This window comes from Rhizobium sp. YTUHZ045, from assembly GCF_051124255.1.
In the GTDB taxonomy this organism is placed as follows: Bacteria; Pseudomonadota; Alphaproteobacteria; order Rhizobiales; family Rhizobiaceae; genus Rhizobium.
This window is the reverse complement of sequence record NZ_CP101432.1, coordinates 1,689,016-1,745,610: the sequence shown is the minus strand read 5'-3', so window position 1 is coordinate 1,745,610 and position 56,595 is coordinate 1,689,016. Positions and strand designations below refer to the sequence as shown.

Genomic DNA, 56,595 nt, shown 5'->3' with positions numbered 1-56,595 from the left:
GGCGTGTTCATTCCGCATGATCAGAAGCTCAAGGGCCATTCCGATGCCGACGTCGCACTGCATGCGCTGACAGACGCGCTGCTTGCCACCTGCGGCGCCGGCGATATCGGCGATCATTTCCCGCCCTCCGATCCGCAATGGAAAGGAGCGGCTTCGAAGATCTTCATCGAGCATGCCGCCCGGATCGTACGCGAACGCGGCGGCACGATCATGAATGCCGACGTCTCGCTGATCGCCGAGGCGCCGAAGGTGGGGCCGCATCGCGAAGCCATGCGGGCAAGACTGTCCGAATATCTCGGCATCGATCTCGAACGATGCTCGGTCAAGGCGACGACCAATGAGAAGATCGGCTTCGTCGGCCGGCGCGAAGGTATTGCGGCGATCGCCACGGCGACCGTCGTCTATCGGGGAATGAAGCGATGAGCCTTTTTCCCGAGGATATCCAGTCGGCGGCAGAGGCGATCATCCGCGACTTCACGGCTGCCGGGCTGATGATCTCGACGGCCGAATCCTGCACCGGCGGGCTGATCGCCGGGGCGCTGACTGAAATATCGGGCTCGTCTGCGGTCGTCGACCGCGGCTTCGTCACCTATACGAACACGGCGAAGATGGAACTGCTTGGGGTGCAGGAGCAAACGCTGCTCGGCTTCGGGGCGGTTTCCGAAGAGACAGCACGGCAGATGGCGCAGGGCGCCCTCTTCCGCTCGCGCGCCGCGATCGCCGTCGCCGTCACCGGCATTGCGGGCCCCGGTGGCGGGTCGGCGGAAAAACCGGTTGGGCTCGTGCATCTTGCCGCCAGGTCGCGCACCGGCGCATCCGTCCACCGAAAGATGCTGTACGGCGATATCGGCCGCAGCGCTGTGCGGCTGGCAACAGTACGGACGGCGCTGGAGATGGTGCATTCGCTGCTGCCCGACTGACGCCGGCTGCGATCGCCGTCACACTTTGATGTAGATTCTGTTCGCCCTTGTTTCGAAGGCTTCGGTGAACATGCGGAAGGCGCGATCGAACATCGAACCCATCAGCGCGCCCAGAATGCGGCTCTTGAACTCGTAGTCGATGAAAAAATTGATCGTGCAGCCACCGGCGGGAGTTTCGGCGAAATGCCACCGGTTTTCCAGATATTTGAATGGGCCGTCGATATATTTGACCTCGATGACGCGCTCGGCCCGGTTCAACAGTACCTGGGTCGTGAAGGTCTCGCGGATTGCCTTATAACCGACGGTCATGTCGGCCACGAGCAGGATCTTGCCGTCGCGCTCCTTGCGGCTCCTGACGGAAAGCGCTTCGCAGAGCGGCAGGAATTCGGGATAACGCTCGACATCGGCAACGAGATCGAACATCTGGTCGGGCGTGTGCGGGACGGAACGGTGCGTTTCGAATTGCGGCATAGGCGGCACTTAAGCGGGCGCGTCCAGAAGATCAAGGAGTTCGCCCATCCGGCTGCGGGATTTTAGCTGAAGAACCGGCACATCGGGGCCATATTCGGCGAGGCCGGCGGCAATGCGCGGCGCAAATTTCTCCTCGAAGGTCCAGATGAACCGCAGGAATTCTAAATCGACCTTTTCGATGCAACCCGGTGCCATTTCCGGGCGTGTGCGGCCAATCCATTTCGCCCATCGGCTGACCGCACCCCAGATACAGAGAAGTCGCGGCATGCGGACCCAGATAACGAAATCGGTCCGCGGCAGCCTGATGTCCAGTGAGGACGGGTTGGTGCCGTCCATGATCCAGCGTTCTTCGAGGATCCGGCTGGCGATGATTCTTCGCTGCTCCGCCCTGTCGCGCGCCACCCAGCCGGGAAGCCAGAAAACGTCCCGGTCGAGCGAAATATACGGAAGTCCGAAGCGCTTGGCGATCTTCAGCGAAAGAGTTGATTTCCCGCCGCCCGAGCAGCCCACCACGAGAATGCGCCGGGCTGTGCGAATGCCCTTGGCCGCCCGTTCAAGGTCGGTGATGTCGGTGATCTGCTGACGCAGTGGCAGCTCCGCTCTCTGGGGCATCGTGTTATCCTCGGTCCATCTGCGCCAAAGGCTGCCCCTCACCCTAACCCTCTCCCCGTAAACGGGTAGAGGGGACATGCCAAACGCAGCGTTGAGATTGAGGAAGCGGGTGCGGCATGTTCCCTTCTCCCCGCAAGCGGGGAGAAGGTGCCGGAAGGCGGATGAGGGGCAGGCGGCGATCTAGAGGCCGGAGATATTCTCCTGTCGCAGCACACATCCCTATTCGGCCGCGATCAGCAGCTTCTTCTCACGCGCCGCTCTCAGCCTTGCGAAATCATCGCCGGCATGGTGTGACGAGCGGGTCAGCGGGCTGGAGGCCACCATCAGGAAGCCCTTGCTGTAGGCGACCGTCTCGTAAGACTTGAACTCGTCGGGCGTGACGAAGCTTTCGACCTTGTGGTGCTTGCGGGTCGGCTGCAGGTATTGGCCGATCGTCAGGAAGTCGACATCGGCTGTGCGCAGGTCGTCCATCAGCTGCAGCACTTCATTGCGCTCCTCGCCAAGGCCGACCATGATGCCTGACTTGGTGAACATGGTGGGATCGAGTTCCTTCACCCGCTGCAGCAGGCGGATGGAATGGAAATAGCGGGCGCCGGGGCGAACCGTCAGATAGTTGCCGGCCACCGTTTCCATATTGTGGTTGAAGACGTCGGGCTTGGCGGCGACGACGCGCTCCAGGGCGCCCGCTTTCTTCAGGAAGTCGGGCGTCAGGATTTCGATCGTCGTTGCCGGCGAAGCGGCACGGATCGCCCAGATCACTTTTTCGAAGTGCTCGGCACCGCCGTCCTCGAGATCGTCGCGGTCGACCGAGGTGATGACGACGTGGCTGAGGCCCATCTCCCTGACGGCCTTGGCGACGTTTTCGGGCTCGGCCATGTCGAGCGCATTCGGCTTGCCGGTCGCTACGTTGCAAAAGGCGCAGGCGCGGGTACAGATCTCGCCCATGATCATGAAGGTCGCGTGCTTCTTGTCCCAGCACTCGCCGATATTCGGGCAGCCGGCCTCCTCGCAGACGGTGACGAGCTTGTGCTCCTTCACGATGGCGCGTGTCTCGGCATAGCCCTTGGAAGTCGGCGCCTTGACGCGGATCCAATCCGGCTTGCGCATGACATCCGTATCCGGCCGATGCGCCTTCTCAGGATGGCGCACGCGCTTGGCGTCGGGATTGATCGTGTCGAGAATGGTCACCATTGCAGTCTCAGCTTTCCGCCGCCCTAAGCGGCACAGTCCCTACGACGCGTCGCAATTTAGCGCCGCACCAGTCGCGCAACGAATATCAGCAGGCAGGCGCCGAGGAAACCCGTCACGAAATAGCCGAGCCGTCCACCGGCCAGTTGAACGTGAAACTGGGCGAGGATGGCGGTGGCGACAACCGAGCCGACAATGCCGAGCACGATGTTCAGGAAAATTCCATATCGTGCATCCATCAGCTTGCCGGCCAACCAGCCCGCAAGTCCGCCGATGATGATTGCCGAAATCCAGCCCACGCTTTCCATGCCTGTCCTGCCCTCAATCTGCGCTAAGCGACCGCTCTGGCGACCAGCACCACGATGATGGCGCCGACGGTGGCGTGGATGATCTGCACGACCAGCGCATTTTCAATGCCTAGCGAAATGCCGAGCGCGCTGAACAGATAGCCGCCGACGAAGGCGCCGATGATGCCGCTCAGCAGGCATCTGATCAAACCGCCGCCACCGACGACGAGACTTGCCAGGAAGCCCGCAACCAGGCCGATCAGCAAAAACACCAGCAACGCCTGCGTCTCCATAGACATGATGATTTCCTTTCGCCTTTTCCACCCGACCGGAGTGGCTTTCCACTCCGGAAAAGGGCAGCGCCCCGAAAATTCTCAAGCGTTCAGTACACGACCGTAAGCATCGAGCACCGCTTCCTTCATCGTCTCGGATACGGTCGGATGAGGGAAGATGGTATGCATCAGTTCTTCCTCGGTCGTTTCGAGGTTCATCGCGACGACGAAGCCCTGGATGAGCTCGGTGACTTCGGCGCCAACCATGTGGGCGCCGAGCAGTTCGCCGGTCTTCTTGTCGAAGATCACCTTGACCATGCCCTGGTCTTCGCCGAGAGCGATCGCCTTGCCGTTCGCCGCGAAGGAGAAGCGACCGACCCGGATATCGCGGCCCAGCTCCTTGGCCTTGGCTTCCGTAAGGCCGACGGAGGCGACCTGCGGATTGCAATAGGTGCAGCCCGGCACCTTCCCCTTGTCGGTGGGATGAACATTCGGCAGGCCGGCGATTTTTTCGACGCAGACGACGCCCTCATGCTCGGCCTTGTGGGCCAGCATCGGCGGGCCGGCGACATCACCGATCGCATAGATACCCGCCACATTGGTCTTGCCGTAACCGTCGGCGACGACGCAGCCGCGGTCGGTCTTGATGCCGAGCGCCTCCAGGCCGAGGTTTTCGATATTGCCCTGAACGCCGACAGCCGAAATCATCCGGTCGGCGGTGATCTGCTGGACCTTGCCGTCTGCAGTCTCGACATGGGCGGTGATGCTGTTTGCCGCCTTCTCGACCTTGGTCACCTTGGCGCTGGTGAAGATCTTGAGACCGCGCTTTTCCAGCTGCTTGCGGGCGATGGCGGTGATTTCGGCATCCTCGACCGGCATGATGGTCGGCATGACCTCCACCACCGTGACGTCGACGCCCATCGAGCGATAGAAGCTTGCGAATTCGATGCCGATCGCGCCCGAGCCCATGACGATCAACGACTTCGGCAGCGCATCCGGCTTCAGCGCCTCGAAATAGGTCCAGATCAGCTTGCCGTCGGGCTCGATGCCGGGCAGCGCGCGCGGACGGGCGCCGGTCGCGATGATGATGTGCTTGGCGGTATAGGTGCCTTCGCCCTTGACATTCTTTGGCAGCGGGTGCTGCGGCTCGACTACCGGCTTCGACGACTTGCCGACGACGATTTCACCAGGCTTCAAAAGCTTCGCCTCCCCCCAGATGATGTCGATCTTGTTCTTCTTCATCAGGAAACCGACGCCGGCGTTGAGACGGGCGGAGACAGCGCGCGAGCGGCCGACGACGGCCTTGGCATCCGGCTTGACCGTGCCTTCAAGAACGAGGCCGAAATCCTTGAAGTGATTGGCATGATCGAGCACCTCGGCCGAACGCAACAGCGCCTTCGTCGGTATGCAGCCCCAGTTCAGGCAGATGCCGCCCATATGTTCGCGCTCGACGATCGCCGTCTTAAGCCCGAGCTGGGACGCGCGAATGGCGGCGACATAGCCGCCGGGACCGGAGCCGATGATGATGACGTCGTAGGATTCAGCCATGTGTTTCCTGCCTTTGCTATGCTGCGCTGCGGGTCATGAGCACCCACGCGTGCCTATTGCTGTTTTCGAAGAGCGGCACGGCATCAGCGCGGGCAGCCCTCCGAGAATCCGTTTCTTACATAAGCGACAAAGCCGCCTCATTATCGCTTGCTGCGACCAGCCTGACTGGCGGCGACCAGCCCTTTCGGATGTCCGGCAGCCTGCGTCCGAGGCCGAGGCCGCGCATATGGCGATAAACGCGCCGAGACTGCCGGTGAACCAGTTTTTCAGATCCCCAGCATCATCCGCACGATCGATTCCAGCCCGCGCCCGAGCGCCCGCGTATTTTCCGCATCGAGGTGAATGCCGTCGATCGGCGTGGTCTTGGCGACGGAATTGCCATCGAAAAAGCCACAACCAAGCTCATCGGCAAGGTCGCGATAGAGCGTTGCGAGCTTTGCCGATTCCTCGATGCCGCCGGGAAAGGATGCGGCGAAGGGCACATTGCCGGTCGCGCAGATCGCCGGCGGCGCCACGATCAGGATCTCCGGCCCATCGAACTCGAACGGCCAGGCATGATTGCGGATCAGCCGCACCAGCCGGCTGATGCCTTGGCAGGCGGCGAAAGCGGAGCCAGCCACAACCGGCTTCATGTCATTGGTGCCGAGCAGCAGGATGACGAGGTCGAGCGGCGCATGCGTCTGCAGGATCGTCGGCAGGACGCGCGCACCGTTGCGGTCGCAATCGGCGAGGTGGTCGTCGAAAGCGGTGGTGCGACCGTTCAGCCCTTCGGCGATAACACGCGCATCGCTGCCGAGCGCTGCCTGAAGCACGCTCGGCCAACGGTTCTTGTACTCATGACGGCCTATTGCCTCAGGGTCATGACCCCAGGTCAGCGAGTCACCATAGCAAAGAACGGTCTTGGTCATTTCCGCCTCCGCTTCGCTATCAGACAAGCAAGCCCATCGGGTTTTCGATATAGCCCTTGAAGGCCTGGAGCAACTCGGCGCCGAGGGCGCCGTCGACGCAGCGATGGTCGGTCGACAGCGTCACTGACATCACCGTGGCGATCGCCATTTCGCCGTTCTTGACGACCACCCGCTGCTCGCCGGCGCCGACCGCGAGGATCGTCGCATGCGGCGGGTTGACGACGGCGGCGAAGTTCTTCACGCCCATCATGCCCATGTTCGACACAGAACTCGTGCCGCCCTGATATTCCTCGGGCTTCAGCTTGCGGTCCTTGGCCCGCTTGCCGAGATCGCGCATCTCGTTGGAGATGACAGACAGCGTCTTCTGCTCGGCCTTGCGAATGATCGGCGTGATCAGGCCGCCCGGGATCGACACGGCGACGCCGACGTCGGCGTGCTTGTGCTTGACCATGTTGTTGTCGGTCCACGACACATTGGCGTCCGGAACGTCGCGCAGCGCCAGCGCCATGGCCTTGATGACCATGTCGTTGACCGAGAGCTTGTAGGCCGGAGCGTTGTCCTTGCGCGGCGCCGCATCGTTCAGCTGGGCGCGCAGCGCCATCAGCACGTCGAGCTCGCAATCGACGCTGACGTAGAAATGCGGGATCGTCTGCTTGGATTCGACCAGCCGCCGGGCGATCGTCTTGCGCATGCCGTCATGCGGCACGAGTTCGTAGGAGCCCGGCTCGAAGAGCTTGAGCACGGCTTCCTCGGAGGCACCCTTCGGCGCGGCGGCCGGAGCCGGCGCGGCTGCAGCCTGAGGAGCAGCAGCGGCGGGAGCGGCAGCAGCCTTGGCGCCACCACCGGCAACGGCAGCTTCGATATCGCTCTTGATCACGCGGCCATGCGGACCGGAACCGGCGACGGCCGACAAGTCGATACCAGCTTCCTTGGCCAGCCGGCGGGCGAGCGGCGAAGAGAAGGTGCGGTTGCCACCTGATGAAGCGGCCGCGGGTGCTGCGGCAGGCGCCGGTGCCGTGCCTGGAGCTGCTTCAGCCTTCGCCGGCCCAGCGTCGGCCTTCGGCGCAGGTGCGGCCTCAGCCTTGGCCGGAGCTGCGGAACCTGCACCACTTGCGGCAGCGGCGACATCTTCGCCATCGGCGGCGAGAACGGCGATCAGCGCATTGACCTTAACGCCCTCGGTGCCGGCCGGGACGACCAGCTTGGCGACCGTGCCTTCATCGACGGCTTCGACTTCCATCGTCGCCTTGTCGGTCTCGATCTCGGCGATCACATCGCCAGATTTGACCGTGTCGCCTTCCTTGACCAGCCACTTGGAAAGATTGCCTTCTTCCATGGTCGGAGAGAGGGCGGGCATCGTGATATTGATCGGCATCGAAATACCCTCCCCTTATTTGTAGCAAACAGCCTTCACCGCATCGACGACTTCGCCGACGTTCGGAAGCGCCAGCTTTTCGAGATTGGCGGCGTAAGGCATCGGAACGTCCTTGCCCGCAATCGTCAGGATCGGCGCATCGAGATAGTCGAAGGCCTGCTGCATGACGCGGGTGGCGATTTCGGTGCCGACGGAGGATTGCGGATAACCTTCCTCGACGGTGACGAGGCGGCCGGTTTTCTTCACAGATTCGATAACCGTCGGCAGATCCATCGGGCGGATGGTGCGAAGGTCGATCAGTTCAACGTCAATGCCGAGCTGTTCGAGTTCGGCGGCCGCCTTCGTCGCATAGGTCATGCCGATGCCGAAGGAGACGACGGTGACGTCCTTGCCCTGGCGATGGATCCGCGCCTTGCCGATCGGCAGGACGAAATTATCGAGCTTCGGCACGTCGAAGTGCTGGCCGTAGAGAATTTCGTTTTCGAGGAAGATGATCGGGTTCGGATCGCGAATCGCTGCCTTCAGCAGACCCTTGGCGTCGGATGCCGTGTACGGCATGACGACCTTCAGGCCGGGGATGGCGCTATACCAGGCGGCATAGTCCTGGCTGTGCTGGGCGCCGACGCGGGCGGCGGCACCGTTCGGGCCGCGGAAGACGATCGGAGCGCCCATCTGGCCGCCGGACATATACAGCGTCTTGGCGGCCGAGTTGATGATGTGGTCGATCGCCTGCATGGCGAAATTGAAGGTCATGAATTCGACGATCGGGCGAAGGCCGGCCATGGCGGCACCGACGCCGACGCCGGCAAAGCCGTGCTCGGTGATCGGCGTATCGATGACGCGGCGGGGGCCGAATTCCTGCAGCAGGCCCTGCGTGACCTTGTAGGCGCCCTGATATTCGGCGACTTCCTCACCCATGACGAAGACGTCGTCGTTGGCGCGCATTTCTTCGGCCATGGCGTCGCGCAGCGCTTCGCGCACGGTCATCGACACCATTTCGGTGCCGGCCGGGATTTCCGGATCGTTCGGAACGACGGCTTTCGGCTCGGCCGGAAGCGGCGCGGAAGCAGAACCGGTGTTGGTCGGCTTCTCTTCCTGAGCCACCTGCGGAGCGGCTGCGGCCGGCTTGGCAGCTGATATATCCGAAGCGGATTCGCCATCTTGCAGCAGCACGGCGATCTTGGTGTTGACCTTGACGCCTTCGGTGCCGGCGTCGACCAGCAGCTTGCCGATCACGCCTTCGTCGACCGCTTCGACTTCCATCGTCGCCTTGTCGGTTTCGATTTCGGCGATGACGTCGCCAGAAGTGACCTTGTCACCTTCCTGCTTCAGCCATTTGGACAGCGTGCCTTCTTCCATCGTCGGAGAGAGGGCGGGCATGAGGATATCGATAGGCATGGGTTCCCTCCCCGATTAGAGCAGAATGTCGGTGTAGAGCTCGGACGCATCCGGCTCCGGATCGGCCTGTGCGAAGTCGGCGCTGTCGGCGACGATGTCGCGAACATCCTTGTCGATCGCCTTCAGATCGTCTTCGGAAGCCCAGCCCTTTTCGATGAGGCGTGCCTTTACCTGCTCGATCGGATCCTGTTCGGAGCGCATCTTCTGCACTTCTTCCTTTGTGCGATATTTCGCCGGATCGGACATGGAGTGGCCGCGATAACGATAGGTCAGCATTTCGAGAATGATCGGGCCCTTGCCGGAGCGGCAATGTTCGAGCGCCTCGTCGGCGGCCGCCTTGACGGCGCGAACGTCCATGCCGTCGACCTGAATGCCGGGAATGCCGAAGCCGGAGCCGCGTAGCGAGTAATTCGACTGAGCGGTGGCACGGGCGGTCGAGGTGCCCATGGCGTAACGGTTGTTTTCGACGATATAGACGATCGGCAGCTTCCAGAGAGCCGCCATGTTGAAGCTCTCGTAGACCTGGCCCTGGTTGGCAGCGCCGTCGCCGAAATAGGCGATGGCGACATTGCCGTTGCCGCGGTAGTGGTTTGCAAAGGCAAGGCCGGTTCCGAGCGAAACCTGGGCGCCGACGATGCCGTGACCGCCGTAGAAATGCTTCTCTTTCGAGAACATGTGCATCGAGCCGCCCTTCCCGTGGGAATAGCCGCTGCGGCGCCCGGTCAGTTCCGCCATGACCCCGCGCGCCTCCATGCCGGTTGCCAGCATGTGGCCGTGGTCGCGATAGGCGGTGATGACCTGATCGCCTTCCTTCTGCGCCATCTGCATGCCGACGACGACAGCTTCCTGACCGATATAGAGATGACAAAAGCCGCCGATGAAGCCCATGCCGTAAAGCTGACCGGCCTTCTCCTCGAAGCGGCGGATCAGTAGCATCTCGCGATAGGCCTTGAGTTCCTCATCCCGGTCGAAGTCGGCTACCGGGCCTCCATTCGATGCTTTGGCTGCTGGTTTTGCTGCAGTTTTGCGGCTGGAAACGGTCGCGGTCTTTCGCGGCGCCATTCAACCCTCCCTATGGGTTTGTCGTTTCTCGGTGGCGCGTACCATAGGGAAGAAATATGACCACAGCAATGCCATAATTGCATGGCTCGTATTCGACGCTAAATTATTGGAAATAAATCAGAAATTCCAATTAACCGAATTCCGGTTAATTGGAATAATGATTGAATATGACGATCTCGTCCGCACGCGACATATTCAGCTGATATCGCGCCTTTTCGTCCAGCATGTCCTTGTCGAGCGAGCCGTCACTCAGTAGCGCCACCTGGCTTTCCAGATGTTCGCGCTTCGCCTTCAGGACGGCAAGCTCCCTTTCGCGCGCAACGCGCTGACGCTCGAACGTCTCCGTCGCCCGCAGGCCATAATCGCCATGGATGCAATGATAACCGAAATAGGAAAGGAACGCGACCGTCATAGCCGGGATGACGAAGCGGCCGAGCTTTCTCTTCTTATGATGCTTTGTCCACATACATGCATGCTCTTGAACGCATTACCAATTCGTTCAGCATAACGCGCAGAGATTAACCGTTCATTGACCGTAACCGCCGGCAAGAAAAAACCCGCGCCGGTGAGGCGCGGGTCGAGCATTGCAAATCAGATCGGATCAGCCTTTGATGATCGAGCGGCCGGCATATTGGGCCTGGGGGCCTAGGCCCTCCTCGATGCGGATCAGCTGATTGTACTTGGCGAGACGGTCAGAACGCGACAGTGAGCCGGTCTTGATCTGGCCGCAGTTGGTGGCGACGGCGAGATCGGCAATGGTCGAATCTTCCGTTTCTCCGGAGCGGTGCGACATGACGGCGGTATAGGCTGCCTTATGCGCCGTGTTAACGGCATCAAGCGTTTCCGTCAGAGAGCCGATCTGGTTGACCTTGACGAGGATCGAGTTGGCGACGCCCATGCGGATGCCGTCGCGAAGGCGGGCCGAGTTGGTGACGAAGAGATCGTCGCCGACGAGCTGAGTCTTCTTGCCGATCAGATCGGTCAGCGCCTTCCAGCCCTCCCAGTCGTCTTCGGCCATGCCGTCTTCGATCGAGATGATCGGGTATTTGCCGGCGAGCTCGGCCAGATATTCGGCCATGGCGCCCGACTCGAGCGTGCGGCCTTCGCCCTCCAGAACATACTTGCCGTCCTTGAAGAATTCCGTCGAGGCGCAGTCGAGGCCGAGGCACATGTCGTCGCCCGGCTTGTAGCCGGCTTTCTCGATCGACTTCATGATGAAGTCCAGGGCTTCGGGCGCACTCTTCAGGCCGGGAGCGAAGCCGCCTTCGTCGCCGACATTGGTGTTGTGGCCCTGCGCGGCAAGCTCCTTGCGGAGCGTATGGAAGACTTCCGAACCCATGCGCACGGCGTCGGCGATCGAATCGGCGCCGACCGGCAGGATCATGAATTCCTGGAAGTCGATCGGGTTGTCGGCATGAGCGCCGCCGTTGATGATGTTCATCATCGGCACCGGCAGGAGGCTGGCGGAAGCGCCGCCGACGTAACGGTAAAGCGGCAGGCCGGATGCCTGGGCCGCAGCCTTGGCGACGGCGAGCGAGACGCCGAGGATGGCGTTGGCGCCGAGGCGCGACTTGTTCGGCGTGCCATCGAGCTCGATCATGATGTTGTCGATCTGGATCTGATTTTCGGCATCGATGCCGCCGATCGCGTCGAAGATCTCGGTGTTGGCGGCCTCGACCGCCTTTTCGACGCCCTTGCCGAGGTAGCGCTTGCCGCCGTCGCGCAGCTCGACCGCCTCATGTGCGCCCGTCGAGGCGCCCGAGGGAACGGCCGCGCGGCCCATGCTGCCGTCTTCGAGATAGACGTCGACTTCGACGGTGGGGTTGCCACGGCTATCGAGGATCTCGCGGGCGATGATATCGGTGATTGCAGTCATGGGTTCTTCCTGCTCGGTGGGTGATAAGTCGTTCGAAGCCTGTCATAATCGAAGGCGTGCAAATTACAATGGCGCAATTTCCAGCCTTCGAGCGGGTATCGCATCGTGGCCTAAACCACGATCATGGCAGCCTGTTGAACGTTAGGCCTTGGCGATCGCATCGAAGGCAAGCAGCTTCTCAAGCAGTCGCGGCATGTCCTTGAGATAGACCATGTTCGGCCCGTCGGACGGTGCGTTGTCGGGATCCTGATGGGTTTCGACGAAGACGCCGGCAATTCCCGTCGCCACTGCCGCGCGCGCCAGCGTTTCCACGAACTCGCGCTGGCCGCCGGAGGAATCGCCCTGCCCGCCCGGCTGCGCCACGGAATGGGTGGCGTCAAAAATGACGGGAGCTCCCATCGCCGCCATGATCGGCAGCGAACGCATGTCGGAAACCAGCGTATTGTAGCCGAAGGAGGCACCGCGCTCGCACAAGAGCACATTCGGATTGCCGCTGGCGTTGAGCTTCTTCAGAACGTTCTTCATATCCCAAGGGGCGAGGAACTGGCCCTTCTTGACATTGACGGCGCGGCCGGTTCTGGCGGCGGCGATCAGAAGGTCGGTCTGACGGCAGAGGAAGGCCGGGATCTGCAGAACATCGACCACCTTGGCCACCTCGGCGCATTGCTCGGCCGTATGGACGTCGGTTATGACGGGAAAGCCGAATTCCTTCTTGAGGTCGGCAAAGACCTCCATGCCCTTTTCCAGGCCGATGCCGCGTTCAGCCGAGAGCGAGGTACGGTTCGCCTTGTCGAAGGAGCTCTTGTAGACGAGGCCAATGCCGAGCTTGCCGCAGAGCTCCTTCAGCGTGCCGGCGACCATGAAGGCGTGATCCCGGCTCTCCATCTGGCATGGACCGGCGATCAGCGACAAGCGGCCAGTATTGGAAAAAGTGACCTGGCCTTCGCCTTCGCCGATCCTGACTTCGGAATTCGTGTCGGTGCTCATCGTGTTTCCTCGAAGGCGAAGAGCGCACCCTGCCCGGGCGTGGGCTTCACCAGAATGCGATTGTTCTTGCGTGTGAATGTGATCCCGTTAGCACCCAAATGCGCTTCTGTCACGGCAAGATCGATGACGGTGAAGAGGATTGCCCGCCCCCGCAGGCCGCGATCGGCTGATGAGACAGCGGTTTCGAAATAGGCCTCCAGCCCTTCCGGCGTCATCAAGCTGATCTTTGCATTCGATGCCGCGATATTCATGCCGAAACCGGTTTTCTCCACCGCCGCCTGCCCAATCGCAAGCCCGACGAAGGCGGCGAATGCCGCCGGGTCCGGTGCACAAAGTGCGATCTCGGCAATGCCGATCACGCCATTGGCGTGCGTCTCCAGCGCGGCGCGATCTGTAGGGAACGAATTGATGCGCTGGCAAGTAAAGAGAAAGAAATCGGGGGCGCGCAAATCAGCTGCAAAGGCCAGCTTAAAGCTGCCGACGCTCTCCGAACCGTCCGGCATCCGCATCGGCCGGCTGAACTGCAACATCTCACCGGCGCTCGCGCCGTTGCTGACGAAGCGCTTATGATCGAGGTCGGCATCCTCGCTGAGGAAGGCCAGCGCAGAAAGTCCCTCCTCGCCGCAGCGGAAACGGAAGGCGCGATTGCGGGCGATGAAGACGTTGCCCTGGCGGGCCGCTGCCTCGCTCTCGTCGACACTCGCCACGCCAAGCGGCTCCAGATAGGTCTTGTCGGCGAAAAAGATGCAGGCATTCTCCGTTCCGAAGGGATGGCGCGCATCGGCGGCGACGGTGAAACCGAGCTTGCCGAGCCTTTCACGCGCCAGATCGATATTGACCACGGGCAGCACGACATGATCGAGCGGGTGCGACTTGGCGGAATGCGCGTTCATGAATATCCTCCTGAAACCGGCAAGAGATGTGCGACAGCACCACCCCTCAATGCAAGACATGTGCGCCAATCCGGCAAATGAAAATAAAAATCTCCACGAGTTGGCGCGAGGGTTTACGGAAATTTAGCTACTTGCGGAACACATATGGAACATATAGTGTCCGTTCTGGATTTGTTTCAATCACGGGGTCTGACGTCGATGCTCACGCGCAAACAACAGGAGCTTCTCCTTTTCATCCATGAGCGCATGAAGGAATCCGGCGTTCCTCCCTCTTTCGACGAAATGAAGGATGCCCTGGATCTCGCCTCGAAATCCGGCATTCACCGCCTGATCACGGCGCTTGAGGAACGCGGCTTCATTCGCCGCCTACCGAACCGCGCCCGGGCGCTCGAGGTGATCAAGCTTCCGGAGGCCTATAACCCCAGTCTTCAGCGTCGCGGTTTTTCGCCGAGCGTCATCGAGGGCAGCCTCGGCAAGCCCCAGCCGGTCGCCGCCCCCGCTGCGCCAAAGCCGGTCGCCGACAATGGCAACTCCGTCTCCGTGCCGGTCATGGGACGTATCGCCGCCGGCGTTCCGATCTCGGCGATCCAGAACAACACCCACGATATCGTCGTTCCTTCCGATATGCTCGGCTCCGGTGAGCACTATGCGCTGGAGGTCAAAGGTGATTCGATGATCGACGCCGGCATCTTCGACGGCGACACCGTGATCATTCGCAACGGCAGTACCGCCAGTCCCGGCGATATCGTCGTTGCCCTCGTCGATGACGAGGAAGCAACGCTGAAGCGTTTTCGCCGCAAGGGTGCCTCGATCGCGCTCGAGGCCGCCAACCCGGCTTATGAGACCCGCATCTTCGGGCCCGACCGCGTCAAGGTGCAGGGCAAGCTCGTCGGCCTCATCCGTCGCTATCACTGACGCCGGATGGGCTGGAATCGGTAAAACGATCATTGCGCCAATCATAGGCGCGATGGCGCATCCATGGTCGCGACAAGGCATCGAAGGCGGTGGTGACCTCTAGGCCGGCATCGGCGAAACGCAATTCGAGCGAGCCGGTCCTGCGCAGCGTCTCGCCGGTGAAAAGCGTGCCACCTGAACGGCAGCTGTTGAAACGCAGACGGACCGAGGTCACGACGATATCGGCCGTATCGCAGGCCGGGCCGAGATAGGCGGCATTGTCGATGACGGTGACGATATGGCCATTGCCAAGTCTTGATGTGCACCAAGCCTTCTTGACGCAGGAAAAACGGTTTGCTTCACCGCCTGCGGCGGCTGCCCGCATCGCCGCACTCGCTTCGTTCTGCTGATCGCGGGAAAGCCTGACACGGCGGTCTTCTCCTTCCGGAATGGCCGGACCATCCAGCATCTTCGGCGGATCATGTGTCGGCAGCACCAGCGCTCTCTGCCACTGGTCGAATATGAAATCCGGCGGGTTTTCACGGTTGGAAGCTATTGCCTCAGCCGCGACGACCGCAACCAGACTGCCATCCTCCGAAATCACCAGATCCGGCGGCCGGGGAACCGGCAGAAGCAGCACGATGAGCGTCGAGATGGCGATGATCGATGTGCCGACATGGCGCAGCCGAGTGCGCAGCAGCGTCAGCAGCAGAAAGCCTGCCACCGCCGCTGCGAAATACCAGCCGGGCAAGCGGCCGATGCCGATATCACCGCCCCAGCCGGACACCGTCTTGGCAACCGCAATCACCAGATCGAGGCCGAATCCGACGACCTTCCAGAGCGGAGCGTCCAGACCGAAAGGCATGAGCAACATCGCCAACAATCCGGCCGGCATGACGATGAAGGAGATAATCGGCATCGTCGCAAGGTTTGCCGGCAGGCCGTAAGCCGTCAGGCGATGAAAATGCTCGATCGAAAACAATGCGGTGGAAAAGCCGCCGATCAGCGAGGTCAGGAAGACGCCGCCGAAGAAACCGGCGACGGCAACCACCGGCCTGATGATCGGCAGTTTCAGAAAAGCGTTTTCGCGGACACGCCTGTCCTTCCATAACTGATAGCCCGATACCAAGGCCAATGTTGCGGCAAATGACATCTGAAAGCTCGGTCCCAATACTTCCGAAGGTGAAATGGCGATGATGATGAGCGCGGAGAGAACGACATTGCGCAGGCTGATCGACGGCCGGTCGAAGAAGACGGCAATCAGCATGATGGCCATCATGATAAAGGCGCGCTCGGCCGAAACCCCGAAACCGGAGATCAGGTAATAGGCGGTGACGGCGATGAGCGCGCCGGCAGCGGCGATCTTCTTTGTAGGATAGGCTTGGGCGACGCCGGGAAAGAGGCTGAGCAGCATCCGAAAGCCGACGAAGAAGATGCCGGCCGACAGCGCCATGTTGAGACCCGAGATCGCGACGATATGGGCAAGGCCGGACTGGCGCAGCGCCTCCGTCGTCGCGTGCGATATGGCGCGCCGTTCATCCGTCACCAGGGCAGCGGCAAAGGCGCCGGTATCACCGGGCAGGATCGATCTTATGCGGTCGCCGATGCTGCTGCGCAGCTGGTGGAGCCATTCGAGCAGGGCGTCCGCCGTCGACCTGGCCGCCTGCGGGCCTGCCTCCAAGTCGAGTTTCTCCGGCGCACTATAGAAGAAACCATTGGCGCCGATGCCGTCGAAATAGGCACCGAAGGAGAAGTCGTTGAGCGCGGGAAGTGCGGGGCCCGCCGGCGGCGTCAGACGTGCCTTGCCGGTGATGATGTCGCCGATCTCGAAAGGCGCATCGGTGCCCCGGACGATCGCGGTGATGCGTCTCGGCGGCCGTTTCAGCTCCGGCGCCTCGGTGCCGGCGACGGCAAGAATGTAGCGCCAGCGCCCGCGCCCGTCGCCTTCCCGCCGTTCGACGCGGCCAGTCACCGTCGTCGTCACGGATGAATCGAGGATCACCGTCGAAGCCCGCCAGCTCTCGAACTGAGCTGAGAGCATGCCGCCGGCGAAAAGTGCCAGCGCCATGAAACTTGCGCGCAAGGCCGGTCGGCTGGGACCGGTGAGGAAAACCGCGGCCGCCGACACCAGCAGGCAGAACAGCGATGCAACGAGGGGAAAATCCGATGCAGCAAGAAACCAAAAGGCCGAGCCGGCTCCGAGGAAGACCGGCGAGAACAGCAGCAGGCGGCCATGATCGGCCTCTTCGCCCAGCATGCAGGCCCCGGCACGCAGCGATTGCCCGGCGGTGGCCAGCAGCCGACGATGCAATGGGGTCTGCGACTGCGTCCTTACCGATTGAGTCACCACCGCAGGCGCAGGAAAATCTGGCGGATCGGCAAGGCCGACGCCCGCTTGCGGCCGCAATTCGGCTGTCGTCGTTTCCTGCATGCCCCGCCCAAGATCACCCCGCCAAGCCCTAAGAATGCAACCTTCAAGCAAATCCGGCAAGGATAATCGATTGAAATACGAGGGAAAATCGTAAGCGGCAAAAGGCCAGTCGAATCATCGGCTTCCGCTATGCGTGCGGCTCATCGCTGCGGTGCCTAAAAGGTGATGCCGCAATGCACAAAATGCCGTCACGGTAACTTGGCATTAGCGTCACGATCATATAGCTATCGGAAAGGACGCTTAACCCCTATGGCGCTTTTGTGGCGCCACCGACATTTCGGAGGACAGCATGACGGATCAAAGCGCTACAATAAAAATCGGTGACAAATCGGTCGACCTCGCCGTTAAAAGCGGCACGATCGGCCCGAGCGTCATCGACATCGGTGCCCTCTACAAGAACACAGCTTCCTTCACTTACGATCCGGGCTTCACCTCGACCGCATCCTGTGAATCGAAAATCACCTATATCGACGGTGACGAAGGTGTGCTGCTGCACCGCGGCTATCCGATCGAGCAGCTGGCCGAGCACGGCGATTTCCTCGAGGTCTGCTACCTCCTGCTCTACGGCGAGCTGCCGACGGCCGCGCAAAAGAAGGACTTCGACTATCGTGTCACGCACCACACGATGGTGCATGAGCAGATGAGCCGCTTCTTCACCGGCTTCCGCCGCGATGCACATCCGATGGCCGTCATGTGCGGCTGCGTCGGCGCACTGTCGGCCTTCTATCATGACTCCACAGACATCACCGATCCGCACCAGCGCATGGTCGCCAGCCTGCGCATGATCGCCAAGATGCCGACGCTTGCCGCCATGGCATATAAATACCATATCGGTCAGCCCTTCGTTTACCCGAAGAACGACCTCGACTATGCGTCGAACTTCCTGCGCATGTGCTTTGCCGTCCCCTGCGAGGAATATGTGGTCAATCCGGTGCTTGCCCGCGCGATGGACCGCATCTTCATCCTGCATGCCGATCACGAACAGAACGCCTCGACCTCGACCGTCCGTCTCGCCGGTTCATCGGGCGCCAACCCGTTCGCCTGCATCGCCGCCGGCATCGCCTGCCTATGGGGCCCCGCGCACGGCGGCGCCAACGAAGCAGCGCTCAACATGCTGACGGAAATCGGCACGGTCGACCACATTCCGGAATATATCGCCCGCGCCAAGGACAAAAACGATCCGTTCCGCCTGATGGGCTTCGGTCACCGCGTCTACAAGAACTACGATCCGCGTGCCAAGATCATGCAGAAGACGACGCATGAAGTGCTCGGCGAACTCGGTATCAAGGACGATCCGTTGCTGGAAGTGGCGATGGAACTGGAGCGCATCGCGCTCACCGACGAATATTTCATCGAGAAGAAGCTCTATCCAAACATCGACTTCTACTCCGGCATCACGCTGAAGGCGCTGGGCTTCCCCACCACCATGTTCACAGTGCTCTTCGCCCTTGCCCGCACCGTCGGCTGGATCGCGCAATGGAACGAGATGATCGAGGATCCAGAACAGCGCATCGGCCGTCCGCGCCAGCTCTATGTCGGCGAACCCAAGCGCGACTACATCCCGGTTTCGAAGCGCTGATCGCTTCAGAGCTCAAAAAGAAACCCGGTCAGGAATGGCCAACCCGGTCAGGAATGGCCGGGTTTTTTCTTTTCCAAAACGTCGAGAAGGATTTCGGCGGCCTGTTCGCCGGGCGGCTTTTCCGTCTGCATGCGCTGCCAGATGAGCTCGTAGCCTTCCTTCATGGCCTTCAGCTGATAGGTATCGGCCGACAGCCTTTCCATCCAGCGTGCAAGGCTTGCGCCGCGGACGACATCGTTCAGATATTCCGGCACGACCGGGTAATCGGCGATCAGATTCGGCAGCGCGCCGGTCCAGGTCTTGATGCCCGATGTCAGCATGCGCATGATCCAGTCGACCTTATAGGCGGAGACGACGGGAACGTCGGCAAGTGCGAGTTCGAGAATAACGGTTCCAGACGCCGCCATGGCTGCATCGGCCTCGGCAAAGGCTTTCCATTTTGCTTGCGCGCCGACGACGATCTCCGGCTTTACCGCCCAGCCCGCCGTCATTTCGCGGACGAGCGCTTGCCTGTGCATTATGGTCGGCAGAATGAAGCGTGTCGGCCCATTACGGGCGACGATTTCATTCGTGGCGACCTCGAAATAAGGCAGAAGCTTCTGGATCTCGGAGGAGCGCGAGCCGGGAAGGAGCAGGATCGGGCCGTTGCCTGGCTGCCTTCCCACGCGCAGGCGACGTGTCTCCAGCAGCGCTGGGTCGGCGACCAGACGATGCCCGACATATGTCGTCGCCGGCCCATTGAGGCGCTGCATGGCTGCCGGTTCGAAGGGCAGGACGGCAAGCACGTGATCGACATAGCCGAGCATGCGCGTGGCGCGATATTCCTTCCAGGCCCAGACGCTCGGACAGACATAATTGACAACAGGCAGATCGGGCAACGCGGTGCGCACGCGCTTGGCGACGCGATGGGTGAAATCGGGACTGTCGATAATGACAAGGATATCCGGCTTTGCAGCGACGATCTCAGCCGTGGTGCGACGGATCAGGGCAAACAGCCTTGGCAGCCGGCTCAGCACCTGGGTGATGCCCATGATCGACAGCTCGGAAAAATCGAACAGGGATTTCAAACCTTCCGCCTGCAGCCCCTCGCCGCCAACGCCGACAAGCTCCACCGGTCCGCTGTAAATCCGCTTGAGCGCCGCGATGAGATCGGCCCCGAGCAGATCGCCCGACACTTCTCCGGCAATGACGGCGATCTTCAGCGGCGTCCCGTTCATTCGACCCCCCATGCCGGCAGACCGCGATCGATGCCGCAGACGAACAATCCAGCCTCGTCGGCGGCGCTGATGACCGCGGCCCGATCAAGCACCAGTGAGCGACCGGCTTCGATTGCGATGCCGGCAAGGCCGGCTTTCGCAGCGTTCAGGATTGTCGCAACGCCGATCGCCGGCAGGTCGGCGCGAATATCCTGTTGCGGCTTGCAGAGCTTGACGAGCACGCCGCGGCGGCGCGGCGAGATCCGTCCGGCGGCCCTGAGGCCGGCGACACGGTCCAGCATCTCATCTGTGCCCTCAAGTCCTTCCAGCGCGACGACGCGCCCGCCGATGCTGACTGCACCCTGCCCGACATCCAGCCGGCCAAGCGTCTCGGCGGCATCAGCGGCTTGGCTGATATCGTGCCGGTCTTCCTTGCCGGGCGCGGCGGCGCCAAGCGGGCCAACGGAAACGAGCAGGTCGGGGGCGATCTCGTGGGCGCCGACGACGCGCCGGCCGTTCCCCTCAATCAACCGGATCACCATCTGCAGAACCGTGTCGTCGCCGCCGGAGAGCAGTGTGCGAATGGCGGCCGGGACCTTCATCAGAATGCGCAATGTCGGGCGCACCTCGCGCCATTCCGGCCGGCGGCGCACGCTCCCCGACATCACAACACGTCCGATGCCATATCGGGTGAAGAGACCCTCAAGGGCGGCGAAATCGCCGATGCCGACAACGGCGTGATCATAGCCTTCCCAGCGTGGATCACTCTCGTCCTTCAGCGCGATGATTACGGGATCTTCGCCTGCCGCGCGCGCGGCTTCGGCGACATAGGAAGGCAGAAGGCCACCGCCGGCAATGATCGCCAGCCGGCCCGCAGCGGTGTCGCCTGTTAAAGCCACGGACTAGCCCTTCTGCCCCCGCGTCGGGGAGGACAGGGCACGGTCGCTCTCGGCTGCAATGAAGTCGAGGATCTGCACCACCTGCTCGCAATCGGCATATTCCTCGCGGATCGCGGCGGCGTTTTCGCGCACGGAGCCCGTTCCTTCGAAAATCGCCTTGTAGGCCCGGCGCACCCGGTGGATGACGGCGCGGTCGATGCCGGCCCGTGTCATGCCGACGACGTTCAGGCCGCCCAGCAGACCGGGATTACCGTTCAGCATGCCATAGGGAATGACATCGTAACTCACCGCCGACAGGCCGCCGACGAAGGCGTGGCGGCCCACGCGGGTGAACTGGTGAACCGCCGAGCCGCCGCCCAGGATAACGCGATCCTCGATAACGACATGGCCGGCCAGCATGACGTTGTTCGACATGATCACATGGTTGCCGACCCGGCAGTCATGCGCGACGTGGGAATTGGCAAGGAAAAGGTTGTTGTCACCAACGATCGTCTCACCGCCGAAATCGGCCGTGCCGGTGTTCATCGTGACACCTTCGCGGATTGTGCAATTTGCACCGACCGTCAGCGTCGTTTCCTCGCCGCCGTGGTGCACGCTCTGCGGATCACCGCCGACGACGGCCATTGGGAAGATGCGTGTGCCCTTGCCGATAACGGTGCGGCCGGTGACGATCGCATGCGCCAAGAGCTCGACATTCGCATGCAGGACGACATGCGGCCCGACATGGCAGAAAGGACCGATTTTGACGCCCTCACCGATCGTAGCCCCGTCTTCGACGACAGCCATCGGATGAATACGGGCGCTTTCGGCGATATTGCTCATGCCTGATCCTTACGAACGATCATCGCGCCGATGTCAGCTTCGGCGACAAGTGCGCCGTCAACCTTGGCGTCGCAATGGAATTTCCAGATATTGCCGCGTTGCTTGTTCTTCTTGACATGGAATTCGACGCGGTCGCCGGGCACGACCGGCTTGCGGAAGCGCGCATTCTCGATGGTCATGAAGTAGACGAGGTTGCCGGTCTGACCTTCTTTCTTGGCGCAGATGGCACCCGCCGTCTGCGCCATGCCCTCGATCAGCAAAACCCCGGGCATAATCGGCGCTTCCGGAAAATGGCCGGTGAAATGTGGTTCGTTCACCGTGACGTTCTTAATGCCGATCGCCGTGTTGTCGCCGTCGATCTCGATGATCTTGTCGACCATGAGAAAGGGATAGCGATGCGGCAGCAGCTTCATGATCTCGGTAATATCAGCCGAAGAAAGCGTCGTCGTGGCTTCCTCAGTCATTTTGCTTGCCTCCAGGGTTCCTCCCGCGCAACTTGGATTTCGATACCTGTTGCGCTGCCTCTCTCAGATAGTCTTTTAGCGGACGTGCAGGTACACCGCCATATTGTCCGCCCGCGGCAAGGTCGGTCATGATACCGCTTTTGGCAGCGATCTGCACGCCATCGCCGATCGTCACATGTCCTTTGATTCCCGCTTGGCCGCCGATCTGCACGCCATTGCCGATTTTCGTGCTGCCGGCGATGCCGACCTGCGAAACAATGGCGCAATGGCGGCCGATCTGGACGTTGTGGCCGATCTGGACCTGATTGTCGATCTTGGTTCCCTCGCCGATCACCGTGTCGTCCATGGCGCCGCGGTCGATGGTGGTGTTGGCGCCAATCTCGACATTGTCCTGGATGATCACCCGGCCGATCTGAACGATCTTGATCATGCCGCGCGGACCCGGTGCATAACCAAAACCGTCCTGGCCGATTCGAACACCGTTGTGGATGATGACGCCATTGCCGATCAGCGTACAGAGAATGCTCGCTCCAGCCGCAATCGAACAATCCCGCCCGATCTTGACATTCGGACCGATGACGCTGTTCGCGCCGATGCGCGTTCCCGCCCCGATCTCGGCATGCGCACCGATAACGGCCAGCGGTTCGACGATCACGCCCTTTTCAAGTTTGGCGCTCGGATCGATCACCGCGCTCGGCGCAATCTCGCTTTCACCCGAAAGAGCGACAGGACGCAATGCTGCGGGATAGAACAAGCCTCCCGCCATTGCGAAGGCAGCATGCGGATTGGACGATAAGATAACTGGGAGATGCGGAGGAACGAGATCGGCAAGCGCCTTATCGCAGATTACCGCCGAGGCCTCGCATGTTGCAAACTCCTCGCGGTTGCGGCGCGACAGGATATAGCAGACATCGCCCGCCCGCGCCCGGCTGATGGGGGCGACGGACTTGACGATGACATTGGCATGATCGGAATTGGCAAGTTCCGCCCCAAGAAACTCTGCCAGCTCAGCGAGCCTCAGACCTTCATGGGGCAGAAAAAAAACGTTTTGCTCCATCGGCAATGCTCCAGAACGGAATTGAGTGTTACAGTTCCGGACTGCCGATATCAGAATTGGTTGTTAATGCCAAACTTGAAGTTTTGCGTCTTGTCGAAGTCTTCCTTGAGAACCGGGATTGCGTAATCCAGACGCAACGAACCGAAAGGAGACTGCCAAACGACACCGACACCGACGGAAGCGCGCAGCGAGGCGTCTTCGCCCTCAATGCCGTCGCCCCTCAGGTCGACGTCGTTGCCGAACAAGGTTCCGGCGTCGGCGAAAACTGCGCCGCGCAGGTTGAAGTCGCGCGGGAAGCCCGGCATCGGGAAAGTCGCTTCGGCCGATGCGGTGAAGTATGTTGTACCGCCCAGCGGATCGTCGTTGTTGCCGGCAACGCGGGGGCCGATACCCTTGTTCTCGAAACCGCGAATGTCGCCATTTGTCAGCGTGAACTGGTCGAAGACGTTCAGGTGCTCACCGAAGCCGACGACATAACCCGCCGAAGCCGAAACCGAACCGATGATATCGGCATCGTCGGCGAGCAGGTGGTAGTAACGGGCCTTGCCGTAGATCTTGTAGAACTGCGAGTCGCCCCCGAGGCCGGCAATTTCCTGCGTCGCCGTAGCGTAGATGCCTTCGCGCGGCAGCACCGTGTCATCGAGCGTGTTGTAGGTCAGCGTCTGCGAGACGGAAGAACGTGTCCACGGGCTGTCCTCAACCAGGTGCTGATACGGAGCGGACAGATCGGAAAGATCGCTGTTGTCAGCGTCGTACTTCATCTGCTTGTAGTTATAGCGGAAGGTGGTCGCCAGATCTTCGGTGATCGGCGCCGTGACGCGCAGAACGACGCTGGTTTCCTCGTAGTCGTAATTGTCGTTGCTCGACGTTTCGCTGTGGTTGACGTCGAAGCCCGCCGCCAGGCGGTAGCCGAGGAAATAGGGTTCGGTGAAGCTGACGCCGTAGGCGCGCGAGCCTTCCTGACCACCACCGGCCGAGATGCGGATGTACTGACCGCGGCCAAGGAAGTTCTTTTCTTCGATCGATGCTTCGAGCAGCAGACCGTCACCGCCGGCGGCATAACCCGCGCCGACACCGAACGAACCGGTCGACTGATCCTGCACGTCGACCACCACCACGACACGGTCCGGGGAGCTGCCCGGCTGCGTGGAGATATTGACGGAAGAGAAGTAACCGAGCGCCTCCAGACGACGCTTGGCCTTGGTGATCATCTGCTGATTGAAGGCGTCGCCTTCGCTCATGTCGAATTCGCGGCGGATGACATAGTCGCGCGTACGGCTGTTGCCGCGGATCTCGATGCGCTCGACATAGGCGCGCTCGCCCTGGTCGACGAGATACTCGACGCCGATCGTATTGTTGTTGAGGTCGCGGTTACCGCGCGGCGTGACGCGCGCAAAGGGATAACCGGCGGAGGCCACCTGATCGGAAATCGCTTCGATCGACTTCTGAACTTCCTTGGCGCTGTAGAGGTGGCCTTCTTTCGTGCGCACCAACGGCAGCAGCTGATCCGAGCCGACGCCTTCGACGGTCGACTGCACGGTCACTGGTCCGAAATTGTAGCGCTGGCCTTCCTCGATGTTGAAGGTGAGCGTGTATTTGTTGGTTGCCTCGTCAAAGCTCGCATCGGAAGAGACGATGCGCATGTCGGCATAGCCGCGATTGTAATAGAACTGGCGCAGCGCTTCTTCGTCGGCGTGGAGCTTGTCTTCGTTGTAGACGTCCTTGCGGGTCAGGAACGAAAGGAAGTTCGAACGCTTGGTCTGGATGACGGCAGCAAGGCGGCCGGCGCTATAGGCGTTGTTGCCGACGAAATTGATCGCATCGATCTTGGTTCGGTCACCTTCGTTGATGACGAAAGCAAGGTTGACGCGGCCTTCGCCCAGCGGCACCACCTGCGTCGTCACCTCGACTTCGCTGCGGCCGGTGGCGGCATAGGCATCCTTGATCGCCTGGATGTCGGACTGAATCTGCGTGTCGCTGTAAGGACCGGCAGCATGCGTCTGGACGATCGTCGCGAGCTTGTCGTCCTTGATCTTGCGGTTGCCGTTGAAGACGACCTGATTGACGAGCTGAGCTTCCTGGACATTGACGACGAGCGTGCTGCCGGAAACCGAAATCTTCACATCGGAGAAGTAGCCCGTGCCGTAAAGCTGTTTGACTGAGTTATCGATATCAGTGTTCGAGAAACTCTTGCCGGGCGTGATGGTGAGGTTCGACCTGACGGCTTCCGCGCCGACGCGGCTTGCGCCACGCACATCGATGCGCTGGATGACCGCGGCCTCGGCGGCCGTAGCGGAAACGAACGTCAAAGCACCTGCGCCCGAAGCAACAACACTAGCAGACAGCGCAACCGCCGATACTGCGTTCAAAAACTTTGAACCAGCCTTCATTTCACCTATTACCTTTTTTCCCTCGTCCCCGTCCCCGGGAGAACCCGATTCCGGTCACGTGTGTCGTTTTACCCGCTTTTGACATACAAGCAAGGGAGGGCGTTAATTTCTGTTTACTTCATTTCCAAGCGTGACCCATTCGCCACTACAGCCTTGAAACATCGTAAATAAATAGTAATTCCCTTGCCTTACGCGTTTACCCTCAGCTCAGGGTGATGTCGTTCCAGGTCGTGAAAACCATCAATGTCAATATCATTGCCAGGCCTATACGAAATGCAATTTCCTGGGCCTTGGCACCCAGCGGTTTTCCTCTGACCGCCTCCACCGCATAGAACATCAGGTGGCCCCCATCAAGTACCGGAACCGGCATCAGGTTAAGCAATCCTATCGAAACCGACAGCACCGCAGCAAGCTGCAACACTGCCCCTACGCCAAGCTTCGCCATCTGGCCGGTAGCCTGCGCCACACGGATCGGCCCGCCCAGCTGATCGGCCCGCATCGATCCGCTGAAGATGTTGCCGATATATTTGAAGGTGTCCGTGACAATTTGCCCGCTGGCGATTACGCCCTCACGCAGCGCCTGGAGCGGCGTGTAGGTCTGCAGCCGGAAATTGCCGGAGCTCTTGTCGGTGGCGATGCCGATCTGACCGACTTCCATCTTGTTGCCGAACTGATCGGTCTGTTCGACGCGCTGCGGCACCATCGGCACATCGAGCTTCTGGCCGCCGCGCTCGACTGTGACGACAATCCTTTGGCCGGGGCGCATGCCGACATAGCGGCGCACATCTTCAAACGTCTCGACCTTGCCGCCATCGATGGCAACCAGGAGGTCGCCGGGAAGGATACCGGCGGCGGCCGCCGAGCTCTCCGGCTTGACCTCGGCAACGACCGGGTCGGCGATCATGCGGCCATAGACGGTGAAGAGAACAGCAAAGATGGCGATCGCCAGCAGAAAATTGGCGATCGGACCGGCTGCGACGGTCGCGGCACGTTTCCACAGCTTGGCTCCGGCGAAGGAGCGCGCCCTCTCCTCTTCGGACATGGCGGCAAGCTTGTCGCTGTCCGGTTTGCTCGACGCATCCTCGTCGCCGAAGAAGCGGACGTAACCACCAAGCGGGATTACGGAGATCTTCCAGCGGGTTCCATGGCGGTCGGTGAAGCCGAATAGTTCGGGACCAAAGCCGACCGAAAAGGCAAGAATACGAATGCCGCTCCAGCGCCCGACAAGGTAATGGCCCATCTCATGCACGAAGACGAGCAGCGAGAGCACCAGGATGAAGGTGACGATGTTCCCCATCACAAATGCGTATATGCCGGTCATCACGTCCATGGTTCCTTCCGTCGGGCTGCCGCGTCATCAGAGGCCGAACAATGCCGCTCCGAGCGACGCCATGCCAGCTCCCTTTATCTGTGAAAATGATACAGCAAGCAAGAACGCCGCAAAACAGGCGAAAATCAGTCCGTCGACGCGGTCCATGACGCCGCCATGGCCCGGGATGAGATGGCTCGAATCCTTGACGCCGAATTTGCGCTTAATGAAGGATTCGAAAAGATCGCCCGACTGGCTGCAAATCGACAGGACGAGCGCCACGCCGGCGGCGGCGACTTCGGCGCCCGGAACGAGGAAATGGGAGAGAAGAACGCCGGCTGCGACCGCAGAAACGGCGCCGCCGATTGCACCAGACCATGTCTTTCCCGGCGAGATCGACGGGGCAAGCTTCGGTCCGCGGAGCGCCCTGCCGACGAAATAGGCGAGGATATCGGTCGCCCAGACGACGGCAAAAACGAAAAGCATGGCGTAAAGACCGGGCTGGTCGTTGCTTCTGATTGCGGCGAGCGCCAGGCCGGTGGCGCCGGCATAGAAGAGGCCGACCGGGAGCCACCGGCTCGTGCCGTGCAGGATGATCAGGGCGATGCCGACGGCCGTGACGCCGGCCAGCATGCCGGCGGCGAATTCGAAATTTCCGACAAGCACGAGGAAGGCGACCGCCGCTTCGCCGATCCAGCCGACCACATTGGCGACCCAATCACGCGCAATGCCGGTTATCTTAGACCATTCATAGTAGATCAGCAGGCCGATCACCACAGCCAGGGTGCGAAAGGCAGCGCCGCCATACCAGGTGGCGACAAGAACGCTGACCGCGAGAATCAATCCCGAAACGATGCGGAGCTTTAATTCCCTCTGCATCAGGTGCCGACCGCGGCTGCCTGCGATGACAGGCCGCCGAAGCGCCGGTCACGGGAGGCGAATTTTTCCAGCGCCGAGCGGAAAATCTCCGGGCTGAAATCGGGCCAATATTCCGGGACGAAGATGAATTCGGAATAGGCGGCCTGCCAAAGCAGAAAGTTGGAAAGCCGTTCCTCGCCGCTGGTGCGGATGATGAGATCCGGATCCGGGATGCCGGCCGTGTCGAGGCGTCCGTTGATCAGTGCGGGAGTGATGTCCTGTGCCCGCAGGTGGCCGGACTCGACGTCCCTCGCCAGACTCACGACGGCGCGAGAAATTTCATCGCGCGAGCCGTAATTGAAGGCGATGACCAGCGTCAGCGCCGTGTTGTCCATGGTGGTCTCCTCCGCCTCAAGCAGCAGGCTGAGAATGTCGCTGCGCAGGCTGTGGCGGTCGCCGATAACCTTGATGCGCACATTCTGGCGATGAAGCTCGGCCAGGTCGCGACGAATGAAAGCCTTGAGCAGACCGAGCAGATCGGAAACCTCGGCCTCGGGCCGGCGCCAGTTCTCCGAGGAGAAGGCGAAGAGGGTGAGATATTTTATGCCGGCCGCGCCGGCGGCGCGGACTGTCTCGCGTACCGCCTCTACGCCCTTGCGATGGCCCATCGTGCGCGGCAAGCCGCGCTGCTTGGCCCAACGGCCATTGCCGTCCATGATGATGGCAACATGCTCTGGCACAGTCACAAATACAGATTCCGACATTTCCCGTCCGGTCTTTCCAGGCAAAGGCACAGGTCCACTAGACCTGCATGATTTCCTTTTCCTTCTCGCCAAGCAAGCGGTCGATTTCGGAAATCGTCTCGTCCGTCATCTTCTGTACGCGTTCGGATTGCGCACGGCTCTCGTCCTGGCCGATTACACCGTCCTTTTCGGCTTTCTTGAGGCCGTCCATGCCGTCACGGCGGACATGGCGAATCGCGACCTTGCTCTTTTCGGCATAGTCGTGCGCCACCTTGACGAGCGACTTGCGGCGCTCCTCGTTCAACTCCGGCAGCGGAATACGCAGGCTCTGACCGTCGACGATCGGGTTAAGGCCGAGATTGGATTCGCGGATGCCGCGTTCGACGGCGCTGACCATCGACTTATCCCAGACGGAAACCGTCAGCATGCGCGGTTCGGGCACGGTGATGTTGGCCACCTGGTTCAAGGGCACGCGCGAACCATAGGCCTCGATCGTTACCGGATCGAGGATGTTGGCCGAAGCACGGCCGGTGCGCAGCGATGCAATGTCGCTCTTGAATGCGGAGACCGCGCCATCCATCCGGCGCTTCAGTTCCTTGATATCGATACCTTCACTCATGTCGATGCTCCCGTTTAGAGCGATGCCGATAAGTCAGCGGCTTTCGGACATCTGATGCTCTAATTCTTTAATGTAGAACATGTTTCAGATTTCAGGCCAACCGGACCTAAAGCTCGATCATGTTCTAGCGAGGGCTGCGCCGAAACCGCGGCGCGGCTTGTATCAGTTGTCGGAGACGATGGTCTTGAGGCCACCGCCCGTCAAGATTTCAGCAAAACCACCCTTCTCGTGGATCGAGAAGACGATGATCGGAATGGAATTTTCCCTGGCGAGCGCCACCGCAGCAACGTCCATCACCGCAAGCCCCCTGTCCAGCACTTCCTGGTGCGTCAGGCGGTCGAAGCGGGTCGCATCGGGGTATTTTTTTGGGTCGGCGGTGTAGATGCCGTCCACCTGCGTGCCCTTGAAGATCGCTTGGGCGCCCATTTCGGCAGCACGCAGTGCGGCGGCGGAATCGGTGGTGAAGAAGGGATTGCCGGTGCCGCCAGCAAAGATCACCACTCGTCCCATCGACAGATGATAAAGGGTCGCTCGCTGCGAGAAGCTCTCGCAGATCTCCGGCATGGAGATGGCCGAAAGCACCACCGTATCGATGTTCAGCTTGCGCAGCGAGGTTGCCAGCGCCAGCGCGTTGATGATGGTGCCGAGCATGCCCATATGGTCGCCGGTCACCCGGTCGCCGCCTTTGGATGCGACTGCGACACCCCGGAAGATATTGCCGCCACCGACGACGACGCCGACTTCCACGCCCATGTGCCTTGCCTCGGCAATATCGGATGCAATGCGGTCCGCCACCGTGACATCGATCCCGAAACCCTGGGCACCCATGAGCGCTTCGCCGGAAGCCTTGAGTAGAACGCGTTTATAGACAGGCTCTAAAGACATCTTGGCTCCTCGTAAATTGCCGTGAATGCCCGATACACGAAGGGCACCGCGTTGTCACGCGATGCCCTGGCGTTTTCCCAATTATGGCTGAAAGATCAACCCTTGACGGCAGCCGCAACTTCGGCTGCGAAATCGGTCTCTTCCTTCTCGACGCCTTCGCCGAGCAGAAGACGGGCCATGCCGGCAACTTCGATCGGCGCGCCGACGGCCTTTTCAGCTTCCTTGATTGCGGCTGCGACGGTGAGATCCGGATTGATGACGAAAGACTGCGAGAGAAGAGCAACTTCTTCGAAGAACTTGCGCATGCGGCCTTCGACCATCTTTTCGATGATGTTGTCGGGCTTGCCCGACGCGCGCGACTGCTCGATGAAAACGTTGCGCTCGCGCTCGGCGACGGCGGCATCGACTTCTTCCGGGCGGATCGCCAGCGGCGCGGTCGCGGCAATGTGCATGGCGACCTGGCGGCCGATTGCGTTCAGGGCTTCCTTGTCACCGGTCGACTTCAGCGCGACGAGAACGCCGAGCTTGCCGAGGCCGTCGGAAACCGCGTTGTGAATATAGGTGGCGACGATGCCGTCCTCGACGGACAGAGCGATCGAACGCCGCAGGTTCATGTTCTCGCCGATCGTTGCGATCGCATCCTTGATCGTGTCGGAAACGGACTTGCCGGATGCCGGATAGGTTGCGGCAGCCACCGCGTCGACAGTGCCATCCGTCGAAACGGCGACCTTGGCGATGCCGCGGACGAGATCCTGGAAGGCATCGTTACGGGCGACGAAGTCGGTTTCGGAGTTGACTTCGACGACGACGGCCTTCGTGCCTTGGCTCGAAACGCCAACGAGGCCTTCGGCGGCGGTGCGGCCGGACTTTTTGTCGGCCTTGGCGATGCCCTTGGCGCGCAGCCAGTCGATCGCCGCTTCCATGTCGCCATTGGTTTCTGCAAGAGCCTTCTTGCAATCCATCATGCCTGCGCCGGTCTTTTCGCGCAGTTCCTTCACCATTGCAGCCGTAATCTCGCTCATTATCTTCCTCTTGTCGGTTCAAACGGTGGACCGCAAAGCGGCGCGGCACCGGATTGAGGCACGAAATGTACCTGTATGTATGACAGCGTGATGAAGACGCGCCATAACGAAACTTTATTGGCGGAACGCCTGACGCCTCCGCCTTGAAACAGGTAAGGCCGCCGAACTTCGATGAGTCGCGAGCGGCCTTCCCAGTCTATGCAAGCTTCGACGGAGTTTTGTCTCCGCCCGCCTTCATCAGCCTTCGGCTGCTTCCTCGAGAGCCGGCTCGACCGGAACTTCGGAGGATGCGCCGAGATCACGGCCGGAAGAGCTCTGCTGGCGCGCAATGCCGTCGATGGCAGCGCGAGAGATCAGCTCGCAGTACAGGGCGATGGCGCGCGATGCATCGTCGTTGCCCGGGATCGGATAATCGATCAGGTCCGGATCGCAGTTCGAATCAATGATGGCAACGACCGGGATGCCGAGGCGCTTGGCTTCGTCGATCGCGATCTTTTCCTTGTTGGTGTCGATGATGAACATCAGGTCGGGCGTGCCGCCCATATCGCGGATACCGCCGAGAGCCTTGTCGAGCTTTTCGCGTTCGCGCTCGAGGTTCAGGCGTTCCTTCTTGGTGAAGCCCTGGGCTTCGCCGTTGAGGATCTCATCGAGCTTGCGCAGGCGCTGGATCGAGTTGGAGATCGTCTTCCAGTTCGTCATCATGCCGCCGAGCCAGCGCGAGTTGACGTAGTACTGGGCCGAGCGCTTGGCGCTGTCGGCGATGATTTCGGAAGCCTGGCGCTTGGTGCCGACGAAGAGAACGCGGCCGCCACGGGCAACGGTGTCGCTGACAACCTGAAGGGCGCGCGACAGCATCGGAACGGTCTGAGCCAGATCGATGATGTGAATGTTGTTGCGGTCGCCGAAGATATACGGCTTCATCTTCGGGTTCCACCGATGGGTCTGGTGGCCGAAGTGGACGCCTGCTTCAAGAAGCTGACGCATAGAAAAATCAGGCAATGCCATGCCTTGTTACTCCTTTTCCGGTTGAACCTCCGCAAGACGAACAGCACCCTCGTCGAGGATGCCACCGGCGGAACAGCCCGGATTTCTCCCGGACGATCCCATGCCTTACGTGTGGAATGCCGGTGCCCATACATTCCGTTGGGCATAAAAGCAAGGGAAACATTCCATTCGGCATAAAAACAAGAATTATGCCGGATTTCCGGCCGACTGCCCTTCCCTGAAAATGCCGCCGCTCAGCTTGCGAGTGTCGGCAGCAGCGCCAGCACGACGCCGGCATCGGGCATCGGCAGGACGGCGTCGATCTCCGCGGGCAGCAGGCTGGTGATCGCGCTGTCGGCGTTTCCGCCATAGTGAGGCTTTCCAGGCTTGCGGCGCACATTGGTCTGGAGGCCTATTGCGCAACTGCAGGCCCCGTCGCAATGGACTGGCCGCTGGAATCGCTCCGATCACAAGAGCAGGACGACAGAAGGCGACTCAATCATCGCTGGTCGCCGACACAATAATGAACTTTGTGATACAGTTTTATGACAGTGGAGAAACGGCGGCCTATTTGCAGACCTCAGCCTTGTGATCGAGCAGCTCGAGCTTGGCTAGCTTCCCGGTCAGGACGAAATCGCCATAATCCATCGTCAGGTCCCGGGTGATGCCGTTCTCGTAGAGCTTGAACGACATGCGATAGACCGGCAGCGAATCCGATTTTGCATTCTCGTTGAAATAGGCGATGGTCACCGGCCAGAAGGCCGTCTTCGAGAAGGCACCGGCATTACCGGCATCGGCCTCCTCGGCAGCAGGCGTTTCCTGCTTGCCGACGATCGTTGTCGTCACCAGCGACTTGTCGCCGTCATCGGAACCATCGAAAACGCGGGCTTCGAAGAAGCGTTTTCCCTCTTTGGCGTTCTGGATCACATCGAGCATGTGTTCTGTCGGAAAGCGGCTTTCGCCAAGCTGCAGCTCGCGGCTCGCCGGCTGCTTGAGATCGACTTTGACGCCATTGGCCTGATTCTCGGCCGCGCCGTTAACCTCCTTGTCGAGCTGGTCGTCGGTGAAGGATTTGGTGTCGAAGGTAAACTTGCGGTCCTTCAGGTTCTCGAAGGTCTTTGTCTGCTGATCGCTGACGCGTACGCTGTCGCCAGTGTCGATCTGCGTCACGAAGCGGAAATTTGTGGTGAAGCCCTGGCAATAGTTGCCGTCGAATTCATAGACCATGCGCCCGTACATGGAGGCGATGCCGGAGCGGTCCGACGCATCCTTCAATTCCAAATCGTAGACCGCGCGATGGGCGACGAGGCCGGTCGCGATCGCAGCACTTGCCGCAGGTGCAGCCGCCCATGCGTGGGCGGAAAGGCCGGCGAGAAGCAGAGCGGCTAGACTCGATCGGAACATTCATTCACTCCTATTGGACTCGGCCGCGATGTTATATGAACTCTTTCGGCCAAATCGAGGCTCGAAGCTGTCATATTAAAGATTCTAGTCTTGATGCATAATTTTGGAAACATTGACAACAAAAGCGGAGACGAAAATGTCCAATGAAATTGCTGGACGCTTGAGCGAGATGGGGATAACCCTGCCCGAAGCCGCAGCACCCGCCGCAAATTACGTTCCCTATGTCATCAGCGGCAATCTTCTCTACATCTCCGGCCAGCTGCCGCTCGAGGGCGGCAAAGTCGCCGTATCGGGGCATCTCGGCAAGACCATCGACGTTGCGAGCGGCCAGCGCGCCGCCGAACTCTGCGCCATCAACATCCTCGCCCAGGCCAAAGCTGCGCTCGGCGGCGACCTCGGCCGCATCCGGCGCGTCATCAAGCTGAACGGTTTCGTCGCCTCGGCGCCCGACTTCATCGAGCAGCATCTCGTCATCAACGGTGCTTCGAACCTGATCGCCGGTGTGCTTGGCGAGGCCGGAAAACATGCGCGCGCCGCCGTCGGCATGGCCGCTCTGCCGCTCAACGCCGCCGTCGAGATCGACGCTATCATGGAAATCGCAGAATGACCAATGCGGACTGGATCAAGGACGTGCCGGTCGCCCATCGCGGCTATCACGACCTGAATAGGCTTGTCTGGGAAAATACTATCTCGGCCTTCTCGCGCGCTGTCGAAGCCGGCTTCGCGATCGAATGCGACCTGCATTACGCCTCCGACGGCGTACCGATCATCTTTCATGACGAGGATCTTCAGCGTCTGTGCAATCTGAACGGCGACGTCCGCGAGCGCACCTCCAGGGAACTCGGGCTGATCGCCGTCGGCGGCACCGGAGACAAGGTGCCGACCCTCAGCCAACTCCTCGATCTCGTTCAAGGCAAGGTGCCCCTGGTGCTGGAGCTGAAGGGCCGTGAGGCCGACGACGAAGGCTTTGCCGAATCCGTGCTCGAAGTGCTTGAGGGCTATGAGGGCAAGGTCGCGCTGATGAGCTTCGACCATTGGCTGCTGCGTGATCTAAAGGCGCTTGGCTCGCCCTACCCGCTCGGGCTGACCGCCAACGGCAACACGCCGGAGGAGTTTGAGACCCATGCCAAGGCGATGCAGATCGGTCTCGATTTCATCTCCTATTATTATGACGACCTGCCGAATGCCTTCATCACGGGCGAACGCGAAAAGGGCATTCCGGTGATTACCTGGACGGTGCGAGACGAAGAGGCGCGCCGGCGCACTTTCGCCAATGCAGACCAGATGACCTTCGAAGGTTTCGACCCGCGTGCGGTTTGACGCTCGCTTTTTGGCCAAGATCATGCGCAGACTGAAACAGAGCCGAAACCCTCCTCCCACAGGCTTCGCATCCGCCGCATGACCGATGAACTGTCCATTCGCGTAGAACGCTCCTTCACCGCGATTTCCCCGGAGAGCTGGTCCAGGCTTTCCGGGGCGTCGAAGGGTGGCAACACGCTTGCCTACAATCCTTTCGTTTCGCACGCCTTTTTGTCGTCGCTGGAAGAGTCCGGCTCGGCCACAGCCGAAACCGGTTGGCTCGGCCACCACCTGTTACTCGAAACCGATCGCGGCGAGTTGATCGGCGCCCTGCCCGGCTACCTCAAAAACCATAGCCAGGGCGAATATGTCTTCGACCACGGCTGGGCCGACGCTTTCGAGCGGGCCGGCGGGCGTTATTATCCCAAGCTGCAGTGCTCGATTCCGTTTACACCCGCGACCGGGCCGCGTCTTCTCGTCGCCGAAGGGTTGGAGCGTCTGCCGATCCAGAGCGCGATCGCCGAAAGCCTGAAGGAGGTCGTGCGCCGGCTCGACATCTCCTCGGCGCATATTACCTTCGTGCCGGACGAGGAGATCGGCGTCTTCGAGATGGACGGCTATCTGCACCGCACCGACCAGCAGTTTCATTTCATCAATGACGGCTATGCCAATCACGACGACTTCCTCGAAACGCTCGCTTCGCGCAAACGCAAGGCATTGCGCAAGGAGCGCCGCGCCGCGCTCGAAACCGGCATCAGCATCGACTGGCTGACCGGCCGCGATCTGACGGAGCGGATCTGGGACCAGTTCTTCAAATTTTACATGGATACCGGCGGCCGCAAATGGGGCCGGCCCTATCTCACCCGCAAATTCTACTCGCTGATCGGCGAGCGCATGGCCGACGATATCCTGCTCGTCATGGCCAAGCGCGACGGACGCTATATTGCCGGCGCAATCAATTTCATCGGCGGCGAGACGCTCTACGGCCGTCACTGGGGCTGCATCGAGGACCACCCCTTCCTGCATTTCGAGGTCTGCTATCACCAGGCGATCGACTTCGCCTTGGCGAAGGGGTTGAAACGGGTCGAGGCCGGAGCGCAGGGCGAACATAAGCTCGCTCGCGGCTACCTGCCGGTGACGACGCACTCCGCTCATTATGTCGCCCATGCCGGACTGCGCCGCGCGATCGGTGATTATCTCGCGCGCGAGCGCGCCGATGTCGAGCAGATGAGTGAGCTGCTGAGCGAGCACAGCCCCTTCCGCAAGGGTGAGCGTCAGCAGGAGGATTGACGCCGCCCCGGCGAGCGCGCTACCCGATCAAATGGAACGTGAGGAGATTTCGCGATGACCAGCGCCTATGACGACAACAATATTTTCGCCAAGATCCTGCGCGGCGAAATTCCCTCGCACCGAATCTACGAGGACCAGCATACGGTCGCCTTCATGGATGTGATGCCGCAGGCGCCGGGCCACGTGCTCGTCGTTCCGAAGGCGCCTTCGCGCAATATCCTCGATGCCGATCCCGCCACCCTCGTCCATGCCATTACCGTCGTTCAAAAGGTCGCCCAGGCGGTCCAGCAAGTTTTCGACGCCGATGGCGTGTTCATCGCCCAGTTCAACGAACCGGCGGCCGGACAAACGGTGTTCCATCTGCATTTCCACATCATCCCCCGCCATGAGGGTGTGGCGCTCAAGCCGCATTCGGGCAAGATGGAAGACGGCGCCGTGCTTGCCGCCCATGCCGAAAAGATCCGGGCGGCCCTGGCATAACGCGAATTCCTGGCAACGACGGAAACAGAAAAGGCCGCGGGTGACGCGGCCTTTTCCAATTCGGTGACGAGCTCTCACTTCTTGCGCGGAACCTTGGGAACCGTGCTTCCCTTCTTGGGGGCGTCGCGGACCTCGGGCTCGGCCTGCGGGACCGTCTTGGCGCGGGTCTTGCGGGCCGTCTTCGTCTTCAGCTCGCCATCATCCTCGTCGTCGGTTTCGGGATGGACGACCTCGGCCTCCGGCTTCGGCTTGATCGGCGCCGTATCCGGAATGGCTTCCAGCAGGATACCGGGCTTGCCATCTTCCTTCGGGCCGACGGTGACGTTGACGACGCCGCCCTTCTTCAGCTTGCCGAAGAGGATTTCGTTGGCGAGCGGCTTCTTGATCGTGTCCTGGATTACCCGGGCCAGCGGGCGGGCGCCCATCTTCTCGTCGTAACCCTTCTCTGCAAGCCAGGCGATCGCATCCTCATGCAGGTCGAAGGTGACGTTCCTTTCGGAAAGCTGGGCCTCCAGTTGCATGATGAACTTCTGAACGACCTTGTGAATGACCGCCGTCGGCAACGCCGCGAACGGAATGATCGCGTCGAGACGGTTGCGGAACTCCGGCGTGAAGAGACGGGTCAGCGCCTCCTCGTCCTCGCCGGTGCGCTTGGACGAGCCGAAGCCGATGGCCGCCTTGGCCATTTCGGAGGCGCCCGCATTCGTCGTCATGATCAGGATGACGTTGCGGAAGTCGATCTTCTTGCCGTTGTGGTCGGTCAGGGTGCCATGATCCATGACCTGCAGCAGGATATTGTAGATATCCGGATGCGCCTTCTCGATTTCGTCGAGCAGGACCACGCAGTGCGGATGCTGGTCGACGCCATCGGTCAAAAGGCCACCCTGGTCGAAGCCGACATAGCCGGGAGGTGCGCCGAGCAGACGCGAGACCGTATGCCGCTCCATATATTCCGACATGTCGAAGCGCAGGAGTTCGACGCCGAGCGACGCTGCCAGTTGCTTTGCCACCTCGGTCTTGCCGACGCCGGTCGGACCGGAGAAGACATAGGCGCCGATCGGCTTGTTCGGCTCGCGAAGGCCGGCACGCGCCAGCTTGATCGATGTCGAAAGCGCTTCGATCGCGATGTCCTGTCCGTAGACCACCGAACGCAGTTCCTGCTCGAGATTGGCAAGCACGGCCTCGTCGTCCTTGGAGACGGTCTTCGGCGGAATGCGGGCCATCGTGGCGATCGTCGCCTCGATCTCCTTCTCGGTGATCAGCTTGCGGCGCTTCGACGGCGGCAGCAGCATCTGGGCCGCACCCGTTTCGTCGATCACGTCGATCGCCTTGTCCGGCAGCTTGCGGTCGGAGATGTAGCGGGCCGAAAGCTCGACGGCCGACTTGATGGCGTCGTTCGAATAACGCAGATGATGATATTCTTCGAAATAGGGCTTCAGCCCCTTCATGATCTCGATCGCATCATTGATCGACGGTTCGCTGACGTCGATCTTCTGGAAACGACGGACCAGCGCCCGGTCCTTCTCGAAGAACTGGCGGTATTCCTTATATGTGGTCGAACCGATGCAGCGGATCGCGCCCGATGACAGGGCCGGCTTCAGCAGGTTCGATGCATCCATCGCCCCGCCCGAGGTGGCGCCGGCACCGATCACCGTATGGATTTCGTCGATGAAGAGGACGGCGCCCGGATATTCTTCCAGCTCCTTGACGACCTGCTTCAGCCGTTCCTCGAAGTCGCCGCGGTAGCGCGTGCCGGCAAGCAGCGTGCCCATATCGAGCGAGAAGATCGTCGCATCGGCGAGCGCCTCGGGCACCTTGCCTTCGACGATGCGCTTGGCCAGACCTTCGGCGATCGCCGTCTTGCCGACGCCGGGATCACCGACATAGAGCGGATTATTCTTCGAACGGCGGCACAGGATCTGGATGGTGCGGCTGACCTCGGCATGACGGCCGATCAGTGGGTCGATCTTACCACCCTTGGCCTTCTCGTTGAGATTGACACAATAGGCTTTGAGCGCATCCTGCTGCTTCTTCGGGCCGCCCTCTTCCTCGCCGCCGCGCGCCGTCGGCTTGCTCTCGGCCTCCTCTTCGGCGCCGCGCGGAGTACGGGTCTCCGACGCGCCCGGCCGCTTGCCGATGCCGTGGGAGATGTAGTTGACGGCATCGTAGCGGGTCATCTCCTGCTCCTGCAGGAAATAGGCGGCATGGCTTTCACGCTCGGCGAAGATCGCGACGAGCACGTTTGCGCCGGTCACTTCTTCGCGGCCGGATGACTGCACGTGGATGACGGCACGCTGGATGACGCGCTGGAAGCCGGAGGTCGGCTTGGAATCCTCGTCGTAACCGGTGATCAGATTGGAAAGTTCGTTATCGACATATTCGACGAGCGTCTTGCGCAGCGCGTCGAGATCGACATTGCAGGCGCCCATAACCGCCGCCGCATCGGCATCGTCGATCAGGGCGAGCAGCAGATGCTCGAGCGTCGCATATTCATGATGCCGCTCGTTGGCAAAGGTCAGTGCCTGATGGAGCGCCTTCTCTAAACTAGGCGAAAATGTTGGCACGTTCAGATCCTCACTTCTTTTCCATGACGCATTGCAGCGGATGCTGGTGCTGCCGGGCGAAGTCCATCACCTGGCTGACCTTCGTTTCCGCTACCTCGTATGTGAATATTCCGCACTCGCCGACGCCGTGATTGTGGACATGGAGCATGATGCGGGTGGCACTTTCACGGTCCTTCTGAAAAAAACGCTCCAGAATATGAATGACGAATTCCATGGGCGTATAATCGTCATTCAAAAGCAGCACGCGATAGAGGTTGGGCTTCTTGGTCTTCGGCTTGGTGCGCGTGATGACCGAGGTTCCGCGATTTCCGTTGTCCCCGTTCCTTTCGCTGTCGTTCTGCATCCGGATCGGCTTTGCGATCATTGTCATTCATTCCTCGATCAATCCGGCGGAGCATGGGAGGGTGCTTTTCCCGCCGAATATCTGAAACACTAACTTAGTTCATAATGGGCCGATTTTAAGCCCCCTGTCAGACACTGCAATCAAGAAATGCCGGCATGCACGGGAAAGACCCAAAATGTCCCCGGACGGTCCGACGCAGCAATGAAAGTGGAAACAAAAAAGACCGGCTACAGGTGCGTAGCCAGTCTTTATTTTTCAATATGTAGCGTAGGTTGCGCTTTTGACGTTGCTTCAGGCGGCAGCGGGGGTTGCCGGCTGCGGCGATTTCGGCGACTTGACTACGCCAGCGGCAGCAGCAGCGATCGGCGCCTCATAGGGCTTGTAAGCGGATTTGGCGAGATCGGCATACATTTCGCCGAGCTTGGTCGTTTCGGAGACGAAGCTCTCATAGGCCGACTTGACGTAGCTGGTCTGCAGTTCGAAAGCGGCCTCGAAGCTCCTGACGCCTGCCAAGGTTTCAAAATGCGTTACGGCATCCTGAAAGGACTTTTTCGAATATTCAGCGGCTTCCGCGGCGATCGCCTGAAAGCCCCTGGTCGTCTCGGAATAGGTTCTCAGCGCCGTGTCGACGGCTTCCTTGCTCTTTTTGTTGGCTTCGTCAAAGTTGAACATGGCCGTCCTCCGTTGGGCTGTTGGATGGCGGCAGGGTAGCCGCAACGCACAAATAGTCAAGTAGTCTTGTGCGACGCAAAACATCTCAAGGTTGCGTTACAGCAATAAGACAAAGCGAGCGCGCCGGTGAACGTACCTCTTTAACGGTTTTTGCTAATATATGTCACATCGCCACAACCAGACGTTTTAAAAAAAATTCGATTCGTCAGCAGAAAAACGAAAAAAGACCGGGCGGATGTCGCCGCCCGGTCCACTTCAAGCTCTCATGCGCGATCAAAGATCGACGTCGAGGATCGCCATCGAAAAGTTGTAGGAGCGGTCGCCGTCCTCGTCATCGACATAGACCACGCCCAGAAATTCTTCGCCGAGATAGACTTCCGCAGAATCATTCTTGCGCGGACGCGCCTTGACGACGATCTGCGGGTTGAGCGTACGTTTGAAGTAGGCGTCGAGCTTCTTGATTTCTTCTGGCTTCACTCTGTCATCTCCGTAAGCGGCCTTGATTGGCCGCTTCTTGCACAGGAAAAGCAGCGGTGTAAAGGCGGTGTCGCCGCTTGGCGATGACTGTCCCCGCTCAGGTTCCGTCGCTTATTCTGTCTCTCCAGCGCCGACACTCAGATATCGGCGCCGATTACCTGATCCATATTGCGCGACGGCTCGGAACAACCGGCCTCGCCCACAACCTTGGCCGGCACGCCTGCGACCGTCTTCTTGGGGGGCACCGCCTTCAGGACCACAGAGCCGGCGGCGACGCGCGAGCAATAGCCGATCTCGATATTGCCGAGGATCTTCGCACCGGCGCCGATCATGACGCCGCTGCCGATCTTCGGGTGGCGATCGGCGCCCTCCTTGCCGGTGCCGCCGAGCGTCACGCCGTGCAGGATCGAGACATTGTCGCCGATGACGGCCGTCTCGCCGACGACGAGGCCGGTGGCGTGATCGAGGAAGATGCCCTTGCCAATACGCGCAGCCGGATTGATGTCGGTCTGGAAGACGCTGGAGGATCGGCTCTGCAGATAGAGCGCGAAATCACGCCGGCCACGATTCAACAGCCAATGGGCGAGACGATGCGTCTGCAGCGCATGGAAACCTTTGAAATAAAGCACCGCCTCCATGAAGCGCAGGCAGGCGGGATCGCGGTCGTAGATGGCCTGGATGTCGACGCGAAGAATGGAGCTCCACTCCGGCCAGTCGAGCAGCATTTCCTCGAAGGTCTGACGCAGCAGGTTCGCCTGCATATCCGGATGGTCGAGACGTTCGCAGATGCGGTGGATGACGCATTCCTCAAGCGAATGATAATTGATCACCGTCGAATAGAGGAAGGCCGCGAGAACCGGATCCTTTTCGGCCGCGATACGCGCTTCCTCGCGCAGGCTGTCCCAGATGGGATCCATCACCTTCAGCGGATGGCCAGTCTCAAAAGCACGGATATCTGTCTTGGCGACCATCGCCGCTCTCCTCGTTGCCAGCCGGAATGCCGTTTCGGAATGCCCATATATAGTGGAAAACGCCAATAACATAAATGGGTGCCGTCACCATGGTTTTTTAGCATGGTTTTTCGGCATCACGATGATGTCACCCCTCGGCAACCCTTGCGTAGAAGGCCAGCACCGCCTGCTTGAAAACCTTATCGCCGACGGCGAGCATGTGATCGCGGCCGGGAATATCGAGCGCTTCGGCCTCGGGCATCAGGGCAGCCAACTCCTGCGGCGAGCCGGCGATATCGTCCTTGGTGCCGACGCCGATCAGGGTCGGCATGTCGAGCTTGCCCATATCGGAGCGAGCGACAAGGTCGCGCGAGCCGCGGATGCAGGCGGCTAGCGCAGTGCGGTCGCTTTTCGTCTGTTCGGCGAAGGCGCGGAACATGCGGCCGCGGTCATGCGTCACGACCTCCAGCGACGGAGCCAGCAGCGCATCGGCGATCGGATCCCAGTCGCCGACCCCATCGGTCATGCCGATGCCGAGGCCGCCGAGCACCAGCGAGCGGACGCGATGCGGATTGGCAAGTGCTGCAAATACAGAAATGCGCGCCCCCATCGAATAGCCCATGAGATTCGCCTCAGGGATGCCGAGATGATCGAGCAAGGCGATCGCATCGCCGGCCATGACCCAAGGGCGATAGGCTTCGGCATCGTGCGGCTTGTCGCTTGCGCCATGGCCGCGATTGTCGATGGCGATCACCCGGTAGCCCGCATCGCCCAGCGTCTTCAGCCAGCCCGGATGCACCCAGTTGACGCTTGCCGTCGAAGCAAAGCCATGGATCAACAGGACAGGCACGCCGGAGGGGTCGCCCTCGTCGAAAAAGGCGATCTTCAATCCATCATGAGTGAAGCTTGAAAATGCGGGTGTATTCAGGTTCATCGGGCCTTCCTTTTGGCGCGACCATAGTCGAGCCGCCGCTGGGCGTGAAGCCAAAATTGTGGGTAAAAACTGTGCCCGGCGCGGCGCTTTGGCTCTACACATTTGCGGCGAAGGCTTATAAGGTTCGCGCACTTTCAAAGCATTCGGAGAGCGACATGGCCGGCCACAACATTCCCCACTTCCAGAACGACGGCGGTCATCGCGTCATCGAAGTCGGCGTCAAGGAATTTATGTGCACCGGTGCTTCGGTTCCTTTCGATCATCCGCATATCTTCATCGACATGGGCGACGACAACGAGAAGGTCTGCTCCTATTGCTCGACGCTTTACCGTTATAATGCGTCTCTCAAGCCGAGCCAGACCAATCCGGCCGGCTGCGTTTTCCACGTGAAGGCGGCGTAAACCGTCCAGAATCCGGATCGGACTGACAATGCCGGTCGAACATGCCGCCATCATCGGCGCCGGCATTGCCGGGCTGACAGCTGCGCTTGCGCTTTCGCGGCGGCGCATCAGCTCGGAGATTTTCGAGCAGGCGGATGAACTCGTCGCAGTTGGCGCCGGTTTGCAGGTTTCGCCGAACGCCTCCCGCATCCTGGCAGAACTCGGCGTCATCGAGGGACTTTCAAAAGTCTGGCTCGAACCGGAGGCGATCCGGCTGATGTCAGGCGCTTCGCTGCGCCAGCTTGCGGCTGTACCAGCCGGCAAATTCGCGCGGCAGCGCTGGGGGGCACCCTATGGCGTGCTGCACCGCGCCACATTGCAGAATGCGCTTCTGACGGCGGTCGAAGCTGATCCGCTCTGCCGGCTTCATCTTGGTGTGCGAGTGGAATCGAATTCGCCGCCTGTCGAGCGCGCTGCCGATGTCGTCATCTGCGCGGACGGCGTCTGGTCGAAGCTCCGGCAATCCGTGCCCGGCAGCCCCTCACCGCGCTTTTCCGGCAATATCGCCTATCGCTTCACCCTTGCTGAAGGCGAGGCGCCGGGTTTTCTCGACCGAACAAGCGTTTCGGCTTTCCTCGGCGGATCGGCGCATCTCGTCTGCTACCCGCTGAGGGAGACCACCAGCATCAACATGGTTGCGATCACCGCGGGCAATGCCGCACCGCAGGCCTGGGGAAACGAGCCGACGGCAGAGCAGCGCACACGGCTCAGGGCGCAGCTTTCCGGCTGGAACAGCGCGATTACGTCGCTGCTGGAAAAACAGCCGAAGCTGACGTTCTGGCCGCTCTTCGAAACCACGCCGGGCGCGTGGCAGGACGGCCGCAGGACGGTTCTGATCGGCGACGCCGCGCATGCGATGATGCCCTTTGCCGCGCAGGGAGCGGCCATGGCGGTCGAAGACGCCTACGAACTTGCCGCATTTCTCGCGAATCGTCCCGTGGCGGAAGCGCTGGCGCTCTTTGAAAGGCATCGCGCGCCGCGCATTGCAAAGCTTCGCCAGCGCGGCGCCTTCAACAAATTTGCCTATCATGCGAGGGGGCCGATCCGGATCGGCCGCGATCTGGTGCTCGGCCTGAAGCCGCCACAAAGCTTGGCGGCCGATCTCGACTGGATCTACGGCTACCGGGCTCAGGGCACGCTGTTAGGCTCGGCAAGCGGCCGCAGCGCCTAAAGCTCGTCCCGATCTTTCAGATTCGTTCCTTGCGCTTTAGGTGTTTGCTTTACGCATGTCGTTGCCGCAAAACCGCTGCATCCTTTTGCGCGGCATGCGTTAGCCGCAACGGCTCAGACGGCGCTTGCCGCCGCAAAACCCCGTTCAATATCGGTCTTGAGGTCGGCCACGTCTTCAAGGCCGATCTGCAGGCGGATGACCGGACCCTCCTTCGGCGCCTTGGCGACCTTGCGGTCGTTCAGATTGGCGTGCAGCGCGAGGCTTTCAAAGCCGCCCCAGGAATAGCCGAGACCGAAAATCCTCAGCGCGTCGAGGAAGGCGTGGGCCTTCGCCTTGAATTTCTCGGGGCTCCCCGCGGCAAGCACGAAGGAAAAGATACCGCTGGCGCCCGTAAAATCGCGCTTCCAGATATTGTGGGAGGGGAAACTCGGCAAAGCCGGATGCAGCACGCGGGCGACATCCTCCCTCCCCTCCAGCCATTCCGCGATATCGAGTGCGCTTTCATAATGGCGCTCGAGGCGCAGGCCCATGCTGCGCAATCCGCGCAGGATCTGATAGGCATCGTCGGGTGCGCCACAGATGCCAAGGGCACCGTTCGCCTCCTTCAGCCGCTCCCAGTGCTCCGCATTGGCCGATACCGTTCCGAGCAGGATATCGGAATGGCCGGAAGGATATTTTGTCGCCGCATGGATGGAGATATCGACGCCGTGATCGAGCGGCCGGAAATAGAGGGGCGTCGCCCAGGTGTTGTCCATCATGACGACGGCGCCACGGCGATGGGCGACCGCCGCGATCGCCGGAATATCTTGCATTTCGAAGGTATTGGAACCGGGAGCCTCGGTATGGACGAGCCTGGTGTTCGGCCGGAACAGCGTCTCGATGCCGGCGCCGATCGCCGGATCGTAATATTCCACCTCGACGCCGAGGCGCTTCAGCATCGTATCGCAGAAATAGCGCGTCGGGCCATAAACCGAGTCGACGACAAGTGCGTGATCGCCGGCGGCGACAAACCCGAGGAACGGAATGGTGACGGCTGCCAGCCCCGAGGGGACGAGGATCGTGCCGGCCGAACCTTCGAGCGCATCGATCGCCTCGCAGAGCGCATCCGTCGTCGGTGTGCCGCGGGTTCCATAGGTATATTTCTGCGAGCGCGTGTCCATCGTCGCCGCGTTCGGAAACAGGACCGTCGAGGCATGCACGACCGGCGGATTGACGAAGCCGTGATAATCGAAGGGGTCGTTGCCGATATGGGTCAGGCGGGTATTGATGCCGGCGGTCTGCAGCAAGCTGTCTTTGTCTTTCATGTCGGAGCCTTTGGCGAGGGGCGCAAAGCCAGACTTTTGGACGCCTCGCCCGATCCGGTCAACCCCTTGACCAGGGGGACAACTGTCGCCTCGGTTTTTCAAATTAGCGTTATTTTTCCGCAAGCGGGCGCTCATTTCCTAGCCAACCGCCTTCGAATGCGGCGCAATGCGGCAAAATTCTGAATTTTGCCGCAATTATGCATGGCGACACTTGACCATAGTGACATTTGCGACTGTGATAGGGTACTCGCGCCGGGAGGGTGTCGAGACGATGGGGGTGGCAGAGTTTTCCGCCGGAACGCCCCACAAGAAAAGATAATACAACGGAAAAGGTTGGGAAAAAATGAAGAACAAGCTTCTGTCCGCCGCGATTGGCGCAGCAGTTTTCGCTCTTGGCGCTTCGGCTGCTTCGGCCACGACTCTCGGTGATGTAAAGGCAAAGGGTTTCATTCAGTGCGGCGTCAACACTGGTCTCGCCGGCTTTGCTGCACCTGACGCTTCCGGCAACTGGGCGGGCTTCGACGTCGATTTCTGCAAGGCCGTCGCTTCGGCCGTGTTCGGCGACCCCACCAAGGTGAAGTTCACCCCGCTCAGCGCCGCCAATCGCTTCCCTGCCCTGCAGTCGGGTGAAATCGACGTGCTCGCCCGCAATACGACCTGGTCGATCAACCGCGATACGGCACTCGGCCTGAACTTCCGTTTCGTCAATTATTATGACGGCCAGGGCTTCATGGTGCGCAAGAGCCTCAACGTGAAGTCGGCGCTCGAACTCTCCGGCGCGTCCGTGTGCGTTCAGTCGGGCACGACCACCGAACTCAATCTGGCCGACTATTTCAAGGCGAACAATCTCCAGTACAATCCGGTCGTCTTTGAGAAGCTGGACGAGGTCAATGCCGCCTATGATGCCGGCCGTTGTGACGTCTACACCACCGACCAGTCCGGTCTCTATTCGCTGCGCCTGACGCTGAAGAACCCGGACGAACACGCGATCCTGCCGGAAATCATCTCCAAGGAACCGCTCGCCCCAGCCGTTCGTCAGGGTGACGACCAGTGGTTCGATATCGTCAGCTGGGTCGGCTATGCCATGATCAATGCTGAAGAATTCGGCATCACCCAGGCCAATGTCGACGAGATGAAGAACTCGCCGAATCCTGACATCAAGCGCTTCCTCGGCGTCGAGGCGGATACCAAGATCGGCACCGATCTCGGCCTGACCAACGACTGGGCTTACAACATCGTCAAGAACGTCGGCAATTACGGCGAAGTCTTCGAGCGCAATATCGGCCAGGGCAGCCCGCTCAAGATCGCGCGCGGCCTCAACGCCCTGTGGAACAAGGGCGGCATTCAGTACGCTCCGCCGGTTCGCTGAGCGGCATCAGCATGAAGACGGAAAGGCGGGCGACCGCCTTTCCTCCTCCAATAAAAAGCTCCGAAAAGGAGCGCAATGGGGAATTGGCCAAGCATGACGCACCAGGCTTTGGATTCAACACGTTTATCCAGAGGCGGCTGGAGCTTTCAGTCCGCGCTCTACGACCCGACAATTCGGGGCATTTTCTTCCAGGTTCTCACCATCGTCCTGCTGGTCGTCTTCGTCTGGTGGGTTGCGCACAACACTGCCGTCAATCTGGCGCGCGCCAACATCGCGTCGGGCTTCGGCTTTCTGAACGGCCGTGCCGGCTTCGAGGTCGGTCAGTCGCTGATCGCCTATTCGAGCGATTCGACCTACGGCCGTGCGCTGGTTGTCGGCCTTCTGAATACGATCCTGATCGCCGTTACCGGCATCATCACCGCCACCATCATCGGCTTCATCATTGGCATCGGCCGCCTGTCGAGGAACTGGCTGATTGCCAAGCTGTGCACAGTTTATGTCGAAGTCTTCCGCAATATTCCGCCGCTGCTTGTCATCTTTTTCTGGTATTCGGGCGTTCTGGCGGTTCTGCCGAATGCACGCGAGTCACTGCATCTGCCGCTCGGGGCCTATCTGAACAACCGTGGCCTTTCCTTTCCCAAGCCGATTTTCGGCGAGACTTTCTGGCTCGTCGGCGTCGCCTTCGTCGTCGCGATTATCGCGGTCGTCGCCACGGTCCGATGGGCGCATCGCCGGCAGGCCGCGACGGGTCAGCAGTTCCATACGATCTGGGCTTCGATCGGCCTGCTGATCGGCCTGCCGCTTATCGCCTTCCTAGTCGCAGGCGCGCCACTTTCCTTCGATTATCCGATCGCAGGCAAGTTCAACCTCACCGGGGGTTCCGTTGTCGGGCCGGAGTTCATGTCGCTCTTCCTGGCACTTTCCTTCTACACCGCTGCCTTCATAGCCGAGATCGTGCGCGCAGGCATTCGCGGCGTGCCGAAGGGACAGACGGAAGCTGCAGGCGCACTCGGGCTTCACCCCTCGTCGATCACCCGGCTGGTCGTCATTCCGCAGGCCTTCCGCATCATCATTCCGCCGCTGAGCAGTCAGTACCTCAATCTCACCAAGAACTCATCGCTGGCGATCGCAATCGGTTTTGCCGATCTCGTCGCCGTCGGCAGCACAACGCTGAACCAGACCGGTCAGGCTGTCGAGGTGATCCTCATCTGGATGGTCATTTACCTCAGCCTCAGTGTCGTGACCTCGCTGTTGATGAACTGGTTCAATGCCAAAATGGCGCTGGTGGAGAGGTAGGATGAGCAACGCTTTCGTCAGAACCGCCATACTGGCGCCGGAGCCGCCGCCCTCAGCAGAGAAGGGCCCTGTCGCTTGGATTCGCCGCAACCTCCTTGCGACGCCGAAGGACATCGTCCTTACCATCCTAGCGCTGGTCTTTGTCGTTTGGGCCCTCCTGCACGCGCTCGACTGGCTCTTCGTGCAGGCCGTTTGGAGCGGCCCTGACCGCACCTTCTGCGCCACTGCCGTACAGGGCGGCATTCAGCCGGATGGCTGGAGCGGTGCATGCTGGGCCTTCGTCAACGCCAAATTCGACCAATTCATCTTTGGGCGTTATCCGCTCGACGAGCGCTGGCGCCCGACCCTGGTCGGCATTCTTTTCGTACTCCTGTTGGTGCCGATGCTCATTCCTTCGGCACCGCGCAAGGGGGTCAACGCCCTGCTGCTGTTCGGCGTGCTGCCGATCATTTCCTTCTTTCTGCTTTACGGCGGATTTGGCCTGGAAATCGTCGAGACGCCACTCTGGGGCGGGCTGCTGGTGACGCTGGTGCTCTCTTTTGTCGGCATCGCGGTCTCCTTCCCGCTCGGCATCATCCTGGCGCTCGGAAGGCGCTCGCGGATGCCGGTCATCCGCACGTTCAGCGTCGTTTTCATCGAAGTGGTCCGCGGCGTGCCGCTGATTACGGTCCTGTTCATGGCGAGCGTCATGCTGCCGCTTTTCCTGCCGGCCGGCTGGACGGTGGACAAGCTCTTGCGCGCGATCATCGGCGTATCGATCTTCGCTTCCGCCTATATGGCGGAAGTCATTCGTGGCGGCCTTCAGGCTATTCCCAAAGGCCAGTTCGAGGGGGCGGATTCTCTAGGGTTGGGCTACTGGCAGAAGATGCGATTGGTGATCATGCCGCAGGCAATCAAGCTGGTGATCCCTGGCATCGTCAACACCTTCATCGGCATGTTCAAGGACACCTCGCTGGTGTCGATCATCAGCATGTTCGACCTGCTCGGCATCGTTCGCCTCAACTTCGTCGATCCGAACTGGGCGACCGCAGTAACGCCACTAACGGGGTTGATATTCGCCGGCTTCGCCTTTTGGCTTTTCTGCTTCGGCATGTCGCGCTATTCAGCATTCATCGAACGTCACCTCGACACCGGCCACAAACGATAAAATGAGGGAAAAACAATATGGCTGAAGCTCCAGCTAAGAAGCTCACCGTTTCCGCAACGGAAGTGGCGATCGAAATCGTCAACATGAACAAGTGGTACGGCGATTTCCACGTGCTGCGCGACATCAATCTGAAGGTCATGCGCGGCGAACGCATCGTCATCGCCGGCCCGTCCGGTTCGGGCAAATCGACAATGATCCGCTGCATCAACCGTCTTGAAGAGCACCAGAAGGGCCAGATCATCGTCGACGGCACCGAGCTCACCAACGATCTGAAGAAGATCGACGAGGTGCGCCGCGAGGTGGGCATGGTATTCCAGCACTTCAACCTCTTCCCGCACCTGACGATCCTCGAAAACTGCACGCTGGCGCCGATCTGGGTGCGCAAGATGCCGAAGAAGCAAGCTGAAGAAATCGCCATGCATTTCCTGAAGCGGGTCAAGATCCCGGAACAGGCCAACAAATATCCGGGTCAGCTTTCCGGCGGCCAGCAGCAGCGCGTGGCGATCGCCCGGTCGCTCTGCATGAACCCGAAGATCATGCTATTCGACGAGCCGACTTCGGCACTCGATCCCGAAATGATCAAGGAAGTGCTCGACACCATGGTGGGTCTCGCCGAGGAAGGCATGACCATGCTCTGCGTCACCCACGAAATGGGCTTTGCCCGCCAGGTCGCCAACCGCGTCATCTTCATGGATCAGGGCCAGATCGTCGAGCAGAACTCACCGGCCGAGTTCTTCGACAACCCGCAACACGAGCGCACCAAACTATTCCTCAGCCAGATCCTGCACTAAGTCCGAGAAGCCTAGTTCGCGAAAAGACCCGCCGTGCCTTCCGCACCGGCGGGTCTTTCACGTTCAGTGGGAGACTGATGCCTGCAACAGACTGCAGAGACCGGCAAGACCGGCATCGCCGCTGCCGGCGGCGGAGATATCGGCGCAACGGACAAGCATCTTGTGTTGCTCGTCCACGGGTCTCTCTCGAAACGCCGCAATCGTGCGAACCTGCGATGCACTGAGGGTGCCGCTACGAGCAGCTGCCGTCCCGCCCCTGTCGTTCGCGTCGCCAATGGCAAGCTTGGTGCCTGCTCCGCTACTACCGCCAATGGAAGCCCTGGCCTTGTCATCGACGTCCCGGGAGCCGGCAGTCCGGGCGTTGATATCGGCATTGACGCCGCGATCGCCGCCGAGCCTGGCATTAGCGCCAGTCGCGAGACCATCACTGCTCCCGACAATGGCATTGACATTGGCATCGATACCGCCGCGGCCTTGAGCACTGGCGGACGCATTTGCGTCAACGCCGTTCGAGCCGCCTATGGATGCGTCGGCCGTCGCATCAACCCCGTTTCCGCGGCCAAGCGAAGCTCCGGCATCGGCGCTGGTGGCATTGCCTGCATTTACCGACACGCCAATGTCAGTCGCGTGTGCATGGTCTGCCGGCATGGCAAGAACGGCGCAGGCGGATGCGAACAGGGCAATTGGCAGTCTACTGTGCATTTGAGTCATCATCTTCCTCCGTTTTCATATGCCGGACGGTTCGTCCGACCTGCGAAAATCGAGGAACGCGCGTGCCTTCGATCGATTGGACGCCGAGTACCCCGGACATCCATGCCAACCAACGTGAATGACTTGCCAAGGTTTCATTCCAGCCCGTCATGAACCTGCGCGGCGGCCGAGAATGACGGCGCGTAGTTATCACTGAGTAAGCGTTACGAAAGCTACTGTGCCAAAAACAGGCGTGAGCGAGAATTTCCCCCCAATTTAGCCGCTGTATCTAAATTCCGAAGGAGTACGCAGTAATCATAAGTGGCTGCTTAGTTGCAGCTGTCGACACGGCGGCCGGCCAACTCGATCGCCCTCGCAGCGCCTGCTCCGGTTTCTCGCTGCTCTAGTGCAGGAGCAAAAAAGATCTTCGTTCGTCTGGATATGCCCGGCCCGGCCTCCATGTTCAGCATGTTCCTATTTTACGAAGCCGGAGGTTCAAGAATGGGCATTTTCGACAAGATCAAACATGCAATCTTTGGAGAAGCAAAAGCAGCCGAACCTGTCGCCAACGGCGCAGCAAAGACAGCGCCAGCCCAGGCTCCCGTCTCACACCCGTCAGCCCCCAGTCCGACGCCTGCGTCCTCTCCTGCGCAAACTAAGCCGGCCCCGGCCCCGGCGACAGCGACAGCGACAGTCGATATTGTTCCGATCCTCGACGCGGCTGTGAAGAAGAGCGGCCAGAAACTCGATTGGCGCCATTCGATCGTCGACCTGATGAAGGCAGTCGGGATGGATGCCAGTTTGACTGAGCGCAAGGAACTCGCCGCCGAACTCGGTTATACCGGCGATACCAACGATTCCGCGAAAATGAACATGTGGCTGCACAAGGCGCTGATGAAGCGGCTTTCAGAAAATGGCGGCAAGGTGCCGGCCGATCTCCTCGATTAATCTCGGTTGCTGACAAAAGCTGCCGCCATTCTGCGGCGGCAGCCATCCCGGCACCTTCCAACCCCCTTGCCCACAGGCGCTGGAATCAATAACGTTCCGGCAGATGACTTCGAAAATCGATCTGGGGAGCGCTTAATCCAATGCGATTGATGGCAGTTGTTGGTCTTGTGTTTAGCTTCGGCTGTATATCAGCCGCAGAATCTCCTTCTAACTATCAATCCTACAGCGGCGTACAGGTCGACAACACAGACCCTGTCCTCCTCTCTCGATACGACAAGGCTCTTCAGTGGTGCGTACCGGAGGCAGGCTCGTGGCGACGCGGGTCGCCGGATCCGCAGAGCCTGCACTATAACGCGGCGCTCAGAAATTGCCTCTACAGGCGCGGCTTTGTCGATCGAGGCGTCTACGCTTACCCCATCCCCAAGATTTACTTCGATCATTTCCTGGATCGCTGAGAAGAACCGAACGGTTCTAGTCTCCCATAGGACTTCAAAAGTCAGGAACACAGGCCCGGCTGTATCGGCGTGGCTTGTCGACGGCGACCGCATATCGGCTTTGGCCGCTGTCGGATAGCCGGCCTTTGCCGTCCGACAATTACCACAGGGATGATGGAAGCTGCAGCGCGGCTTTCAGGGCAACGGGAGCAGTGGGATCGATCGAGCTCCATAAGTGCGGAGGTCGGGAGCTGCGGGATAGACTGCGAACCTCAATCGACCGTCGAAACTGCGTGCAGCTTCATGTCATCTCGCACTTCGTAGAATTTGTCGCCGTCGATATAGATAAAGTGGCAGCTTGGCTTTTCGCCATTGCCGGCAGAACAGGCCTTATCGCCCTTGAAAGTGAGTTTCGTTTTCACGTCGAGCGTTTTGCCGCCGACATCGGCTTTACCGGTAATGGTGCCCTTCTTCCAACTCCAAACGAGTTCGGCGGACACAGGCTTTTCCAGATCGAGAATTTCTACTTTCACCGGCTTGCCGTCTGCAAAAGCTTTGAACTCGTCTATTGTAGCCTTTTTGGCCCCCGCAGGAAGATCAACGGCGTAGGCATTCATTAGAAATGCAGCGGCGCCGATGCTCAAACAAATCGTTCCCATACTCGCCCCCCAAGAATTGACAGGAAGGGTACACGCCGTTTTCGGCGGCAGCATCCCACCTATTGTGGCTAGGAAGAGCTTGGCGCAGGTTGAAACATATATAATTCTGCGACATTTCAACTTTTCGGCGACGTCCGCAGAATTTCTGTCTTTGTCTTGGCTGCGTCACGCTACATGAAATAGGCCTGTTGCGACGATTACTAGACAGTCTTGGATAATATTATTCGCGTTCGCGATGTATCAAAGATGATCTCCACGGAACTGCTTGCCGCCTGCGTGACGACATGTCAGCCAACCGAAATCGTCATGGCTCCGGTGTCGGAAAGACCAGCCACGAAGAAGAGCAATATTTCTCTCCCTATAGAACAACTGCGACGCCGAGAGCGTCTGAACATTCGCCATGGCGCTCGATGTGCAGCCGAAGGAACCGCGCCCAAAGGGGATCAGCCGCCTCCAAGCCAGATGAGGGGTCCGAACAAATTTCCCTTATAATCTGGCGATTGGACCCCGAACTATGGATGAATCGCCCTGCCCACGCTCTAAATTGGCGGGGTTCGAGTTCAAGATTGTTCAGGATATGCCACTAGCTGAGGAGTGTCTTTCGGCGCGATCATACGCATTCGATGCCGTGGCGCTGAGTTATAGGCTTCCGCACAGCCTGCGCTTCGAAGGCGAATTTCACCTGCCAGCATGTGTCGGCGCAGGAGCGGTGTGCCCATTCTCTAATCAGTCTTGAAAGCGACTCATGATCGAATCGAGCACCCGCGAGAGGGTGTTGGCCTTGCCACGGCCATCTCAATTAGCCCCAATCGTGAAGGCGAGCCTGCCAAAAATTGAAAAATTCACAAAAAATGTTGATTCCGCCTTGGCGGCAGGATTCCAGTCACGTCCATCAGGTTTTCCTAATCTTTTCAATGGGTGGGTGTCGTCATGGTTGCAGAAAGAATAATTCGCGGCGTGCGAGATATATAGTTTGTCCCAATTTGGGCGAATCGGATTTCCGCAAATATTTCAAAATGTAACTTGGGAGTGATCTGGATATTGTGGCAGCAATATGGCTATGTTTCTCAAGTACTTACTGTTTCTAAGCTGTTGCGCCCTTCAAAACGTCGTCCTATAACCCCGCCGCACCGGATGATTAACCATAAAATATTAGACAACGCTGAAGTTGAGGAACAAAACCATGACAACATACTACGTAGCTTCGAGCAGCAGCGGCGGTAACGGCAGTGCCACCTCCCCTTTTCGCACGATCAGTGAGGCGATGGCTTCGGACCTTAAGCCTGGCGACGAGGTCGTGGTGAAACCGGGGACATACAACGAGAGCATCAACATCGATAAGGACGGCTCGGCGGCAGGCGACATCACGCTCCGCTCGGAAGTGCCCGGCGGGGCGCTGATCCGGCCGCCCGCGGGCTCGTGGAACGCGATCAGTGTCAACGCCAACCACGTGGTAATCGACGGCTTTGACATCGGCGGCGCCAAAGGCGACGGCATCGAAGCGAACAATGTCCACCACGTCCAGATCCTCAACAACAAGGTCCACGGCAGCGGGGAGTCGGGCATCCAGTTTAACCAGTCGGACTTCATCCACGTCGAAGGCAACGAGACTTACAATAACGCTTCGACAGGCTGGTTCTCGGGCATCTCCATCTACCAGAACCGGAACATCACCGGTGATACCTCGACGGACGGATACCGGAACATCGTGCGCAATAACATCTCGCACGACAACGTCACAAAGTCTGGTGAGCACACCGACGGCAACGGCATCATCATCGACGATTTCCAGAGCACGCAGGCGAGCGGTAACCCGAACTACACGTTCAAGACCCTGGTCGACAACAACCTCGTCTACGGGAACGGCGGCAAAGGCATTCAGGTTACCTGGAGCGATTCCGTCACTGTGTCGAACAACACCGCATACCACAACAATCAGGACCCGCAGAACAGCGGCACCTGGCGTGGCGAGCTCAGCAACTCGGCATCGAGCAACAACACCTGGGTCAACAACATCGCCGTAGCGGATCCATCGCTGAACAAGAACAACACCGCGATCGATAATACGTCTACCGACGCCTACACCAACAAGAACGTCGTCTGGGCCAACAACATCACCTACAACGGCACAGCCGGCCAGGCCTCGGTCAAAACCGATGGCGGCAACGCGATGCCGAGCACGGCGAATGGCAATCAGCTCGGCGTTGACCCCAAATTCGCAGGGGCATCGAGCGACAACTTCCACCTCAGCTCCGGCTCGACGGCGATCGACCACGGAACCAGCAAGTACGGCGTCAGCTCCGTCGATCTGGACGGCGACCATCGCGTTGTTGGTACTGTCGATATGGGTGCCTACGAATCCGGCTCCAGCCCCACATCGGGAACGCCAACCACGCCGACTTCGCCAACAGCGCCAACTTCGCCGACAGCGCCGACCACGCCGACCGCGCCGACCGCGCCAACCTCACCGACTTCGCCGACGCAACCGACTTCGCCGACCACCACGAAGGAATATACCGGCACCAATGGCAACGACATCATGCCACACACCGGTCAGTCCAACGGCGGCAACGAAACCTTCAAGGGTCTCGCCGGCAATGACGTGTTGAAGGGCGGTGCCGGCGCGGACGTGCTCGATGGCGGTAATGGCAACGACACGGCCAGCTATGCGGGTTCCGACGCGGGGGTCCATGTCAGCTTGGCGACTTGGACCGCATCGGGCGGGCACGCCACCGGTGACAAGCTCGTCAGCATCGAAAACGTGACCGGCTCCAGCTACGACGACGTGCTGGCCGGCGGCAATAACGGCGGCAACGTTCTCAATGGCGGGGCCGGCGCGGACAAGCTTGACGGCGGCGCCGGCGCGGACGTCATCATTGGCGGTGCCGGAAAGGACATCATGACCGGTGGCACCAGCTCGGATACATTTGTCTTCAAGACTGCGACGGAAACTGGGTCCGGCTCGAACCGTGACGTCATCAGCGACTTCCAGCACGGCGTGGATAAGATCGACCTCTCGGCGATAGATGCGAATGGCTCTGCGCAGGGCGATGCAGCCTTCCATTTCCAGGCGCAGGAGAATGCCTTGTTCGACAAGAAGGCTGGCGCGCTGGCGTGGCACTACGAGGACGACCATACCGTTATCCAGGCCGATTTGAACGGCGACGGCGTTCATGATTTCGAGATTCAGCTGCAGGGCCACGTGCAGCTGGGAGCAGGCGATTTTCTCCTGTAATCATACTCGTTGCGGCGGTCGTCCGATCGCCGCAGCAATCGTGCCAACGGCGGAGCAAAACCCGCCACGCGGCGCGCAAAAGTCAGGCTACTTCGGCGCGTGGATGGGGCCCATCCACGCGCTGCGATTTTTCGACAGCGTCAGCCGGCCTTCCGAGCGCGGCTTTGCGCGAGCTGTTGCCATTCGTCTCGACGATGTTGATGTGGTGGGTTATGCGGTCGGGCGCTCGAATCCAAGATCTCCGTACAGTCGTCGAACGAAAGATTGCTGTTGCTCAAAGTAGCACCTCGTGGTGTTGCGAGATGAGTTCGAACAATAATTCCGATCCAGCCGCGTATCCTCCATTTCCAGAAGCAGTTGGCCGTGTGCAAGCTGCTGATCTTCCGATGAACTTGAGAGCGGTACGAAGCCCACTGGTCAGCGAGATGATGGAGACCCGTGACCGGTCGGTTGGCCTTGCGGCTCCGCCAGATCGCTTTTCCGCTGGTCCGCAAGCGGCAATGCCGCCCGGCAATTTGCATCAATTCACACCAAAACGTTTTTTGAATCGGTCAGCCGTTTGATTTGCAACGAACGTCTGCCCACCTCTATCGTGGATCCCATTTTCCTAGGAGTGCCTGCCGGTTCCTGACCATATCGCTGGCAAGGCCCGACAGAATCAAAGAAGAAGGTCGAAGCCGAGGCTGATTTTTCGCGCGGCCAAGAAGAGTTGGCCGAAGCCTAACGCCTTGCCTCGCAGCTGAAGCTCG

At 60.3% G+C, this 56,595-nt stretch carries 57 protein-coding genes and 1 pseudogene (1 of these 58 only partly in view); 18 read left to right on the top strand and 40 right to left on the bottom strand.

Annotated elements, in window-relative coordinates; genetic code table 11:
- Together NMA58_RS08875 and NMA58_RS08870 are read left to right on the top strand one after the other, a co-directional pair.
- Positions 1-423 carry the 3' end of a bifunctional 2-C-methyl-D-erythritol 4-phosphate cytidylyltransferase/2-C-methyl-D-erythritol 2,4-cyclodiphosphate synthase gene (locus tag NMA58_RS08875; protein WP_434713037.1) on the top strand. 798 nt of this gene lie to the left of the window's left edge, so only the last 423 of its 1,221 coding nucleotides appear in the window; the start codon falls outside the window, past its left edge; it ends in the stop codon at positions 421-423.
- The gene (locus tag NMA58_RS08870) at positions 420-920 is read left to right on the top strand and encodes a CinA family protein (protein ID WP_434713036.1); all 501 of its coding nucleotides are present in this window, start codon (positions 420-422) and stop codon (positions 918-920) included. Before NMA58_RS08875 ends, NMA58_RS08870 begins: the two co-directional genes overlap by 4 nt.
- An 18-nt stretch (positions 921-938) precedes the next feature.
- Here the strand turns inward: NMA58_RS08870 and NMA58_RS08865 are convergent, their stop codons facing one another.
- The 15 genes and pseudogenes from NMA58_RS08865 to NMA58_RS08795 form a co-directional block, all read right to left on the bottom strand.
- Positions 939-1,391 carry a type II toxin-antitoxin system RatA family toxin gene (locus NMA58_RS08865; protein ID WP_434713034.1) on the bottom strand — a complete coding sequence of 151 codons (453 nt, stop codon included), beginning with the start codon at positions 1,389-1,391 and terminating at the stop codon, positions 939-941.
- A 9-nt stretch (positions 1,392-1,400) separates the two neighbouring features.
- Entirely contained in the window at positions 1,401-2,003 is a 603-nt protein-coding gene (locus tag NMA58_RS08860) for an AAA family ATPase (RefSeq protein ID WP_183703088.1), read from the bottom strand.
- Positions 2,004-2,222: 219 nt separating this feature from the next.
- A complete protein-coding gene (gene lipA, locus NMA58_RS08855; RefSeq protein WP_434713033.1) occupies positions 2,223-3,194 on the bottom strand; it encodes a lipoyl synthase in 972 nt (323 codons plus the stop codon).
- Between the two features lie 56 nt (positions 3,195-3,250).
- Complete coding sequence (locus tag NMA58_RS08850) at positions 3,251-3,499, bottom strand: GlsB/YeaQ/YmgE family stress response membrane protein (RefSeq protein ID WP_085778064.1); 249 nt, start codon at positions 3,497-3,499, stop codon at positions 3,251-3,253.
- A gap of 23 nt (positions 3,500-3,522) precedes the next feature.
- Positions 3,523-3,777, bottom strand: coding sequence for a GlsB/YeaQ/YmgE family stress response membrane protein (locus NMA58_RS08845; protein ID WP_011425215.1), 255 nt, complete (start codon positions 3,775-3,777; stop codon positions 3,523-3,525).
- A gap of 75 nt (positions 3,778-3,852) precedes the next feature.
- Positions 3,853-5,298, bottom strand: coding sequence for a dihydrolipoyl dehydrogenase (lpdA, locus tag NMA58_RS08840; protein ID WP_434713032.1), 1,446 nt, complete (start codon positions 5,296-5,298; stop codon positions 3,853-3,855).
- A gap of 16 nt (positions 5,299-5,314) precedes the next feature.
- Positions 5,315-5,562, bottom strand: a pseudogene (locus NMA58_RS08835) (GNAT family N-acetyltransferase); the annotation flags it as partial.
- A gap of 2 nt (positions 5,563-5,564) precedes the next feature.
- Complete coding sequence (locus NMA58_RS08830) at positions 5,565-6,206, bottom strand: SGNH/GDSL hydrolase family protein (protein ID WP_434713031.1); 642 nt, start codon at positions 6,204-6,206, stop codon at positions 5,565-5,567.
- 19 nt (positions 6,207-6,225) lie between these two features.
- The gene (locus tag NMA58_RS08825) at positions 6,226-7,581 is read right to left on the bottom strand and encodes a pyruvate dehydrogenase complex dihydrolipoamide acetyltransferase (RefSeq protein ID WP_434713030.1); all 1,356 of its coding nucleotides are present in this window, start codon (positions 7,579-7,581) and stop codon (positions 6,226-6,228) included.
- Positions 7,582-7,596: 15 nt separating this feature from the next.
- Positions 7,597-8,979, bottom strand: a complete 1,383-nt coding sequence (locus NMA58_RS08820; RefSeq protein ID WP_434713029.1) for a pyruvate dehydrogenase complex E1 component subunit beta — start codon at positions 8,977-8,979, stop codon at positions 7,597-7,599.
- A 15-nt stretch (positions 8,980-8,994) separates the two neighbouring features.
- Complete coding sequence (gene pdhA / locus NMA58_RS08815; protein WP_011425209.1) at positions 8,995-10,041, bottom strand: pyruvate dehydrogenase (acetyl-transferring) E1 component subunit alpha; 1,047 nt, start codon at positions 10,039-10,041, stop codon at positions 8,995-8,997.
- A gap of 145 nt (positions 10,042-10,186) precedes the next feature.
- Positions 10,187-10,507 (bottom strand): FtsB family cell division protein, encoded by a 321-nt coding sequence (locus NMA58_RS08810; RefSeq protein WP_064802306.1) that lies wholly within the window; start codon positions 10,505-10,507, stop codon positions 10,187-10,189.
- 135 nt (positions 10,508-10,642) lie between these two features.
- Positions 10,643-11,917, bottom strand: a complete 1,275-nt coding sequence (gene eno / locus NMA58_RS08805; RefSeq protein ID WP_097598589.1) for a phosphopyruvate hydratase — start codon at positions 11,915-11,917, stop codon at positions 10,643-10,645.
- A 141-nt stretch (positions 11,918-12,058) separates the two neighbouring features.
- On the bottom strand, positions 12,059-12,904 hold the full coding sequence (gene kdsA / locus NMA58_RS08800; RefSeq protein WP_183701045.1) for a 3-deoxy-8-phosphooctulonate synthase: 846 nt from the start codon (positions 12,902-12,904) through the stop codon (positions 12,059-12,061).
- On the bottom strand, positions 12,901-13,797 hold the full coding sequence (locus NMA58_RS08795) for a VOC family protein (protein ID WP_183701043.1): 897 nt from the start codon (positions 13,795-13,797) through the stop codon (positions 12,901-12,903). The genes kdsA and NMA58_RS08795 overlap by 4 nt, the downstream gene beginning before the upstream one ends.
- Before the next feature lie 198 nt (positions 13,798-13,995).
- Between NMA58_RS08795 and lexA the strand changes: the two genes are divergently transcribed.
- A complete protein-coding gene (lexA, locus tag NMA58_RS08790; protein WP_085780060.1) occupies positions 13,996-14,712 on the top strand; it encodes a transcriptional repressor LexA in 717 nt (238 codons plus the stop codon).
- On the opposite strand, the gene NMA58_RS08785 is transcribed toward lexA, so the two are convergent.
- Entirely contained in the window at positions 14,693-17,122 is a 2,430-nt protein-coding gene (locus NMA58_RS08785; RefSeq protein ID WP_434713028.1) for a ComEC/Rec2 family competence protein, read from the bottom strand. The two genes, lexA and NMA58_RS08785, sit on opposite strands and share 20 nt — an antisense overlap.
- Positions 17,123-17,411: 289 nt before the next feature.
- On the opposite strand from NMA58_RS08785, the gene gltA reads away from it, so the two are divergent.
- Positions 17,412-18,701, top strand: a complete 1,290-nt coding sequence (gene gltA / locus NMA58_RS08780) for a citrate synthase (protein WP_004678636.1) — start codon at positions 17,412-17,414, stop codon at positions 18,699-18,701.
- A gap of 47 nt (positions 18,702-18,748) precedes the next feature.
- Here the strand turns inward: gltA and lpxB are convergent, their stop codons facing one another.
- From lpxB to NMA58_RS08705, 15 genes are all read right to left on the bottom strand, one after another.
- Positions 18,749-19,918 carry a lipid-A-disaccharide synthase gene (gene lpxB / locus NMA58_RS08775; RefSeq protein ID WP_085778055.1) on the bottom strand — a complete coding sequence of 390 codons (1,170 nt, stop codon included), beginning with the start codon at positions 19,916-19,918 and terminating at the stop codon, positions 18,749-18,751.
- Entirely contained in the window at positions 19,915-20,796 is an 882-nt protein-coding gene (locus NMA58_RS08770; RefSeq protein ID WP_434713027.1) for an LpxI family protein, read from the bottom strand. The genes lpxB and NMA58_RS08770 overlap by 4 nt, the downstream gene beginning before the upstream one ends.
- 3 nt (positions 20,797-20,799) lie before the next feature.
- Positions 20,800-21,618, bottom strand: a complete 819-nt coding sequence (lpxA, locus tag NMA58_RS08765) for an acyl-ACP--UDP-N-acetylglucosamine O-acyltransferase (RefSeq protein ID WP_085778053.1) — start codon at positions 21,616-21,618, stop codon at positions 20,800-20,802.
- Positions 21,615-22,082, bottom strand: coding sequence for a 3-hydroxyacyl-ACP dehydratase FabZ (gene fabZ / locus NMA58_RS08760; protein ID WP_011425200.1), 468 nt, complete (start codon positions 22,080-22,082; stop codon positions 21,615-21,617). The genes lpxA and fabZ overlap by 4 nt, the downstream gene beginning before the upstream one ends.
- Positions 22,075-23,139 (bottom strand): UDP-3-O-(3-hydroxymyristoyl)glucosamine N-acyltransferase, encoded by a 1,065-nt coding sequence (gene lpxD, locus NMA58_RS08755; RefSeq protein ID WP_434713026.1) that lies wholly within the window; start codon positions 23,137-23,139, stop codon positions 22,075-22,077. The genes fabZ and lpxD overlap by 8 nt, the downstream gene beginning before the upstream one ends.
- Before the next feature lie 50 nt (positions 23,140-23,189).
- On the bottom strand, positions 23,190-25,529 hold the full coding sequence (gene bamA / locus NMA58_RS08750) for an outer membrane protein assembly factor BamA (protein ID WP_430959861.1): 2,340 nt from the start codon (positions 25,527-25,529) through the stop codon (positions 23,190-23,192).
- Positions 25,530-25,731: 202 nt separating this feature from the next.
- Positions 25,732-26,859, bottom strand: a complete 1,128-nt coding sequence (gene rseP / locus NMA58_RS08745; RefSeq protein WP_097598595.1) for an RIP metalloprotease RseP — start codon at positions 26,857-26,859, stop codon at positions 25,732-25,734.
- A gap of 27 nt (positions 26,860-26,886) precedes the next feature.
- On the bottom strand, positions 26,887-27,717 hold the full coding sequence (locus NMA58_RS08740; protein ID WP_097598596.1) for a phosphatidate cytidylyltransferase: 831 nt from the start codon (positions 27,715-27,717) through the stop codon (positions 26,887-26,889).
- Entirely contained in the window at positions 27,717-28,460 is a 744-nt protein-coding gene (locus tag NMA58_RS08735; protein WP_434713025.1) for an isoprenyl transferase, read from the bottom strand. Before NMA58_RS08735 ends, NMA58_RS08740 begins: the two co-directional genes overlap by 1 nt.
- A gap of 37 nt (positions 28,461-28,497) precedes the next feature.
- Positions 28,498-29,058, bottom strand: coding sequence for a ribosome recycling factor (gene frr, locus NMA58_RS08730; RefSeq protein WP_004678618.1), 561 nt, complete (start codon positions 29,056-29,058; stop codon positions 28,498-28,500).
- Positions 29,059-29,220: 162 nt separating this feature from the next.
- Positions 29,221-29,943: a UMP kinase gene (pyrH, locus tag NMA58_RS08725; RefSeq protein ID WP_011425194.1), complete on the bottom strand. Its 723-nt coding sequence runs from the start codon at positions 29,941-29,943 to the stop codon at positions 29,221-29,223.
- Positions 29,944-30,038: 95 nt separating this feature from the next.
- Positions 30,039-30,965 carry a translation elongation factor Ts gene (gene tsf / locus NMA58_RS08720; RefSeq protein WP_085778047.1) on the bottom strand — a complete coding sequence of 309 codons (927 nt, stop codon included), beginning with the start codon at positions 30,963-30,965 and terminating at the stop codon, positions 30,039-30,041.
- Between the two features lie 237 nt (positions 30,966-31,202).
- The gene (gene rpsB / locus NMA58_RS08715; RefSeq protein WP_003573382.1) at positions 31,203-31,970 is read right to left on the bottom strand and encodes a 30S ribosomal protein S2; all 768 of its coding nucleotides are present in this window, start codon (positions 31,968-31,970) and stop codon (positions 31,203-31,205) included.
- Positions 31,971-32,203: 233 nt separating this feature from the next.
- Positions 32,204-32,347, bottom strand: a complete 144-nt coding sequence (locus NMA58_RS08710; protein ID WP_176536260.1) for a hypothetical protein — start codon at positions 32,345-32,347, stop codon at positions 32,204-32,206.
- 169 nt (positions 32,348-32,516) lie between these two features.
- Positions 32,517-33,353 (bottom strand): cell envelope integrity EipB family protein, encoded by an 837-nt coding sequence (locus NMA58_RS08705; RefSeq protein ID WP_097598599.1) that lies wholly within the window; start codon positions 33,351-33,353, stop codon positions 32,517-32,519.
- A gap of 136 nt (positions 33,354-33,489) precedes the next feature.
- Here NMA58_RS08705 and NMA58_RS08700 point away from each other — a divergent pair, with 136 nt between their 5' ends.
- The 4 genes from NMA58_RS08700 (at position 33,490) to NMA58_RS08685 (ending at position 36,422) form a co-directional block, all read left to right on the top strand.
- Positions 33,490-33,960 carry a RidA family protein gene (locus NMA58_RS08700; protein ID WP_097598600.1) on the top strand — a complete coding sequence of 157 codons (471 nt, stop codon included), beginning with the start codon at positions 33,490-33,492 and terminating at the stop codon, positions 33,958-33,960.
- Positions 33,957-34,673, top strand: a complete 717-nt coding sequence (locus NMA58_RS08695) for a glycerophosphodiester phosphodiesterase (RefSeq protein WP_434713024.1) — start codon at positions 33,957-33,959, stop codon at positions 34,671-34,673. Before NMA58_RS08700 ends, NMA58_RS08695 begins: the two co-directional genes overlap by 4 nt.
- Positions 34,674-34,751: 78 nt before the next feature.
- Positions 34,752-35,942: a GNAT family N-acetyltransferase gene (locus tag NMA58_RS08690; protein WP_434713023.1), complete on the top strand. Its 1,191-nt coding sequence runs from the start codon at positions 34,752-34,754 to the stop codon at positions 35,940-35,942.
- Positions 35,943-35,996: 54 nt separating this feature from the next.
- A complete protein-coding gene (locus NMA58_RS08685; protein WP_085778041.1) occupies positions 35,997-36,422 on the top strand; it encodes an HIT family protein in 426 nt (141 codons plus the stop codon).
- 74 nt (positions 36,423-36,496) lie between these two features.
- Here NMA58_RS08685 and clpA read toward each other — a convergent pair whose 3' ends face one another.
- From clpA to NMA58_RS08655, 6 genes are all read right to left on the bottom strand, one after another.
- The gene (gene clpA / locus NMA58_RS08680) at positions 36,497-38,986 is read right to left on the bottom strand and encodes an ATP-dependent Clp protease ATP-binding subunit ClpA (RefSeq protein ID WP_085778040.1); all 2,490 of its coding nucleotides are present in this window, start codon (positions 38,984-38,986) and stop codon (positions 36,497-36,499) included.
- A 10-nt stretch (positions 38,987-38,996) separates the two neighbouring features.
- On the bottom strand, positions 38,997-39,350 hold the full coding sequence (gene clpS, locus NMA58_RS08675; RefSeq protein WP_008526939.1) for an ATP-dependent Clp protease adapter ClpS: 354 nt from the start codon (positions 39,348-39,350) through the stop codon (positions 38,997-38,999).
- A 270-nt stretch (positions 39,351-39,620) separates the two neighbouring features.
- Complete coding sequence (locus NMA58_RS08670; protein ID WP_430959853.1) at positions 39,621-40,001, bottom strand: phasin family protein; 381 nt, start codon at positions 39,999-40,001, stop codon at positions 39,621-39,623.
- A gap of 273 nt (positions 40,002-40,274) precedes the next feature.
- The gene (locus NMA58_RS08665) at positions 40,275-40,478 is read right to left on the bottom strand and encodes a DUF3126 family protein (protein ID WP_008526943.1); all 204 of its coding nucleotides are present in this window, start codon (positions 40,476-40,478) and stop codon (positions 40,275-40,277) included.
- Between the two features lie 137 nt (positions 40,479-40,615).
- Positions 40,616-41,449 (bottom strand): serine O-acetyltransferase, encoded by an 834-nt coding sequence (gene cysE, locus NMA58_RS08660; RefSeq protein WP_064709189.1) that lies wholly within the window; start codon positions 41,447-41,449, stop codon positions 40,616-40,618.
- Positions 41,450-41,576: 127 nt separating this feature from the next.
- A complete protein-coding gene (locus tag NMA58_RS08655; RefSeq protein WP_085778038.1) occupies positions 41,577-42,362 on the bottom strand; it encodes an alpha/beta fold hydrolase in 786 nt (261 codons plus the stop codon).
- Positions 42,363-42,517: 155 nt separating this feature from the next.
- On the opposite strand from NMA58_RS08655, the gene NMA58_RS08650 reads away from it, so the two are divergent.
- Positions 42,518-42,763, top strand: a complete 246-nt coding sequence (locus NMA58_RS08650; RefSeq protein ID WP_011425183.1) for a zinc-finger domain-containing protein — start codon at positions 42,518-42,520, stop codon at positions 42,761-42,763.
- Between the two features lie 28 nt (positions 42,764-42,791).
- On the top strand, positions 42,792-43,973 hold the full coding sequence (locus tag NMA58_RS08645) for an FAD-dependent monooxygenase (protein ID WP_434713022.1): 1,182 nt from the start codon (positions 42,792-42,794) through the stop codon (positions 43,971-43,973).
- Positions 43,974-44,086: 113 nt separating this feature from the next.
- On the opposite strand, the gene NMA58_RS08640 is transcribed toward NMA58_RS08645, so the two are convergent.
- The gene (locus NMA58_RS08640; RefSeq protein WP_434713021.1) at positions 44,087-45,277 is read right to left on the bottom strand and encodes a cystathionine beta-lyase; all 1,191 of its coding nucleotides are present in this window, start codon (positions 45,275-45,277) and stop codon (positions 44,087-44,089) included.
- A gap of 343 nt (positions 45,278-45,620) precedes the next feature.
- Between NMA58_RS08640 and NMA58_RS08635 the strand changes: the two genes are divergently transcribed.
- The 4 genes from NMA58_RS08635 to NMA58_RS08620 all read left to right on the top strand — a co-directional run bounded on the left by NMA58_RS08635 (position 45,621) and on the right by NMA58_RS08620 (position 49,880).
- Positions 45,621-46,646, top strand: a complete 1,026-nt coding sequence (locus tag NMA58_RS08635) for an amino acid ABC transporter substrate-binding protein (RefSeq protein ID WP_430959848.1) — start codon at positions 45,621-45,623, stop codon at positions 46,644-46,646.
- 93 nt (positions 46,647-46,739) lie between these two features.
- Positions 46,740-47,942 carry an amino acid ABC transporter permease gene (locus NMA58_RS08630; RefSeq protein ID WP_430959847.1) on the top strand — a complete coding sequence of 401 codons (1,203 nt, stop codon included), beginning with the start codon at positions 46,740-46,742 and terminating at the stop codon, positions 47,940-47,942.
- A 1-nt stretch (position 47,943) separates the two neighbouring features.
- Positions 47,944-49,089 carry an amino acid ABC transporter permease gene (locus NMA58_RS08625; RefSeq protein WP_183701013.1) on the top strand — a complete coding sequence of 382 codons (1,146 nt, stop codon included), beginning with the start codon at positions 47,944-47,946 and terminating at the stop codon, positions 49,087-49,089.
- Positions 49,090-49,106: 17 nt separating this feature from the next.
- The gene (locus tag NMA58_RS08620; RefSeq protein ID WP_097598606.1) at positions 49,107-49,880 is read left to right on the top strand and encodes an amino acid ABC transporter ATP-binding protein; all 774 of its coding nucleotides are present in this window, start codon (positions 49,107-49,109) and stop codon (positions 49,878-49,880) included.
- Positions 49,881-49,943: 63 nt separating this feature from the next.
- Here NMA58_RS08620 and NMA58_RS08615 read toward each other — a convergent pair whose 3' ends face one another.
- On the bottom strand, positions 49,944-50,582 hold the full coding sequence (locus tag NMA58_RS08615) for a hypothetical protein (RefSeq protein WP_434713020.1): 639 nt from the start codon (positions 50,580-50,582) through the stop codon (positions 49,944-49,946).
- A 489-nt stretch (positions 50,583-51,071) separates the two neighbouring features.
- Here NMA58_RS08615 and NMA58_RS08610 point away from each other — a divergent pair, with 489 nt between their 5' ends.
- The gene (locus NMA58_RS08610) at positions 51,072-51,518 is read left to right on the top strand and encodes a DUF3597 domain-containing protein (RefSeq protein ID WP_434713018.1); all 447 of its coding nucleotides are present in this window, start codon (positions 51,072-51,074) and stop codon (positions 51,516-51,518) included.
- Positions 51,519-51,658: 140 nt separating this feature from the next.
- Entirely contained in the window at positions 51,659-51,973 is a 315-nt protein-coding gene (locus tag NMA58_RS08605) for a hypothetical protein (RefSeq protein WP_434713017.1), read from the top strand.
- Between the two features lie 251 nt (positions 51,974-52,224).
- Here NMA58_RS08605 and NMA58_RS08600 read toward each other — a convergent pair whose 3' ends face one another.
- Entirely contained in the window at positions 52,225-52,596 is a 372-nt protein-coding gene (locus NMA58_RS08600; protein WP_434713016.1) for a hypothetical protein, read from the bottom strand.
- Positions 52,597-53,356: 760 nt separating this feature from the next.
- Between NMA58_RS08600 and NMA58_RS08595 the strand changes: the two genes are divergently transcribed.
- Together NMA58_RS08595 and NMA58_RS08590 are read left to right on the top strand one after the other, a co-directional pair.
- Positions 53,357-53,560, top strand: coding sequence for a hypothetical protein (locus tag NMA58_RS08595; protein WP_434713015.1), 204 nt, complete (start codon positions 53,357-53,359; stop codon positions 53,558-53,560).
- A gap of 234 nt (positions 53,561-53,794) precedes the next feature.
- Entirely contained in the window at positions 53,795-55,846 is a 2,052-nt protein-coding gene (locus NMA58_RS08590) for a choice-of-anchor Q domain-containing protein (RefSeq protein ID WP_434713014.1), read from the top strand.
- Positions 55,847-56,595: the final 749 nt, after the last annotated feature.

Coding starts and splice junctions, on each gene's coding strand:
- NMA58_RS08645 (WP_434713022.1), top strand. CDS start 42,792: ATGCCGGTCGAACATGCCGCCATCATCGGCGCCGGCATTGCCGGGCTG.
- NMA58_RS08655 (WP_085778038.1), bottom strand. CDS start 42,362: ATGAACCTGAATACACCCGCATTTTCAAGCTTCACTCATGATGGATTG.
- rpsB (WP_003573382.1), bottom strand. CDS start 31,970: ATGGCATTGCCTGATTTTTCTATGCGTCAGCTTCTTGAAGCAGGCGTC.
- NMA58_RS08820 (WP_434713029.1), bottom strand. CDS start 8,979: ATGCCTATCGATATCCTCATGCCCGCCCTCTCTCCGACGATGGAAGAA.
- frr (WP_004678618.1), bottom strand. CDS start 29,058: ATGAGTGAAGGTATCGATATCAAGGAACTGAAGCGCCGGATGGATGGC.
- pyrH (WP_011425194.1), bottom strand. CDS start 29,943: ATGTCTTTAGAGCCTGTCTATAAACGCGTTCTACTCAAGGCTTCCGGC.
- NMA58_RS08595 (WP_434713015.1), top strand. CDS start 53,357: ATGATCGAATCGAGCACCCGCGAGAGGGTGTTGGCCTTGCCACGGCCA.
- cysE (WP_064709189.1), bottom strand. CDS start 41,449: ATGGTCGCCAAGACAGATATCCGTGCTTTTGAGACTGGCCATCCGCTG.
- NMA58_RS08625 (WP_183701013.1), top strand. CDS start 47,944: ATGAGCAACGCTTTCGTCAGAACCGCCATACTGGCGCCGGAGCCGCCG.
- NMA58_RS08690 (WP_434713023.1), top strand. CDS start 34,752: ATGACCGATGAACTGTCCATTCGCGTAGAACGCTCCTTCACCGCGATT.
- NMA58_RS08705 (WP_097598599.1), bottom strand. CDS start 33,353: ATGTTCCGATCGAGTCTAGCCGCTCTGCTTCTCGCCGGCCTTTCCGCC.
- NMA58_RS08685 (WP_085778041.1), top strand. CDS start 35,997: ATGACCAGCGCCTATGACGACAACAATATTTTCGCCAAGATCCTGCGC.
- lpxD (WP_434713026.1), bottom strand. CDS start 23,139: ATGGAGCAAAACGTTTTTTTTCTGCCCCATGAAGGTCTGAGGCTCGCT.
- NMA58_RS08845 (WP_011425215.1), bottom strand. CDS start 3,777: ATGTCTATGGAGACGCAGGCGTTGCTGGTGTTTTTGCTGATCGGCCTG.
- NMA58_RS08825 (WP_434713030.1), bottom strand. CDS start 7,581: ATGCCGATCAATATCACGATGCCCGCCCTCTCTCCGACCATGGAAGAA.
- fabZ (WP_011425200.1), bottom strand. CDS start 22,082: ATGACTGAGGAAGCCACGACGACGCTTTCTTCGGCTGATATTACCGAG.
- NMA58_RS08695 (WP_434713024.1), top strand. CDS start 33,957: ATGACCAATGCGGACTGGATCAAGGACGTGCCGGTCGCCCATCGCGGC.
- NMA58_RS08830 (WP_434713031.1), bottom strand. CDS start 6,206: ATGACCAAGACCGTTCTTTGCTATGGTGACTCGCTGACCTGGGGTCAT.
- NMA58_RS08610 (WP_434713018.1), top strand. CDS start 51,072: ATGGGCATTTTCGACAAGATCAAACATGCAATCTTTGGAGAAGCAAAA.
- NMA58_RS08650 (WP_011425183.1), top strand. CDS start 42,518: ATGGCCGGCCACAACATTCCCCACTTCCAGAACGACGGCGGTCATCGC.
- NMA58_RS08795 (WP_183701043.1), bottom strand. CDS start 13,797: ATGAACGCGCATTCCGCCAAGTCGCACCCGCTCGATCATGTCGTGCTG.
- tsf (WP_085778047.1), bottom strand. CDS start 30,965: ATGAGCGAGATTACGGCTGCAATGGTGAAGGAACTGCGCGAAAAGACC.
- NMA58_RS08640 (WP_434713021.1), bottom strand. CDS start 45,277: ATGAAAGACAAAGACAGCTTGCTGCAGACCGCCGGCATCAATACCCGC.
- NMA58_RS08700 (WP_097598600.1), top strand. CDS start 33,490: ATGTCCAATGAAATTGCTGGACGCTTGAGCGAGATGGGGATAACCCTG.
- NMA58_RS08740 (WP_097598596.1), bottom strand. CDS start 27,717: ATGCAGAGGGAATTAAAGCTCCGCATCGTTTCGGGATTGATTCTCGCG.
- lpdA (WP_434713032.1), bottom strand. CDS start 5,298: ATGGCTGAATCCTACGACGTCATCATCATCGGCTCCGGTCCCGGCGGC.
- gltA (WP_004678636.1), top strand. CDS start 17,412: ATGACGGATCAAAGCGCTACAATAAAAATCGGTGACAAATCGGTCGAC.
- lipA (WP_434713033.1), bottom strand. CDS start 3,194: ATGGTGACCATTCTCGACACGATCAATCCCGACGCCAAGCGCGTGCGC.
- NMA58_RS08870 (WP_434713036.1), top strand. CDS start 420: ATGAGCCTTTTTCCCGAGGATATCCAGTCGGCGGCAGAGGCGATCATC.
- kdsA (WP_183701045.1), bottom strand. CDS start 12,904: ATGAGCACCGACACGAATTCCGAAGTCAGGATCGGCGAAGGCGAAGGC.
- NMA58_RS08810 (WP_064802306.1), bottom strand. CDS start 10,507: ATGTGGACAAAGCATCATAAGAAGAGAAAGCTCGGCCGCTTCGTCATC.
- NMA58_RS08860 (WP_183703088.1), bottom strand. CDS start 2,003: ATGCCCCAGAGAGCGGAGCTGCCACTGCGTCAGCAGATCACCGACATC.
- clpS (WP_008526939.1), bottom strand. CDS start 39,350: ATGATCGCAAAGCCGATCCGGATGCAGAACGACAGCGAAAGGAACGGG.
- NMA58_RS08630 (WP_430959847.1), top strand. CDS start 46,740: ATGACGCACCAGGCTTTGGATTCAACACGTTTATCCAGAGGCGGCTGG.
- pdhA (WP_011425209.1), bottom strand. CDS start 10,041: ATGGCGCCGCGAAAGACCGCGACCGTTTCCAGCCGCAAAACTGCAGCA.
- lpxA (WP_085778053.1), bottom strand. CDS start 21,618: ATGAGCAATATCGCCGAAAGCGCCCGTATTCATCCGATGGCTGTCGTC.
- NMA58_RS08590 (WP_434713014.1), top strand. CDS start 53,795: ATGACAACATACTACGTAGCTTCGAGCAGCAGCGGCGGTAACGGCAGT.
- NMA58_RS08850 (WP_085778064.1), bottom strand. CDS start 3,499: ATGGAAAGCGTGGGCTGGATTTCGGCAATCATCATCGGCGGACTTGCG.
- NMA58_RS08635 (WP_430959848.1), top strand. CDS start 45,621: ATGAAGAACAAGCTTCTGTCCGCCGCGATTGGCGCAGCAGTTTTCGCT.
- NMA58_RS08735 (WP_434713025.1), bottom strand. CDS start 28,460: ATGTCGGAATCTGTATTTGTGACTGTGCCAGAGCATGTTGCCATCATC.
- lpxB (WP_085778055.1), bottom strand. CDS start 19,918: ATGAACGGGACGCCGCTGAAGATCGCCGTCATTGCCGGAGAAGTGTCG.
- rseP (WP_097598595.1), bottom strand. CDS start 26,859: ATGGACGTGATGACCGGCATATACGCATTTGTGATGGGGAACATCGTC.
- NMA58_RS08670 (WP_430959853.1), bottom strand. CDS start 40,001: ATGTTCAACTTTGACGAAGCCAACAAAAAGAGCAAGGAAGCCGTCGAC.
- NMA58_RS08620 (WP_097598606.1), top strand. CDS start 49,107: ATGGCTGAAGCTCCAGCTAAGAAGCTCACCGTTTCCGCAACGGAAGTG.
- NMA58_RS08605 (WP_434713017.1), top strand. CDS start 51,659: ATGCGATTGATGGCAGTTGTTGGTCTTGTGTTTAGCTTCGGCTGTATA.
- NMA58_RS08785 (WP_434713028.1), bottom strand. CDS start 17,122: ATGCAGGAAACGACGACAGCCGAATTGCGGCCGCAAGCGGGCGTCGGC.
- bamA (WP_430959861.1), bottom strand. CDS start 25,529: ATGAAGGCTGGTTCAAAGTTTTTGAACGCAGTATCGGCGGTTGCGCTG.
- NMA58_RS08865 (WP_434713034.1), bottom strand. CDS start 1,391: ATGCCGCAATTCGAAACGCACCGTTCCGTCCCGCACACGCCCGACCAG.
- NMA58_RS08615 (WP_434713020.1), bottom strand. CDS start 50,582: ATGCACAGTAGACTGCCAATTGCCCTGTTCGCATCCGCCTGCGCCGTT.
- eno (WP_097598589.1), bottom strand. CDS start 11,917: ATGACTGCAATCACCGATATCATCGCCCGCGAGATCCTCGATAGCCGT.
- lexA (WP_085780060.1), top strand. CDS start 13,996: ATGCTCACGCGCAAACAACAGGAGCTTCTCCTTTTCATCCATGAGCGC.